Source organism: Microcoleus sp. Pol12B3, from assembly GCF_036701355.1.
Taxonomy (GTDB): Bacteria; Cyanobacteriota; Cyanobacteriia; order Cyanobacteriales; family Microcoleaceae; genus Microcoleus.
Map to the genome: position 1 here is coordinate 57,672 of NZ_JAUBQS010000019.1, position 57,671 is coordinate 115,342.

52 protein-coding genes and 1 tRNA gene (2 of these 53 cut by a window edge) are annotated in these 57,671 nt (G+C 45.0%); 29 read left to right on the forward strand and 24 right to left on the reverse strand.

The features are described from left to right. Window positions 1–391, forward strand: partial view of a prohibitin family protein gene (locus QUA53_RS12030; RefSeq protein ID WP_333097525.1) — the 3' portion only. 455 nt of this gene lie to the left of the window's left edge; 391 of the gene's 846 nt are visible here — the last part of the coding sequence; the start codon falls outside the window, past its left edge; it ends in the stop codon at window positions 389–391. Window positions 392–528: 137 nt separating this feature from the next. Here QUA53_RS12030 and QUA53_RS12035 read toward each other — a convergent pair whose 3' ends face one another. After that, complete coding sequence (locus QUA53_RS12035) at window positions 529–1,443, reverse strand: LysR substrate-binding domain-containing protein (RefSeq protein ID WP_333097523.1); 915 nt, start codon at window positions 1,441–1,443, stop codon at window positions 529–531. Window positions 1,444–1,830: 387 nt separating this feature from the next. On the opposite strand from QUA53_RS12035, the gene QUA53_RS12040 reads away from it, so the two are divergent. The 9 genes from QUA53_RS12040 (at window position 1,831) to QUA53_RS12080 (ending at window position 9,193) form a co-directional block, all read left to right on the forward strand. Then, entirely contained in the window at window positions 1,831–3,333 is a 1,503-nt protein-coding gene (locus QUA53_RS12040) for an APC family permease (RefSeq protein WP_333097522.1), read from the forward strand. Window positions 3,334–3,541: 208 nt separating this feature from the next. Further along, window positions 3,542–4,246 carry a cadmium resistance transporter gene (locus QUA53_RS12045; protein WP_333097520.1) on the forward strand — a complete coding sequence of 235 codons (705 nt, stop codon included), beginning with the start codon at window positions 3,542–3,544 and terminating at the stop codon, window positions 4,244–4,246. A gap of 20 nt (window positions 4,247–4,266) precedes the next feature. Next, complete coding sequence (locus QUA53_RS12050; RefSeq protein WP_333097518.1) at window positions 4,267–4,929, forward strand: cadmium resistance transporter; 663 nt, start codon at window positions 4,267–4,269, stop codon at window positions 4,927–4,929. Between the two features lie 539 nt (window positions 4,930–5,468). Beyond that, window positions 5,469–6,134: a hypothetical protein gene (locus QUA53_RS12055; protein ID WP_333097516.1), complete on the forward strand. Its 666-nt coding sequence runs from the start codon at window positions 5,469–5,471 to the stop codon at window positions 6,132–6,134. 146 nt (window positions 6,135–6,280) lie between these two features. Then, window positions 6,281–6,703 (forward strand): DUF202 domain-containing protein, encoded by a 423-nt coding sequence (locus tag QUA53_RS12060; RefSeq protein ID WP_333097514.1) that lies wholly within the window; start codon window positions 6,281–6,283, stop codon window positions 6,701–6,703. Window positions 6,704–6,718: 15 nt separating this feature from the next. Further along, the gene (locus tag QUA53_RS12065) at window positions 6,719–7,165 is read left to right on the forward strand and encodes a DUF202 domain-containing protein (protein WP_333097513.1); all 447 of its coding nucleotides are present in this window, start codon (window positions 6,719–6,721) and stop codon (window positions 7,163–7,165) included. Window positions 7,166–7,184: 19 nt separating this feature from the next. Then, complete coding sequence (locus QUA53_RS12070) at window positions 7,185–7,421, forward strand: hypothetical protein (RefSeq protein WP_333097512.1); 237 nt, start codon at window positions 7,185–7,187, stop codon at window positions 7,419–7,421. Window positions 7,422–7,593: 172 nt separating this feature from the next. After that, a complete protein-coding gene (locus tag QUA53_RS12075; protein ID WP_333097510.1) occupies window positions 7,594–8,097 on the forward strand; it encodes a hypothetical protein in 504 nt (167 codons plus the stop codon). 301 nt (window positions 8,098–8,398) lie between these two features. Further along, entirely contained in the window at window positions 8,399–9,193 is a 795-nt protein-coding gene (locus QUA53_RS12080; protein WP_333097509.1) for a sulfite exporter TauE/SafE family protein, read from the forward strand. 139 nt (window positions 9,194–9,332) lie between these two features. On the opposite strand, the gene cysK is transcribed toward QUA53_RS12080, so the two are convergent. Continuing rightward, window positions 9,333–10,313 carry a cysteine synthase A gene (gene cysK / locus QUA53_RS12085; protein ID WP_333097508.1) on the reverse strand — a complete coding sequence of 327 codons (981 nt, stop codon included), beginning with the start codon at window positions 10,311–10,313 and terminating at the stop codon, window positions 9,333–9,335. An 18-nt stretch (window positions 10,314–10,331) separates the two neighbouring features. Continuing rightward, window positions 10,332–10,769 (reverse strand): Rrf2 family transcriptional regulator, encoded by a 438-nt coding sequence (locus QUA53_RS12090; protein WP_333097507.1) that lies wholly within the window; start codon window positions 10,767–10,769, stop codon window positions 10,332–10,334. 363 nt (window positions 10,770–11,132) lie between these two features. Between QUA53_RS12090 and QUA53_RS12095 the strand changes: the two genes are divergently transcribed. Beyond that, a complete protein-coding gene (locus tag QUA53_RS12095; RefSeq protein WP_333097505.1) occupies window positions 11,133–11,315 on the forward strand; it encodes a hypothetical protein in 183 nt (60 codons plus the stop codon). A 17-nt stretch (window positions 11,316–11,332) separates the two neighbouring features. On the opposite strand, the gene QUA53_RS12100 is transcribed toward QUA53_RS12095, so the two are convergent. The 6 genes from QUA53_RS12100 to QUA53_RS12125 form a co-directional block, all read right to left on the reverse strand. After that, complete coding sequence (locus QUA53_RS12100) at window positions 11,333–12,457, reverse strand: sulfate ABC transporter substrate-binding protein (RefSeq protein WP_333221466.1); 1,125 nt, start codon at window positions 12,455–12,457, stop codon at window positions 11,333–11,335. 239 nt (window positions 12,458–12,696) lie between these two features. Beyond that, window positions 12,697–12,909 carry a YeeE/YedE thiosulfate transporter family protein gene (locus QUA53_RS12105; protein ID WP_333097503.1) on the reverse strand — a complete coding sequence of 71 codons (213 nt, stop codon included), beginning with the start codon at window positions 12,907–12,909 and terminating at the stop codon, window positions 12,697–12,699. A 95-nt stretch (window positions 12,910–13,004) separates the two neighbouring features. Next, window positions 13,005–13,589, reverse strand: a complete 585-nt coding sequence (locus QUA53_RS12110; protein WP_333097501.1) for a Crp/Fnr family transcriptional regulator — start codon at window positions 13,587–13,589, stop codon at window positions 13,005–13,007. Window positions 13,590–13,676: 87 nt separating this feature from the next. Beyond that, complete coding sequence (cysE, locus tag QUA53_RS12115) at window positions 13,677–14,408, reverse strand: serine O-acetyltransferase (RefSeq protein ID WP_445304946.1); 732 nt, start codon at window positions 14,406–14,408, stop codon at window positions 13,677–13,679. Window positions 14,409–14,564: 156 nt separating this feature from the next. Next, a complete protein-coding gene (locus QUA53_RS12120) occupies window positions 14,565–16,508 on the reverse strand; it encodes an ATP-binding protein (RefSeq protein WP_333097497.1) in 1,944 nt (647 codons plus the stop codon). A gap of 220 nt (window positions 16,509–16,728) precedes the next feature. Next, window positions 16,729–17,760 (reverse strand): sulfate/molybdate ABC transporter ATP-binding protein, encoded by a 1,032-nt coding sequence (locus QUA53_RS12125; RefSeq protein WP_333097495.1) that lies wholly within the window; start codon window positions 17,758–17,760, stop codon window positions 16,729–16,731. Window positions 17,761–18,234: 474 nt separating this feature from the next. On the opposite strand from QUA53_RS12125, the gene gltD reads away from it, so the two are divergent. After that, on the forward strand, window positions 18,235–19,761 hold the full coding sequence (gltD, locus tag QUA53_RS12130; protein WP_333097491.1) for a glutamate synthase small subunit: 1,527 nt from the start codon (window positions 18,235–18,237) through the stop codon (window positions 19,759–19,761). 159 nt (window positions 19,762–19,920) lie between these two features. Then, complete coding sequence (locus QUA53_RS12135; protein WP_333097489.1) at window positions 19,921–20,418, forward strand: AAA family ATPase; 498 nt, start codon at window positions 19,921–19,923, stop codon at window positions 20,416–20,418. 30 nt (window positions 20,419–20,448) lie between these two features. On the opposite strand, the gene priA is transcribed toward QUA53_RS12135, so the two are convergent. Continuing rightward, window positions 20,449–23,010: a primosomal protein N' gene (gene priA, locus QUA53_RS12140; protein WP_333097487.1), complete on the reverse strand. Its 2,562-nt coding sequence runs from the start codon at window positions 23,008–23,010 to the stop codon at window positions 20,449–20,451. A gap of 79 nt (window positions 23,011–23,089) precedes the next feature. After that, window positions 23,090–24,160, reverse strand: a complete 1,071-nt coding sequence (locus tag QUA53_RS12145) for an ATP-binding protein (RefSeq protein ID WP_333097486.1) — start codon at window positions 24,158–24,160, stop codon at window positions 23,090–23,092. 614 nt (window positions 24,161–24,774) lie between these two features. On the opposite strand from QUA53_RS12145, the gene QUA53_RS12150 reads away from it, so the two are divergent. Both QUA53_RS12150 and QUA53_RS12155 read left to right on the forward strand, forming a co-directional pair. Beyond that, window positions 24,775–25,719: a fused MFS/spermidine synthase gene (locus QUA53_RS12150; RefSeq protein ID WP_333097484.1), complete on the forward strand. Its 945-nt coding sequence runs from the start codon at window positions 24,775–24,777 to the stop codon at window positions 25,717–25,719. A 39-nt stretch (window positions 25,720–25,758) separates the two neighbouring features. Then, on the forward strand, window positions 25,759–25,929 hold the full coding sequence (locus tag QUA53_RS12155; RefSeq protein WP_333071975.1) for a YqaE/Pmp3 family membrane protein: 171 nt from the start codon (window positions 25,759–25,761) through the stop codon (window positions 25,927–25,929). A gap of 122 nt (window positions 25,930–26,051) precedes the next feature. Here the strand turns inward: QUA53_RS12155 and QUA53_RS12160 are convergent, their stop codons facing one another. Continuing rightward, entirely contained in the window at window positions 26,052–27,332 is a 1,281-nt protein-coding gene (locus QUA53_RS12160; protein ID WP_333097482.1) for a lipid-A-disaccharide synthase, read from the reverse strand. Between the two features lie 36 nt (window positions 27,333–27,368). Here QUA53_RS12160 and QUA53_RS12165 point away from each other — a divergent pair, with 36 nt between their 5' ends. Continuing rightward, a complete protein-coding gene (locus tag QUA53_RS12165; protein ID WP_333097480.1) occupies window positions 27,369–27,845 on the forward strand; it encodes an ankyrin repeat domain-containing protein in 477 nt (158 codons plus the stop codon). Window positions 27,846–27,951: 106 nt separating this feature from the next. Here QUA53_RS12165 and QUA53_RS12170 read toward each other — a convergent pair whose 3' ends face one another. The 5 genes from QUA53_RS12170 to QUA53_RS12190 all read right to left on the reverse strand — a co-directional run bounded on the left by QUA53_RS12170 (window position 27,952) and on the right by QUA53_RS12190 (window position 33,896). Continuing rightward, window positions 27,952–29,025: a calcium-binding protein gene (locus QUA53_RS12170; protein WP_333097479.1), complete on the reverse strand. Its 1,074-nt coding sequence runs from the start codon at window positions 29,023–29,025 to the stop codon at window positions 27,952–27,954. A 206-nt stretch (window positions 29,026–29,231) separates the two neighbouring features. After that, window positions 29,232–30,305: a calcium-binding protein gene (locus tag QUA53_RS12175; RefSeq protein ID WP_333097478.1), complete on the reverse strand. Its 1,074-nt coding sequence runs from the start codon at window positions 30,303–30,305 to the stop codon at window positions 29,232–29,234. A gap of 118 nt (window positions 30,306–30,423) precedes the next feature. Further along, window positions 30,424–31,476, reverse strand: a complete 1,053-nt coding sequence (locus QUA53_RS12180) for a calcium-binding protein (RefSeq protein ID WP_333097477.1) — start codon at window positions 31,474–31,476, stop codon at window positions 30,424–30,426. Between the two features lie 287 nt (window positions 31,477–31,763). Beyond that, the gene (locus tag QUA53_RS12185; protein ID WP_333097475.1) at window positions 31,764–32,789 is read right to left on the reverse strand and encodes a calcium-binding protein; all 1,026 of its coding nucleotides are present in this window, start codon (window positions 32,787–32,789) and stop codon (window positions 31,764–31,766) included. A gap of 123 nt (window positions 32,790–32,912) precedes the next feature. Beyond that, window positions 32,913–33,896 carry a calcium-binding protein gene (locus QUA53_RS12190; protein WP_333097473.1) on the reverse strand — a complete coding sequence of 328 codons (984 nt, stop codon included), beginning with the start codon at window positions 33,894–33,896 and terminating at the stop codon, window positions 32,913–32,915. 535 nt (window positions 33,897–34,431) lie between these two features. Between QUA53_RS12190 and QUA53_RS12195 the strand changes: the two genes are divergently transcribed. Beyond that, window positions 34,432–38,427, forward strand: a complete 3,996-nt coding sequence (locus QUA53_RS12195) for a magnesium chelatase subunit H (RefSeq protein ID WP_333097472.1) — start codon at window positions 34,432–34,434, stop codon at window positions 38,425–38,427. 161 nt (window positions 38,428–38,588) lie between these two features. Here QUA53_RS12195 and QUA53_RS12200 read toward each other — a convergent pair whose 3' ends face one another. From QUA53_RS12200 to QUA53_RS12215, 4 genes are all read right to left on the reverse strand, one after another. After that, complete coding sequence (locus tag QUA53_RS12200) at window positions 38,589–39,101, reverse strand: hypothetical protein (RefSeq protein WP_333097470.1); 513 nt, start codon at window positions 39,099–39,101, stop codon at window positions 38,589–38,591. A 193-nt stretch (window positions 39,102–39,294) separates the two neighbouring features. Beyond that, window positions 39,295–39,645 carry a type II toxin-antitoxin system PemK/MazF family toxin gene (locus tag QUA53_RS12205; protein WP_190739752.1) on the reverse strand — a complete coding sequence of 117 codons (351 nt, stop codon included), beginning with the start codon at window positions 39,643–39,645 and terminating at the stop codon, window positions 39,295–39,297. Next, on the reverse strand, window positions 39,642–39,896 hold the full coding sequence (locus QUA53_RS12210; RefSeq protein WP_333097469.1) for a hypothetical protein: 255 nt from the start codon (window positions 39,894–39,896) through the stop codon (window positions 39,642–39,644). The genes QUA53_RS12205 and QUA53_RS12210 overlap by 4 nt, the downstream gene beginning before the upstream one ends. 129 nt (window positions 39,897–40,025) lie before the next feature. Beyond that, entirely contained in the window at window positions 40,026–41,204 is a 1,179-nt protein-coding gene (locus QUA53_RS12215) for a glycosyltransferase family 2 protein (RefSeq protein ID WP_333097467.1), read from the reverse strand. Between the two features lie 156 nt (window positions 41,205–41,360). Between QUA53_RS12215 and QUA53_RS12220 the strand changes: the two genes are divergently transcribed. The 3 genes from QUA53_RS12220 (at window position 41,361) to glcD (ending at window position 44,276) form a co-directional block, all read left to right on the forward strand. Further along, window positions 41,361–41,753 (forward strand): transporter, encoded by a 393-nt coding sequence (locus QUA53_RS12220; protein ID WP_333097466.1) that lies wholly within the window; start codon window positions 41,361–41,363, stop codon window positions 41,751–41,753. 89 nt (window positions 41,754–41,842) lie between these two features. After that, the gene (locus tag QUA53_RS12225) at window positions 41,843–42,727 is read left to right on the forward strand and encodes a DUF6671 family protein (RefSeq protein ID WP_333097464.1); all 885 of its coding nucleotides are present in this window, start codon (window positions 41,843–41,845) and stop codon (window positions 42,725–42,727) included. Window positions 42,728–42,800: 73 nt separating this feature from the next. Then, on the forward strand, window positions 42,801–44,276 hold the full coding sequence (gene glcD, locus QUA53_RS12230) for a glycolate oxidase subunit GlcD (RefSeq protein WP_333097463.1): 1,476 nt from the start codon (window positions 42,801–42,803) through the stop codon (window positions 44,274–44,276). A 203-nt stretch (window positions 44,277–44,479) separates the two neighbouring features. Here the strand turns inward: glcD and QUA53_RS12235 are convergent, their stop codons facing one another. Further along, the gene (locus QUA53_RS12235; RefSeq protein ID WP_333097462.1) at window positions 44,480–46,372 is read right to left on the reverse strand and encodes a PAS domain S-box protein; all 1,893 of its coding nucleotides are present in this window, start codon (window positions 46,370–46,372) and stop codon (window positions 44,480–44,482) included. Window positions 46,373–46,847: 475 nt separating this feature from the next. Between QUA53_RS12235 and purH the strand changes: the two genes are divergently transcribed. Both purH and QUA53_RS12245 read left to right on the forward strand, forming a co-directional pair. Continuing rightward, window positions 46,848–48,395: a bifunctional phosphoribosylaminoimidazolecarboxamide formyltransferase/IMP cyclohydrolase gene (gene purH, locus QUA53_RS12240; RefSeq protein WP_333097460.1), complete on the forward strand. Its 1,548-nt coding sequence runs from the start codon at window positions 46,848–46,850 to the stop codon at window positions 48,393–48,395. 294 nt (window positions 48,396–48,689) lie between these two features. Continuing rightward, window positions 48,690–49,622, forward strand: a complete 933-nt coding sequence (locus QUA53_RS12245; RefSeq protein WP_333097457.1) for a 2OG-Fe(II) oxygenase — start codon at window positions 48,690–48,692, stop codon at window positions 49,620–49,622. A gap of 179 nt (window positions 49,623–49,801) precedes the next feature. Here the strand turns inward: QUA53_RS12245 and QUA53_RS12250 are convergent, their stop codons facing one another. Continuing rightward, window positions 49,802–51,283, reverse strand: coding sequence for an ankyrin repeat domain-containing protein (locus QUA53_RS12250; RefSeq protein WP_333097455.1), 1,482 nt, complete (start codon window positions 51,281–51,283; stop codon window positions 49,802–49,804). Window positions 51,284–51,379: 96 nt separating this feature from the next. On the opposite strand from QUA53_RS12250, the gene QUA53_RS12255 reads away from it, so the two are divergent. The 4 genes from QUA53_RS12255 (at window position 51,380) to QUA53_RS12270 (ending at window position 54,055) form a co-directional block, all read left to right on the forward strand. Continuing rightward, window positions 51,380–51,850: a DUF4079 domain-containing protein gene (locus tag QUA53_RS12255; protein WP_333097454.1), complete on the forward strand. Its 471-nt coding sequence runs from the start codon at window positions 51,380–51,382 to the stop codon at window positions 51,848–51,850. A gap of 276 nt (window positions 51,851–52,126) precedes the next feature. Next, window positions 52,127–52,921, forward strand: coding sequence for a TIGR04255 family protein (locus tag QUA53_RS12260; protein WP_333097452.1), 795 nt, complete (start codon window positions 52,127–52,129; stop codon window positions 52,919–52,921). 58 nt (window positions 52,922–52,979) lie between these two features. Continuing rightward, window positions 52,980–53,579: a hypothetical protein gene (locus QUA53_RS12265; protein ID WP_333248865.1), complete on the forward strand. Its 600-nt coding sequence runs from the start codon at window positions 52,980–52,982 to the stop codon at window positions 53,577–53,579. A gap of 17 nt (window positions 53,580–53,596) precedes the next feature. After that, window positions 53,597–54,055, forward strand: coding sequence for a hypothetical protein (locus QUA53_RS12270; protein ID WP_333097448.1), 459 nt, complete (start codon window positions 53,597–53,599; stop codon window positions 54,053–54,055). A 169-nt stretch (window positions 54,056–54,224) separates the two neighbouring features. Here QUA53_RS12270 and QUA53_RS12275 read toward each other — a convergent pair. Continuing rightward, window positions 54,225–54,295 (reverse strand) — tRNA-Cys (locus QUA53_RS12275). Window positions 54,296–54,496: 201 nt separating this feature from the next. Here QUA53_RS12275 and cpdA point away from each other — a divergent pair. The 3 genes from cpdA to QUA53_RS12290 form a co-directional block, all read left to right on the forward strand. Further along, the gene (gene cpdA, locus QUA53_RS12280) at window positions 54,497–55,276 is read left to right on the forward strand and encodes a 3',5'-cyclic-AMP phosphodiesterase (protein WP_333097447.1); all 780 of its coding nucleotides are present in this window, start codon (window positions 54,497–54,499) and stop codon (window positions 55,274–55,276) included. A 188-nt stretch (window positions 55,277–55,464) separates the two neighbouring features. After that, the gene (locus QUA53_RS12285) at window positions 55,465–56,943 is read left to right on the forward strand and encodes an alpha-amylase (protein ID WP_333085424.1); all 1,479 of its coding nucleotides are present in this window, start codon (window positions 55,465–55,467) and stop codon (window positions 56,941–56,943) included. A 203-nt stretch (window positions 56,944–57,146) separates the two neighbouring features. After that, window positions 57,147–57,671, forward strand: the 5' portion of a protein-coding gene (locus tag QUA53_RS12290) for an SDR family NAD(P)-dependent oxidoreductase (protein WP_333097446.1). Its footprint extends 252 nt past the window's final position; the window shows 525 of its 777 coding nt (coding positions 1–525); its start codon is at window positions 57,147–57,149; its stop codon lies off the right edge, out of view.

Here is a 57,671-nt window from a genome sequence, read left to right on the forward strand (position 1 = left end):
TGAAGAGATTATTACTAAACGGGGAGAAGTTAAAGCCGCCGTTGATGATTCTTTGACCTTGAGGCTGGTTACGTATCACATTGCAGTTGATGATATTTCTTTAGTACACGTTCACTTTTCTGAGCGGTTTAGCGAGGCAGTGGAGGCGAAACAAATTGCCGAACAGGAGGCAAAAACAGGGGAGTTTTTAGCGTTAAAGGCAGTAAAACAGGCCGAGGCGAAGGTGAATTTAGCCAAGGGAGAAGCCGAGGTGCAAAGGTTGCTGCGGGACAATTTGACTCCAGAACTTTTGGAAAGGCAGGCTATAGAAAAATGGGATGGGAAATTGCCGCTGATTACTGGTGATGGGGGTAAAAATTTATTGGACTTAAGGAAATTGGTTGAAAGATAATTATAATCCTGGATGCAGGGGTCGCCAGAAACCGGGTTTCTTTACACAAATACAGGGAGTTTAGCTTCTTATGTGGGTAAAAAACCTGCTTTAGTGAGTATTCGTGCGGCAGTCCTGAATTACCAATTACCAGCACCTTAAGTTAATATCTGTTCAAAAGCTTTAGTAATTCTAGTTTGAAAACGCTGTCGGTGCTTCAGTTTTAAAACAGGTTTAATTATTTCAAAAGATACATTAGAGCTTGGTTGGCTATCTATAATTTTAATCGCTCGCAGTGTAGATAGCTGCACTTCTTTTTTTACCATCAATTCAGGAATAGCCGCTGCACCTGTGCCACTTTCCACTACTGCTTTTACCATTTCGCTGCTATTCAAAACTAAAGTTACATTTAATTCATGGGGATTAATGCCCCAACTTTGCAAAGCTTGTTCCAACATTTGCTGCACTCCAGAACCAGCTTCTCGCATCACCCAATCCGTTTTCGCAATTTCCGTTAAACTCACCTCTGCCCGTTCAAACCAAGGGTGAGATTGGCCAACTACAATCAGCAAGCGTTCGCTGCCTACAACTTCTTCCTCCAGAGTGTTCTTAAGCGAAGCTTTGATGTCTCCCGTCACTAAACCTAAATCAAATGTTCCCGTCGCCGTCCCCGCACAAATTTCTTCGGCATTTGCCAGAGTACAATTCACGGAAATACCAGGATATTGCTGTTTAAACTTGCTAAGTTTGTCAGGCAACCAATAATTGCCAATGGTCAGACTGCAACCCAAGTTTAATTCGCCTCGCTGCAAGTCGTTCAACTCCCGCAAACCTCTCTCAGTCAAAGCAACTTGGTCGAGAATTTTCTGAGTTTCAACTTGCAGCAACTTCCCAGCATCTGTGATTTCGATGCGGCGGCCGATGCGGTGAAATAGTTTTACTCCGTATTGCGCCTCTAAGCTTTGGATTGTCGCGCTGACAGCAGGTTGGGTGATGTAAAGTTCCTCCGCTGCGCGGCTGAAGTGTAGGTGTTCCGCGACAGCTAGAAAAACTCGCAGTTGGTCAAGTGTCATTCCGGCCATGCTGAGTAACCTTTTACTAAATACAGTTATTTTTTGAGACTAAAATCTATTGCGGCTAAGCTTTGACCTGAACTTGTCCACTATCTTGTACAGGTTGGAATTGCCAATAAAGCACGGTTGGCAGCCGCTATTTCAATTTTCCTTTTAAGGTCAAGGGTTGGAGCTGGTGGCGACAGATACGTCTGGTCTTCCCACAGGTCTTTGGCCGCGGCACTGCATCACTTGTATTTATTAATTTGATAAAAAACAACATTTGATTCTACCCCTGAAGAGCCTTAAGGTGATACTTAAGCTTCTAACGCAGGGTCCGATACTGAAGCAGCACCGACAAGTTTAAGCCGATCGCCAAAAGTCGATCGACAAAAAGAGAGAAGATAAATGACTAAGAAAACGCCAAAAAATCACAGTCCCCACGGCTTAAAGCCGGACTGTCTCTCCTTCGGGGAGGTTTTAGCTCAATCCTTTGCCGTCATTGCACCTACAACGATACCAGCCTCTAATATAGGGTTAATTGTCGCTCTTTCAGGTAACGGGGCTTGGCTGAGTTTTGCGATCGGCTTGATCGGTCTAGTATTTGTCAGCATTAATATCAACCAATTTGCGAGTCGATCGGCTTCTGCAGGTTCTCTTTATTCTTATATTGTTAAAGGACTAGGCCCGACTGCAGGCGTAATTTGCGGCTGGAGTTTGGTACTGGCTTATCTATTTACTGCGATGGCCGTTTTGTGCGGTTTTGCCAACTTTACGGGTATTTTCATCGGTCATTTAGGCATCCATCCCTCACCGATTACGCTGTTATCGATCGGGGCTGGCGTTGCTTGGTATGCAGGTTACAAAGATATCCAGCTTTCAGCTATGGCGATGCTGTGGCTGGAAGGAGCATCGGTGGCGGCGATCGCACTTTTAGGAATTATCATCTGGGCGCACAAAGGTTTTGCCTTAGATATGTCGCAACTGACTTTGGAAGGCGTAACTCCGGGGAACATAGCGACGGGGCTTGTCTTAGTAATGTTTGGTTTCTCTGGTTTTGAAAGTGCTACATCTCTGGGCGACGAAGCGAAAAAACCCTTAAAAAATATCCCCAGGGCTGTCATGGGCAGCGCTGTGATGGCAGGCTTATTCTTCATTTTGATGACCTATATTGAGGTTTTGGGTTTTAGCGGTACTGGAGTTTCTATTACTAATACTGAAGAACCTCTGAGTTTTCTGGCACAACAAGTGGGCATGGGTTGGCTGGGAGAGTTAGTGGCTTTCGGCGCTTTATTTAGCTTTTTTGCTTGCGTGCTCGGCAGCATCAATCCAGCGGCGAGAGTATTTTTTATGATGGCGCGCCACGGTTTGTTTCACTCTTCATTAGGTGTAGCGCATTCCTCTAATAAAACTCCCCACGTTGCAGTAACGATGTGTACATTTCTGACATTTATTGTGCCGGCGGTGATGTCTATGTTTGACATCAAACTGTTCGATTGTATGGGTTATTTGGGGGCAATTTGCAGCTACGGATTTTTAACCGTGTACGTCTTAATTTCGATCGCAGCCCCGGTTTACCTGCACAAAATTGGTAAGTTGCGCCTGCGAGATGTAGCGTTCTCGGCTGTGGCGATCGCATTTATGATGATTCCGGTTGCGGGCAGCGTGGGCATTCCAGGCAGCACTATGTTCCCACCTCCAGAAGCTCCTTACGATGCGTTTCCTTACTTGTTCTTGATGTACTTGGTGGTTACTTGCGGATGGTTTTTCTGGCAGCGGCTGCGTTCTCCTGAACTGACGGGCTCGATGCAGCAGGGTATTGACGCAATTCACGCCAAATTCGAGGAAGAAAATGCAATTTATGGTGGTGTTCGATTCAAAGCCGTTCCCTTTGACAGCGATCGTTTTTGATTAGCAGTTATCAGTTCGCATTCAGGACGAAAAGTTTTTAGCAACGGGGTTTTTACTGAGTTCTTACAGCATTGTCGAGCAGCATTTCAAAGGTTGGCTAGGAACAACAGCCCACAAGAAAGTTTAATTTTTGGGAATCCGGAGAGCGATTTGCTAATATACTATTCCGGCGACTACAACGAAATAAAAAATATCAGGAGACACAGAAATGAATGAATTATTAACAGCAACTTCTACCGCCATGACAGCTTTTACGGCTACGAATCTAGACGATATTCTGATTCTGCTGCTGTTTTTCTCACAGGTGAATGCAGTATTTCGGCGCAGGCATATTATCTTCGGTCAGTTTCTGGGCTTTACTGCACTGGTTTTGGTTAGCCTTCCGGGGTTTTTTGGCCGCTTAATCTTTCCGCCAGATTGGATTGGAATGCTGGGTTTGCTGCCAATTGCGATCGGGCTTAGCCGCTTGCTGAATTCCGAAACTGACAATTCGGAAGCTGAGGCAGAATTAGAGCAATCTGAGAAATCTTTTTTTAGCAGTTTTCTGTCTCCTCAAACTTACAGCGTAGCAGCGGTGACGGTGGCAAATGGGGGCGACAATATCGGCATATATGTGCCGCTTTTTGCTAGCAATACTTTAGAAAGTTTGGCGGTGGTTCTCACTGTATTCTTCGGGATGGTGGGCGTTTGGTGCTACGCTGCTTATCGGTTAATTCAGATGCGGGCGGTTGCGGATAATTTGACTCGCTACGGCAATCAGATTGTGCCTTTTGTCTTGATCGGATTGGGAATGGCGATTCTGGTGAAAAGCGGCACTCTGGCAAGCCCAACTTTAAGTATAATATCTTTAGTTGGTTGCTGTTTCTGTTTGATAACTATGAGTAGAAGTAACGCCAGCGAAACAGAAGTTTAGAAAAATTGCAGGGACAGCACATGAATTGGATTGCAGCAGCGATTATTGCCGGGATTACATCTTTTGCCGCAACCAATATCGACGATATGGTGATTTCGATGCTGTTCTTCGCCCAGGTAAATGATACTTTCCGTCCCCGGCATATCTTTTTCGGTAAGTACCTCGGATTTGCAGCACTCATCGCTGCTAGTTTGCCCGGTTTTTTTGGCGGTTTAATTGTGCCGAAAGCTTGGATTGGCTTGCTGGGTTTGGTTCCGATCGCGATCGGCATCAGTCACTTAGTCAAGAGAGAAAATCAGGAAAATGACGTACAAGCCGTCTCTGGCGAATTTAACCGTCAATCTAACTCATCTTTACTGTCAAAACTCGTCAATCTTTTCAATCCCCAAACTTTGAATGTGGCTGCGGTAACAGTGGCCAACGGGGGAGACAACATCGGCATTTATTTGCCGCTGTTTGCTAGCAGCGATTTGCCGAGCTTGGTGGTGATTTTGGCGGTTTTCTCGGTGATGGTAGGTGTTTGGTCTTATGTCGCTTACCGATTAACTCGCCAAAGGGCGATCGCTCATATTTTGACTCGCTATACCAAGGCTGTTGTCCCTTTTGTATTGATTGGTTTGGGAATATTCATTCTGATTGAAAGTGGTAGTTATCGGCTGCTTCCGGCGTTTCACTCTAACTAGGAATTAGCCCCGGTTCCGCAACTTCCATCCCTCTATAGGTAGATAATTTTTATGGAGTTCATAAGTTCTAACTCATCATTTTTACCTTTCCAATTTTTTCCTTAAAATAGTGTCTAAATTACTTGCCATATATCACCTATTATGCTAAGTTAATAATGAACTAATTAACCGAGCTAAAAGCAGCTTCAAACTAATTTAGCCTCGAATTTTTACGAAAGTTCAAGCCATCTTGTGAGCTAGCAAATTGCCAGACTTAGGCAAGAATATACCTTTCATTTCAATAATAGTGTAGTGGTGAATCAAACTCAGCTAAAAACTTGAGGAGTAATCCTTAAAATATCGCCCGAACACTTCGCCACTACCCCACGCCGCTCAACTTTGACAATAGGTCTAATCCTAAACCACCAGATTTTTAGATCCTGCAAAATTTGGTTTCTCAGCCAAACCAGTTAAAGAGATATCGTTTTTGCCTAAGTCCTAAGATAGCAAGCAAACAGAAAGTTGGAAAAAACCTGACAACCGAGAAAAGGAGAAAAATTGTGAAAATCTTCAAATTTGTTTTAGTGCTGTTGGTAATGGCCGCCAATTTAGTATTCGTTCCCCCATCCTGGGCTGACGCTCCAAAAACGCCGATATATGCGAGCAATCCCGACTACATAGAGGTGACTGAAGCTCTGAACACTCTCAAGGCAGCGAAAGACGCACCCGATAGCGCCCAGAATTATACCCCTGAGGAACTCCGGAAAAAAATCGCTCAATTGGAGTTTCAAAAATACACTTTAGAAACGGGAAAACCTTGGGGTCAGTGCCGCAACGAGACCGGAAAAACCCTGGCTGTCTACGGCCCGAAAGGCAAAAAAGCCGCTTCTTCTACTTACGACAATGCCCTTTATTTTCTAGCTGACGGCCAAACAACTGAACATAAATGGGATTGCGATGGAATTTTTCTCCCCAGTGATATCAAAGCAACCGATTTAAGGGCGACCGATCAACCTTCCGAAGAATTGACTGGGGGTCTAGCTGTTAAGATAGTTGACGGAACTCAAGTTGTAGCCAGAGCTAATCCCGATACGGGGGCTGTAGAATTCAACGTTCCTACTGCTAAGGTTTTCCAGCCTGGGGACGCGAATTGGTTTGTTCCTGACGTGACTCAGGCTTACATAGATACGCAAGTTCCCAACGCACCTACTGAGGAAAATGATTAGTTTTGGTGAAGTTGTAATGCGATCGGCTGTTTAAAGCCCGTTGCAATGCAAAATCCCGCCGGGGAGCAATCCCCGGCGGATAATCATCCAAGCGAAAATATATCGGTTTACCTTCTTATTTCCCATTAAAATTAAAAGGTTAATCTATGCTATTAAATTGGAAATCCACCAAAGTAAATACAGAAAAGACTAAGCGACCCAATCCGTCGCGGGTTCGGGATCACTTGGCAAACGAGCGCACTTATTTAGCATGGATGCGGACAGCAATATCCCTGATGGGTTTTGGCGTAGTTATTGTGCGCCTTCGCACCTTTCATCCCCCTCTACTCCCAACTCCCGGCAATGGCTGGAAGTTGGGTTTGCTTTTTTCAGCAGTGGGTTTGCTGACGGTGTTATTCTCAACTAAGCACTACTTTGGCGTCCGTCACGATATCGATTACGATACTTATGAACCTACCGATCGCTGGGTAATTCTTTTCAGCCTCGCGATCGCAATCCTAGGGGCTGGGGTAATTTATTATATGTTCACCGTTCCTTCTAGCTCATTTGGTTTGATGGCACCTGAATAACGGTGGCGGTTTAATATGAATATTAAAGAGTTCGATCGCGTGCAATTATCGTTCAAACCGATGCAAGTAGATGATGAGAAACTACAGCAGGCAAATCTGTCGCGGGCGATCGATCGATCGGCAAATGAGCGCACCTTCTTAGCCTGGATGCGGGCAGCGATCGCCCTCATGGCTTTTGGCGTCGTCATCATCCGACTTCGCGTCGTGCAAATGCCCGTAAATTACCGTCAGGCGATGGGGTGGAAGTTGGGTTTAATCTTCTCTCTAATAGGTTGGGTGACAGTCTTAATCTCAACTAAGCATTACTTCACCGTTCGCCACCAAATTGACCGCGATACCTACAATCCCCCAGACGCCATGGTTTTATTTTTCAGTTTTGCTGTGGGCTTATTGGGAATTGGAGTAATTTATTCGATTTTGGCAGCCGCCCTGGGCCCAAGTAGTTCTGTCATACCCGATTGATTGTCAACAGGAGTTAATTATGAACAACGATACAGTTGCCACGATCGCTTCCATTCTCATCTTAGGTGCTGCTGTCTGGGCAGCATTCGTAGTGCTGGAGACTGTCGCGAAAATAGTCCCTAAATTGCTCGGCGTGACAGTCGCGATCGGGCTTTTGCTCGTTTACCTGCAATATTACTGGGGCATCGATACTGCATATCTTTGGCAAACTGTCAAGCATTTGCCTGAAGCTTTCAATTTCTCGATCTCAGTCTAAACAGACACCAGCCAGCATTCTCAACAACCTCTCCCTCATCGATATTTTTGTACCCGAAAGAAAGTAGATTGAGCCGATCGACAACAAAATACGGTAACTCGATTGATTTACTAGACATAAGTCAGCTTTGCTGCTAAACTACGGTAAGTCGATCGATTTATGAGCTATTATCGTGGAAAACGCTAAAAAAGTCAGTCAAGAGTACCAGCTTGCAGGACAACTGACCCAACAGTTGCCACAAGCTAAGGGTTTTAAGGAAATCTGGTTTAAAAAAATCAGAGGCGGGTTACTTCTGGGAATTGGATATTTGCTATCACCGCTGTGTTGGTGGAACGACATATTTTTCAATCTGCCAATTGCCTACGCCTTTGGGTATATCTGTAGTGGGCTTTCCCCAGATTTACTGTTTCCTGGCACAATTGTCGGCTACTGGCTTTCCAATATTGCTGGAATTCTGTTGATGCAATTTGGGGCTGTAGATGTTTTTACAGACAAACCCAAGGAAAAAAACCTCAAAAAAGAGTTATTGACGGGTTTAGTTTCCTCAACCGCCTTCACCATTGTCGTTGTGGCATTGATTCATTTTAATGTTCTCGATACTCCAGATTACTTTGCCGGCAAAGAGTCGGTTAACCTCAGCTCTGTTTTACCTATGACCATAGTCACTTCAAGGTAGAAGGCTGAACATAAACCATCAATTTATCGAGGGTTTTTAATCAGTTACACAGGTAAATATAATAAAATCAGGGAGCTTTTACACTACATTTTCTTGTAGCTTTGTTTAATTGCATTTACTGAGTTCAACCTAGAATATTGTAGCTAAACACGAAAAAAATTAAGCGTTGAATAGCAAAAGTTCGGGTAACAAATATTGAAATGCGAGTAAGATTTTGCCTGTGTTGCTGTGTGGCAGGAGCCGCCCAAGTTATCTATTTGTTGGTTGGCAGCGCTTAAATACACAGTTTTTGGGCATAACAGTGAACTACTTATTACTATCCTTTCTCAGCTTTTTTGTTGGCATTATCGTTGGTTTGACCGGAGTTGGCGGAGCGTCGCTCATCACCCCAATGTTAATTTTTGTTTTCCAGGTTCCGGCATCAATTGCTATTAGTTCGGATGTCGTAGCTGCTACACTGATGAAAGTTGTTGGCGGCTTTAAACACTGGCAGCAAAAAACCCTAGACTTGCAAGTAGTTAAGTGGCTGGCTTTGGGCAGCGTGCCCGGTTCGCTGACTGGGGTGTGGATTTTACACTGCATCAAATCCAGCGGAATTCAGGACTTAGACAGCATATTGCTGCGCGTTCTCGGAGTAGCGATCGCCCTAATTGTCGCTTTATCGCTGCTCCAATTAGCGGTCAAAACTTTTTTCCCTAATTTTAAATTGCCTTCGCCCCCTGAATGGGACTTAAATACTAATTATGGTCGTATTTGTACTGTGAGTGCGGCAGCAATTTTAGGCTGCATAGTTGGAATCACTAGCGTGTCTTCCGGTTCGATGTTTGCACTGTTGCTGATTGCTTTTTTCCGCCTGGATACTTCTAAATTGGTGGGGACAGATATTTCTCAGGCGGCAATTTTATTGATGTTTACATCTCTGGGACACCTCAGCCTCGGAACAGTAAACTGGGGTTTAGTTGTGCCAATTTGGTTGGGTTCGGTGCCTGGAGTTTTGGTAGGGGCTAAATTCTGCCAAATTATGCCTCAACGCCCGCTAAAGTTTGTGATTTACGGAATGTTGGCAATGGCGAGTTGGAAGTTGTATCAAGTTTGAAAACTAGGGTAAGGTCAGGAGTATTGCTGTAAACAAATATACGCTTTCGGTACACTCCGGCAGGGAATTAATTCCCTGCCGGTCTTTCGGGTTAAACTAATAGCAATGTCGCAGTAATAACGATCGCCCCTACTACGTATTAATAATTGCTGACTAATGCTTCGAGTTCGCTGACTGTCGGCAATTCTAAGTCTTTGAACAGCACTGTACTGAGGTAGCGTTCGCCATAAGAAGGCTGCACAAAAACTATCAATTTTCCTGCATTTTCGGGACGCTTGCCGACTTGAATAGCTGCAAACAAAGCCGCGCCTGCTGAGATTCCTGACAACAATCCTTCTTCTCTGGCTAGTCGGCGACTGTAGGCGATCGCATCTGCGTCGCTAACTGCAATCACCTCATCAATTAACTCGGGTTTCAACACTTCCGGAATAAATCCTGCACCAATCCCTTGAATTTTGTGAGCACCAGATTTACCTCCAGAAAGCACGGCGCTGGTGGCTGGTTCAACTGCGATCGCCTTAAAACTCGGTTTGCGCTGTTTAATTACCTCAGCAACTCCAGTAATTGTGCCGCCGGTGCCAACTCCAGCCACTAAAAAATCTACTTTACCTTCTGTATCTTCCCAAATTTCCTCGGCCGTGGTTGCCCGGTGAATTTTCGGATTAGCGGGGTTGCGAAACTGTTGCAGCATGAAAGCATCGGGGGTTTCTTCTACAATTTCTTCCGCACGGGCGATCGCGCTTAACATCCCTTCATGTCCCGGAGTTAATTCCAACCGAGCTCCGTAAGCCTTTAACATCGATCGGCGCTCTAAACTCATCGTATCCGGCATTGTTAAAATCAGACTGTAGCCTTTCGCCGCCGCGATCATTGCCAAAGCAATTCCAGTATTGCCTGAAGTCGGTTCAACTAAAATAGTTTTCCCCGGTTGAATTAGCCCCGCATCTTCTGCCGCCTGAATCATGCTCGCCGCAATCCGATCTTTCACCGAAGCAGCCGGATTCATCCCTTCCAATTTTGCTACTATATGAGCAACTACTCCTTCGGCTTGGGGAATTTTATTGAGCTGAACTAAAGGAGTTCTGCCAATTATTCCTGTAACATCCTTAGCAATTCTCATGGCTTAATTTCTCTCCCTTTAAATGTAGTACATGGGATGTGCTTGTTTGCGAACATCCCGCTGTTCGCACAAATCTTGTAATGTGTATTTGCCCAAAACAGCCCAAGATGCCTGTTGAGCTTCCTGCCAGATTTCTAGCACCGCAGTTTTTTCTATTGTTACAGATTCCGAAACTTTTTGAGTCGGGGCACTGCCGTCGCCTTCGAGTGTCGAAAACACCTCTAGCAAAGTAATCTGCCAAGGCTCTTTTGCCAGCAAATAACCGCCTTTAGCGCCCCGCAGACTTTGGACGATACTCGCACGCCGCAGCACGGCAAGAATTTGGTCTAGATAGCGTTCCGGTATCTCTTGAGAAGCAGTAAGTTCGTTTACTGTTAGGGGCGAATCCTTCGGGTAGTGGCTCGCCAGTTCCAAGAGCGCTAACAGGGCATATTCTACTCTAGAAGATAGTTCCACATTCCCCACTGGCGATCGAGTTTAAATTGTACATTATATAATAGTACACAATTCCGGTAGGTGTACAGGTGTTAGTATATTTTTATTACAAAAACGGTTGGAGAAATCCCGTGAGCAACGTCAATGTAAGTTTAAGCTGTCGGCACTGTCGGTATTACGAGCAACACGGACACAGGGGCGGAAACTGCCTGATGCTCGGCGTGGGGGTACAGGGTGGGTGGAAAGCTTGCCCCTTCTTGGTTCCGCCCTTTGCACCGTCTTGGGAATACCCAAAAGCGGGTAGATCCCGAAAGTCTCAAATGTTGCAGGGAGCGAGTATTTTACAGGCAATACCACCCCCTTCAAGTAACTGCTAAGAGGTAGGTGGATATATGCTGTCTCACCGTTAAGTTTATTCATACTCACCTACTTAACGGCAGTCAACAGGTGCGAGATATCGCATCTGTTGGCAGTGAGAAGAAAGAAATAAACACAAAGAAAAAAGCAAGTGCGACGATCGCACTTGCTTTTGAACTTATTGACGAGTCGATGAGAAAATTTAATTAACGCACATTTGATACAAATTATCTGTTGCCCAGACTATTCTGAATTTGATCGAAGATTGCACCGTCACCAAAGAACTTGCTTTGTGCCCCCTTCCAGCCACCCATATCACTGACTGTAAACAGTTTACCAATTCTGGGAAACTGACTGCTAAATTGTCCGGCTACCGTGGAGTTAACAGGTCGAAAACCCACTTTAGCAAATTCTCGCTGAGCTTCAGGCGTGTAAAGATATTTCACAAAAGCTTCCGCCACCTTAGTAGTTCCGTGCTTGGCTGCGTATTTATCAACTACAGCCACGGGGTTGTCAATGGAAATATTCACTTGGGGGATGATGAAAGGTTCAGCTTCGCCCTTTTGTTTCGCCAACAAAACTTCATTTTCATAGTTGATCAGCACATCCCCTTGGTTTTGTTTGTAGAAAGTATCAGATGCTTCGCGGGCATCTTTGGGAAGCACGGGCACGTTTTTATAAACCTGGCTGACAAAGGTGCGGGCTGCTTGTTCGTTTCCTCCGTTTCGAGTTATCGAACCCCACAAAGCTAAGAAATTCCACCGCGCGACACCAGAGGTTTTAGGATTAGCAGTAATTACTTTGATACCGGGTTTGGCTAAATCGGCCCAGCCTTGTATTTTTTTGGGATTTCCGGCCCGCGCTACTAATGCCACGACTGATTTGCTCACAATCCCGCTATTTGGCACTTCTCGCTCCCAACCCGATTTAATTAGACCGGCTTCTTGGATGCGATCGGTATCAAAAGCTAAGGCTAAGTGTACGACATCGGCTTCCAAACCGCTAATCACAGCACGGGTTTGAGAACCTGAACCCCCGTAGCTTTGGCTGATAGTGACATTCTGGTTGTTTTCTCGTTTCCACTTGGCTACAAAGCCGGGAATAATCTTTTCGTAGGCGGATTTGGTAACAGAAAAGGAAACTAAGGTAAGTTCGACATCTTTTGGTTTTGCCTGGCTGATTGCAGGCTGAGGGATTAACCAGCTCAAGCCTAAACCTATTGCAAAAAATAAAGTAAAAACTTTGAACAGGGACGGTTCCAGCAACTTTGCTGGCTTCAGAGAAAAACCTGCCGCAGGATTGTTTTTTTGCGAAGGAAACAAAATTTTATCTTTTCGACGATGGTACCACATTAACGAGAGTTCCTTTTGTTGTTTGAGTTTCTGGTGAATTGAGCGCAAAACTTAACGTAATGCGCTGGCAAGAAGTGCAAATGCAATCCGATTATATTTGCCAGGAATATCTATAAGATTTCGCTATGGCATTAATTTTTGCCAATGGTAACAATCACACTATTTAGAGAGTTTTTTGCCCGTATTTGGGCATCGCACTTAAGTAGCGAGCCCAAACTCTCTTTACTTAATTTAACAGACTACACGATTAAATACTTAATGTCTATAGGCAAACAGTAGTTTTGTTCTTTAAATTCTGGAGTCCGAGGAGCGATCGCAAATATAATTCGGGCAACACTACCCACTTCATCAGCAGCAATCGACAGCCAACCTTGCGCGCTGATGGAAGCAATGCCACTAAAAAAAGCGCCGACATTGCAGCCAAAAGCTAGTAGGGATCCATAGCAAATCAAAAATATCTCACAAACTCCCTAGAAGTTTTTGTGAAAAAAGAGGATACAATATCTGGGGTTAAAAAGGTTAACAGTTAACTGTTAATATCGTTATTTTATATTTCGTAGTGCCACACCTCAGAAGGTTGCAGAATAATCCGGTGGAGTGGGAGACGATCTATCAAGCCTTGCTGCTCAAAATGACCGAGGGTTCGAGTGACAGTTACGCGACTTGTACCGATAATTTCTGCAATATCCTGATGCGTTAAAATCATATCGATCAGATGTCCTCGCTCTACCTCAGAACCAAACCTCTTAGCCAGCCAATTTAATAGTTGATAGAGCATAAAATCAACTCTTTTGTAACCTCGCATTACCATAAAATCTTCAGCCTGCTGAATGTGAGTGAGCAAAATATCTTTATTTAGCCAGCGTTCGCCACATAGTAAAATTGCCTCGACTTTAGTTAGGCATTCAATTTGAAAAGGCTCGCATTTTGATATCGCTTTGCCGATCGTATCACCAGGCCCCCACAATCCCAAGGTGATAATTGTACCATCTTCAAGCCACGTTACAGTTCGCACTACTCCACTTTCAATTCGCCACAGAGCATTGCTTCTGTTGGGCAAGTGCGAGCGACGAGAAAATATATGTCTGCTCGTTTCATCAAAAGTTTTAGTGGAAAGAGAAGCAATAGTCATAGCCAGTTACTGAAAGAATAAAAGTTAGTTTGTCCAATGACAGCAGGATAGTGTGGTTGGCAAAAATCTATATAAATTAAAGCTTTACTAGATTCCGGCACCGTCTAAAAACTGTGTAATGAATAAATCCGAAGACAGGAATAATTCATGTTTTTGGACCTCTGCTTGCTCTGATTGAGTTGTTTTGAGCGGAGATAATTGAGATTTTAAAAAATCCACCTGCTCTTCTAAATCCTTAATTCTATCGAACAAAGCTCGAATCGCTTGAGCTTCCAAATCCGGTAAGCCTTGAGAATTTAGAGGATCTTCCACCTGCTTTTTTCGAGAGATAATGCGGCCGGGAATTCCCACAACAGTGCAATCGCTAGGGACATCCCGCAGCACTACCGAACCCGCACCAATCCGAACATTATTGCCAATTTGAATATTGCCTAAAACCTTAGCACCGGCTCCCACAACTACATTTTCTCCCAGCGTCGGATGCCGTTTTCCTATTTCTTTACCCGTGCCGCCAATTGTGGCTCCTTGATAAATGACAGCATAATCTCCAACGATCGCAGTTTCGCCAATTACCACCCCCATGCCGTGGTCGATAAACACGCCCCTACCAATTTTTGCTCCTGGGTGGATCTCAATACCTGTTAAAAAGCGGCTTAGTTGGGAAATCAAGCGCGGTACAAACGGCAGGCCAGCAAAATAAAGCCAGTGTGCTATCCGGTGCAAAAAAAGTGCTTGCAGTCCGGGATAGCAAAATAATACTTCCAGCCAGTTGCGCGCCGCAGGGTCGCGTTCGTAAATAATTTGCAAGTCACTGAACATATTTACTCTCGCCGTGTTTGGGTTATAGAGTATCGGCAGTGCCAACGGTTTAAGCTGCATAAAGCAGTATTGATTGTGGCATTATTACATATAATACTATAATCCGACCGAATTACAGTAGTTAATGAGAAAAAAATTTTCCTTCCCCAGCCCTTTCTAAGCTGCCTCGGATATTTTCCGCGAAACAAACGGTACAGCTTGTCTGACTTCTTGCCGCAGCGGAATCTCGATCGAGAATTCCGTCCCCAATCCCGGTGTCGAATCGCAGCGCAGCGCACCCTTGTGCTTTTCTACGACAATTTTATAGCTGATGGACAGTCCCAATCCTGTCCCTTTTCCTACTGGTTTAGTCGTAAAGAAGGGGTCGAACAGCCGTTTTTTGACATTTTCTGCCATACCGGGGCCGTTATCAGATATCCGCACAATTATTTTGTCAGGGAGTGAATATTCTGTGGTTATGGCGATCGCGATCGGATTGGCTTTCGCTGCTTTGGGCCCGCGCTCGAAGTTGTAACTCTCAAGGGCGTCGATCGCATTAGCCAGAATATTCATAAACACCTGATTTAATTGTCCGGCATAGCACTCTACCAAAGGTAAATTGCCGTAGTTTTTAACAATCTCGATCGGCGGGCGATCGCCTGTAGCTTTCAGGCGACTTTGCAGAATTAGCAGAGTGCTGTCAATACCTTCATGAATGTTGACAGGTTTCATTTCGCTTTCATCTAAGCGAGAGAAATTCCGCAAAGATTGGACGATTTGAACAATGCGATCTGCTCCGATTTTCATCGAAGACAGCAGTTGCGGCAAATCTTTGCTGAGAAAGTCAAAGTCAACCTTTTCTAAATACTCGGAAATTTCCGATGGAGGGTGTAAATATTGTTTTTGGTATAGTTTTACCAACTCTAACAAATCGCTAGTATATGCGCTGGCGTGGTGGATATTGCCGTAAATAAAACTAATAGGATTGTTCACTTCGTGGGCGACACCAGCGACTAATAAGCCCAAACTAGACATTTTTTCCTGCTGAATCAGTTGACTTTGAGTTTGCTGCAACTCTTGCAAAGTTTGTTCTAGCCTTTGAGATTTAGCCGTGCGTTCTGCTGCTATTTTTTCAATTAAAGCGGTATAATTCCACAAGCTCATTAGATAAAGTGTCGCCGCCAAAGTTAAAATTGTCCCAAAAATTAAAACCGTCAAAGAACGCCAAAATCTTAGAGGATTAATGTACTCTGGCGTTAACCGCAGTTGCAGCAACCACCTGCGATTTTCAATATTGAGAATGCGGGTGCAACTGCTGCCATCCGGGCAGTAAGCTCTTTCCCCAATTTGGAGTTGATTTTTAATGTTTTCGTCGGTGACGATCCTTTTAGTCTTTGCTTCGTAAAAAGCGAGAAATCTTTCCGCTTCAGGAGCCATAGCATCTTGAAGATACACATTAACAAAGTTGAGTTGAGTTTCCTGCAAAGCCGACTTCACAATAGCATCAACGAGCAAAATACCGAAAGCAAAACCTTTCAAATTTTCGGGGTTTCTAGAAAGTGAATTTGGCGACAATTCTGGGGTATTGTCAGAAGAAATTTGACTAAAAATTGGTAGAAATACGAATACGCTTGGTTGATTTTGTGAAGACCATTTTTGACGGTCAGTCGCGATAATTTCTTGTCTTTTGGCGGCTTTTTCTAATGCTGGCCGATTGGCAGTCAAATCTAAACCTAAATCTATTTCATCAGTCAGGAATTGCGGAGAGTCAGAAACACGGGGCAGCCAAGCGATCGCCTTAAGGCTCGGATGGCGGTACAGGGCAGGACCAACAAATGTATTAATTTCGGGTTTTTTAACGCCGTCAAATACGCTGTAAAATGCTCCCACCGCCCGAATTATTTCTAAATTGCCGCTAACATCTCTCTGAATGTCTGTAGCTATTTTGTCCAGCCGGTCTTGCAGTTCGGCTTGCATGGATTTATATTCCCAATTGTACGCAACTGAAGAGGCGATCGCAGACAGTCCCAATCCTGCACAAAGTGTTAATCCTGCCTGGATGTAACGGCGATAACTAAGTAAAGTGCTAGTTGCTAAATTCAAGAATTTGTTAGCAGTCATATTCTTCACCTATCTTGTTTCTAGTTCTCGTTCCCAGGCAGACCCTGGGATTTCTCGTTTTTCTCGTTCTCAGGCTCTGCCTGGGAATGAATTTCAGGAGGCTCTGCCTCCGATTTAGAGCCACGAGACAGCATTACCAGGCACGAGCCTGGTAACGATGTGGGAGCAGTGTTTTGTAGAAGATCCCGGATAGTATTTTGAGTAAGATGCAGTCGCTGATTTAAATTGAATAGGCAGGAAAAGTCATGGCGTGTTTGGGCTTGACGTAAACCTGCTGATCTCGCGTTAACTGTAAAGAATCGAAGCGCTCGCGACTCACGTAAGCTGTTACTACCTGCTCCGATTCTAACAGTAACTCGGTTTGTATTTCCCGCCCTAAATGAATGATGCGACTGACTGTTGCTAATGCAAAACCAGACTGCGGCTTAGTTTGAATTTCCACATCGTGGGGACGCAAAAACACTAAATCAGAATGGGCTGCTCCGTTATTGTGAGCCGTTGTGCCGTTGCTGGCGAACAAACCCGCAGCATTCGGCAGCACATTGACAGGCCCAATAAAACTCATCACAAAAGCTGATGCCGGTTTGTCGTAAATTTCTGCAGGAGTGCCAACTTGTTCGACTTTACCTTTATTCATCACCACAATTTCATCGGCTACTTCCATAGCTTCTTCTTGGTCGTGAGTCACAAAAACTGTGGTGATGTTAACTTCTTTGTGAAGGTTGTGCAGCCACGATCGCAATTCTTTGCGGACTTTAGCATCTAATGCTCCAAAAGGTTCGTCTAGCAGCAGCACTTTTGGTTGAACTGCTAGAGCTCTTGCCAAAGCAACCCGCTGCCGCTGACCCCCGGAAAGTTGGGAAGGATAGCGATCGCCCAAACCTGTCAACTGCACTAAATCCAAAAGTTCATCCACCCGCCTGCTAATAGAGCCTTTAGGAACTTTGCGAATTTCCATCGCAAAAGCAATATTTTTCCGAATACTCATGTGTTTGAACAAAGCGTAGTGCTGAAACACAAAACCGATATGCCTCTCCTGCACCGACTGATGAGTTGCATTTTCACCCGTCAGGTAAATCTGACCGCTGTCGGGCGGTTCTAGCCCCGCGATCATCCTCAGCAGAGTCGATTTCCCGGAACCCGAAGGCCCCAACAGCGCGACTAAAGATCCCCTTTTAATTTCTAAATTCACGTTGTCAATTGCGTGGAAGGAGCCGAAGTGTTTCGATACGTTCTGAACTGTAATGCTCATGAGTTTATTTACCTATTTTTGGAGTTAACGAACTAAACTCCGCTTATCTGACAGATTTACAGTAGTATATCTTGAAAATAATATTTTGCCACACCTGTAACTTTTTGTATTGTATTTTGAGACACTCCTGATGGGGACGGCGCTTTAAAGTTGACGCTAGCGGGCCCAAAGAGTTAACCCGCAAGCGTTTCGAGATGTGGCTGTAGCGGTAAATGCGATCGTCCCAGAGTAAGCAATGCTGAAATTATGCAGCAACCGGGTTTGATCGGCGAAAATACTGCATCACAACCTTTAAAACCTTTAATCCCCGTAAAAAACCCGATTTCTTTGCTGTCGCTGTATATTTTATGGCTGCCGACAATTCCCCGACTCCCGGCGATATTGAAGATTTCAGGTAGGAATTGCTCAATCTGAGGTGCGATCGCACACAATTTAGATCACAATAGTTAATTCAGAAGCCAGCCAGCTTCACCTTTGAGAAACGACAGAATAGTAAATTCTAACCAGAACACCACTATGGGAAAACCAACAGGCTTTATCGAATTCTTGCGCGAATTGCCCTCTGAACTCTCACCTGTCGAGAGAGTCCACAACTGGGACGAATTTCACCTGCCAATGGAGGAGGACAAACTCCGCACCCAAGGCGCGCGCTGCATGGATTGCGGCATTCCGTTTTGCCACACGGGCACAATTATCAGCGGCATGGCAAGTGGCTGCCCGATTAACAACCTCATTCCCGAATGGAACGACCTAGTATATCGCGGACTGTGGAAAGAAGCCCTAGACAGACTCCACAAAACCAACAACTTCCCGGAATTCACCGGCCGCGTCTGTCCCGCCCCCTGCGAAGGCGCTTGCGTGCTCGGCATCAACAACCCGCCCGTGACTATTAAAAACATCGAAGCCTCGATTATCGATAAAGGCTGGGATGAAGGCTGGATTACCGCCGAACCACCCGCCAAACGCACCGGCAAAAAAATCGCCGTCATCGGTTCCGGGCCTGCCGGTTTGTCCGCCGCCGCACAACTAAATAAAGCCGGTCATTGGGTAACAGTATACGAAAGAGCCGATCGACCAGGCGGCCTGCTAATGTATGGCATCCCCAACATGAAGCTAGACAAAGAACAAGTCGTAATGCGCCGCCTGAAAGTCCTCGAAGAAGAAGGCGTGACATTCGTCTGCAACACCGAAGTCGGCAAAGACTTACCAGCCGAACAACTGCTAAAAGAATACGACTCCGTTGTGCTCTGTACCGGCGCCACCAAACCCCGCGACTTGGGCATCCCCGGCCGGGAATTAAAAGGCATCCACTTCGCAATGGACTTCCTGACTGCGAACACCAAAGCAGTTTTAGACAAGAGCACCAACGATAACTTCATCTCCGCCGAAGGCAAAGATATCGTCATCATCGGCGGTGGCGACACCGGCACCGACTGCGTGGGCACCTCCATCCGCCACGGCTGCAAAAGCCTGGTACAGCTTGAAATCCTCCCCAAACCGCCCTCGGAACGGGCGGCCAACAATCCCTGGCCGGAATGGCCGAAAGTCTACCGTCTCGACTACGGCCAAGAAGAAGCAGCAGCCAAATTCGGCGACGACCCCCGCGGCTATCTCACCACGGCGACAAAGTTCGAGGGCGACGAAAACGGTAATGTCAAAGCCGTGCACACCGTTGAGGTGGAGTGGACGAAAAACGAGAAAGGGCAGTTCATTCCGAACCACATCCCGGGCACTGAAAAAGTGTTGCCCGCACATCTTGTGTTGCTAGCGATGGGCTTCCTCGGCCCGGAACAGCCCTTGCTGGATGCGCTGGGATTGGAACGCGACGCCCGCAGCAACGTGAAAGCCGAGCACGAAAAATATACAACCAGCATTCCGGGAGTTTTCGCCGCTGGTGACTGTCGCCGGGGACAAAGTTTGGTGGTTTGGGCGATTAATGAAGGGCGCGGCGTGGCCCGGGAGTGCGACCTTTATCTGATGGGGAGCACGGATTTGCCTTAGTTTTTAGGATTTACGCAGAGACTCTAGTTGTAGGGTGTGCACGGCGCACCTTACAACTACATAGTTGTGTAAAAAATATATTATAAAAATTGACTCATGTAGCGTAAGTCTTGTTAAAGCAATATGTACTCATCTTACAATACAAAACCGTGTAATCTGTTGCTGCTAGTAGGACTCAAAGGAGTTGGCAAGACGTTCATTGGTAGTGTTTTGGAGCAATATCTAGATGTAAAGTTTCTACGGATTGAACCTATATTTCTTGAGGTGCTTAGGCTAGAGCCAGGATTAGAAGGAATTCCGTTGGAGAAACGAGGATTCCAAATTGTGTTAGAAAAACTGGATGAGTTAGCTCAATCACATTCCACCCTTTGCATCGAGTCTACAGGCACAGCCCATACCTTCTCAGAGTTATTAACAGCCTTGCGACAAGGCTTCCGCGTGTTCCTAATCCATGTACAAGCTCCACTCGATACCTGTATAGAGCGAGTCATGACGAGAGATGTCTCAACCCACATTCCTGTTTCAGACCATAGGTTAAAAGAAATTAATGAACGTGCGTTGCTGGTCGATTTGCCTTGGGATTTAGAGATTGATAATTCTGAGTTCCAGGATGAGACTGCTATTGCTCAATCGGTAGAGAAGCTTTTACAGGCTTAATCCGAAACCGGGCTTTTAGGTTGCCCTCGCTCAACCAAAATTCAACGGATCGACATCAATAGTTAAACTAACAGAACGCGGCGTGCGATCGCGCAATCCGATCAAATCCGACAAATCCACCGATTCATCCAAAGGCAACTTCAGCAAAATCTGCCACCGATAGCGATTTGCCACCCGCATAATCGCCGCCGGTGCAGGCCCCAACAACTCACATCCCGGTACAGACAATCGCTCAATATACTCCTGACAAACCGACGCCAATTGTACCGCAGTCACCGCCACTTCCGCCGCATCTGCACTGCTCAACCGCAACAAAATCAGCCGCCCCGAAGGAGGATAATTCAGCGCTGCTCTTTCTGCCAATTCTGTTTCCACAAAACCTATATATTCGTGCCGCCTAACTGCTTGAATAACCCGGTGTTCGGGAGTGTAAGTTTGAATAATTACCCGCCCCGGATCGTCGCCTCTGCCAGCACGGCCCGCGACTTGAGTTAAAGTTTGAAAAGCTCGTTCGCTGGCCCGATAGTCAGATAAGTTTAGCAACCCGTCAGCAGACACAACTCCCACCAATGTTACTCCAGCTAAATCTAACCCTTTCGTCAGCATTTGCGTACCCAACAAAATATCAGCTTCCCCATTGGCAAATAGCGTTAACAATCTGCGGTGGTCGCCCTTATTTCTAGTCGTATCGCTGTCAAATCGAATTGCCCGCAATTCGGGAAATAATCTCGTTAATTCCTGTTCGACTCGCTGAGTGCCGCTGCCAAAGTTTTTGAAGTAAGGAGAACTGCATTCCGGGCAGTTTTGGGGGTGTCGTTCCGTGTGGTTGCAGTAGTGACAGCGCAATATTTCTGCTGTTGCTTCGCCGACGTGGTGATAAGACAGGGAAACATCGCAATTCGGGCATTCCATCACATAGCCGCAACTCCGACAAGACACAAAGGTACTGTGTCCTCTTCTGTGAATAAACAGGATACCTTGCTGTTGTCTTTCTTGCAATTGTTCCAGCGCGTTTTGCAGAGAAGCACTGAAAATTGAGCGGTTTCCTTGCCGCAATTCTTGGCGCATATCGACTATTTCCACAGGTGGCATCGGGCGGGAATAAATGCGATCGGGCAAGGATAAATAATGGATATTTGGTAACGAGTAATAATCTCGGCGCGTCCCGACAAAAGTCTCTAATGCTGGCGTTGCGGAACCTAAAATTAAGGGACAATTTTCTAATTCGGCGCGCCATTTGGCAACGGTGCGGGCGTGGTAGCAGGGGGGTCGATCGTCTTGTTTGAAGCTGCTGTCGTGTTCTTCATCGAGGATAATTAAGCCGAGGTGAGGTAAAGGCGCAAAAATAGCCGATCGCGTGCCGATGACAATTTGCGGCGTTCCAGTCAGCATCTGACGCCATGTATCGTAACGTTCGCCATCGGATAGGGCGCTGTGGTACACGCAAATTTGCTCGCCAAAACGGGCTCGGAATCTGTCTGTAAGTTGCGGTGTGAGGCCGATTTCGGGAACGAGTACGAGGGCGGATTTGCCGCTGGCTAAGATGGGGGCGATCGCCTGCAAATACACTTCGGTTTTCCCGGAACCTGTAACGCCGTGCAGCAGCACTTGACGAAATCCCGAAAAAGAGTTAATAAACGCTAAGGCTTGAGCTTGAAAATAAGTTAAGGTTTTTGGTGCATCGGGCAATTGAGAAATTCCGCGATCGCCCCTGAGAACTTCCCTTTGGTCAATTACAACACTACCTTTTTGCTCCAAATTTTTGACAACAGAAGAACTCGCGCTGCAAATTCTCAGCAAATCGTTCATCCACATTTCACCGCCACCGCGCCGCAAAACTTCCAATACTTCTTGTTGCCGCTTGGTTAAATCTGTGACAAATGCACTAGCAATTAATGTCACTGCCGGTTTTAGTTGTGGTTTGGGAGGATTTGGAGGTTCTAAATAACTTTCTACCCAACCGCGTTTCAATAAATCTTTCAATCCCCGATAACTTCCCTTAACTTGGCGCTGGAGGTATTGCCAAGTATAATCGCCGTTTTTTTGAGCTTGCAGCAATTGCAAAATTTGACTCGCGGCGGGATTGAGAAATGTTTCGGCATTGGGAGAAAGAGCATCCTTAATTAAGCGAATTCGGCGCACGGAACGGCTTAACAAACCGGGCGGCAGCGAGGCTCTAATTACTTGAATTAAAGGTGTGCAATAATAGGTGGCAGTGCGTTCGAGTAATTCCCAGTAAGTCGGTGGGAAAAATCCCGTACTGACAACATCTTCGACATCTTTAACCCGCGCCGGATCTAAGTCGGGCGGCAGTTGAGAAATGAACCGAATCGCGATCGCGCCTACCTGTTGACTGCCAAAGGGTACACTCAAAATATCCCCTGGTTGCACGGTAAGTTCCGCAGGTAAACGATAGGTAAATAACTTATTTTCCTCCCCAGGCGAGTCCCCCGCAACCCTGAAAGGAGAGTCCACCAATACCTCGATCCACTCTGCCCGCACAGTGGGGCGCTGTGGCGGTTCGCTGCTGCCGTAGGATGCCCCGGCCTCTGCCGCTATAGGGGTTGACAAACCAAAAGTGACAGTAGACATAGGGTTGCACATCAAACTAGAAGGAGCCGCGGTCAAAGGGAGTTTTCATTATCCCTCAGTTTAGCTCGATCGATCGATCTTAGCGGCCGGAATTGGCGATCGGAATCTCGATCACCAATTCAGTCCCTTCTCCAATTGCGGAGATGCACTCCAACCTCCCGCCGTGTTTGTCCACAACAATCTGATAGCTAATTGACAATCCCAAACCCGTCCCGTGACCAACTGGTTTGGTGGTAAAAAACGGATCGAAAATTTTCGCTTTTACAGATTCATTCATTCCCATACCATTATCTTTGATGCTAATTATTGCCCCATTTTCTGAAATACTAGAAGTAGTAATTGTCATCTGGATAGGGTTAGCTTCTATCTCTTCCAGTGACGAATTTTGCTCTCGCTCCCGCAGGGCATCCACAGCATTATTAATGATGTTCATAAACACCTGGTTTAATTGCCCAGCATAACACTCTACCTTGGGCAAAGAACCATAATTTTTAATGATTTTTATAGCAGAATGACCTGGCTTTTCTTTAGTTAAATGCTGCAAAATTAACAAGGTGCTGTCAATTCCTTCGTGAATGTTAACGGGTTTTTTTTCACCTTCATCTACCCGCGCAAAGTTCCGTAAAGTCAGCACAATTTCGCGGATGCGCTCGGAGCCAACTTTCATTGACGACAGAGTTTTCAACAAATCTTCGCGCAAAAAGTCGATGTCAATTTTTTCCAGAAAAGCTTCAATCTCTGCATCTATTTCGGGATAACGATCCTGGTACATAGCGAGCAATTTTAAAATGTCTCCTGCATAGTCATTGACATAGGTAATATTGCCGTAGATGAAGTTAACGGGATTGTTGATTTCGTGGGCAATACCAGCTACCAAAATGCCCAAAGCCGACATTTTTTCGGCTTCGATTAATTTGAGCTGGGTTGTTTTTTGGTTTTCCAGAGCTTTTTCTAGTGCCGACATTCTTGCTTTTAAAATATTTTTGGAATCTCTAAATTCCTCAGTGAGCTTTTTTAGCAAAGATTCTTTTTTTTGATTGAGGGCTTGTAATTGGCTGCGTTCGGTTTCCGATTTTTCGAGTTTTTTACGCAGGAGTCGATTTTCCTTTTCCAGCTCTTTGATTCTGTTGTCCCAGTCCGTTGGTTCCATCGGCTATTATTTTGAACCTAAAAATAGTGTCAGAACAGTTTTATGAGGAAATTTAGTTGCACCCTTTACCTAGTTAGAATCTCCGCGCACATCGCCTAACCAATTGTGTCCGAAAAATTTAAGAGTTCCTTTATTTTGGTCGATATAAAAATATTATCTAAGATACATTCAAAATGTCAACATATTAATAACAAATCTAGTTAAAACCGCTTGCTACTTGTATTCCCCGCTCTCGCATTTGCTGGGTTTTCATCCGATTATTGGTAAATAAGCAGGGCGATCGCAAACTTATAAAGGCGGGCCCAGCGCGAAAAATTGCCCGATTCAGACAACTTTTGTACAAAACCCGTCGGCAATGCAAAGCGAAAATATTAAATGTGAGTGCGATTGACCGGGGGCGACGGGAAAAGTGCGATCGACTGGGCGCGCGATCGCCCACAAGCAATCTCAAGTAACAAGCTCATTGCTCTCTCCCAGAACGCAATCACACTATAGCATTGCTGAGAAATCTCACTTTAATGTGTCGATCGTACTCACACACCCGCACCGTTTTGTGCTAATAACTACTACTTGTGACAACATCGACACAGCCGTTTATATTTGGAGAGTAATTGATGTCAGGTAGCGAAGTTCGTGCAGACTTTTGGATGAGCGAGTACATTACCCCTTGGGATATTTACGTTCACGGCGTCATCGCGGTGCTTGCTTACAAGAAAACAGCCTATCAAGAAATGTATGTCGTTCAGACCGGTACTTACGGCAAAGGCTTAGTTTTAGACGGTAAGTGGCAATCTTGTACAGGCGACGAGTTTCTGTACCACGAACCCCTGGTGCACCCAGCCATGATTTGTCACGGTTCACCCAAAAAAGTCCTCGTTCTCGGTGGCGGAGAAGGAGCTACGATTAGAGAAGTGCTGCGCTGGAAAACAGTTGAAAAAGTCGTGATGATCGACATTGACGGCGAAGTAGTAGAAGCTTGCCGCGAACACCTGCCAGAAATGCACCAAAACGCCTTTGACGACCCCCGCTGCGAAGTAGTAATCGGCGATGCTTTGGACTATTTAGACAACACAGACAAAGATTGGGATATTGTCATTTCTGACTTGTCCGATCCAATAGAAGAAGGCCCATCTTTCCAGTTGTTTACCAAGGAGTATTTTGAGAAAGTTCGCAGCGTAATGTCACCTAACGGATATTTCGTAGTGCAAGCAGGCCCCGTTTCTCCGGCAGAAATGAAAATGCACGCTCGCATTGTGAATACCCTGAAATCTGTTTTCTCCAATGTTCAATCCTGCACCAGCTTTATTTCTACTTACGGAGCTCCTTGGGGTTTTGCGATAGCTTCTAATCAAGAAATAAATACGCGGCCCGAACCCGCAGTTACTGACAAATTACTCGCCGAGAAAACAACTGGCGGGTTGCGGATGTTCGACGGAATTACACTGTTGGGGTTGATGCAGCTTCCCGGTCACTTGCGGCAGGTAATCGCCGCTGAAACCGAAGTTTACACTATGGCAGCGCCGCCTAAGTTTTTCGGGAAAGGTTCAGTCAGTCAGTGAAGTTAAATTGAAAGAGAAAACTCGTTTGGAGTAACTGAGATGAACAATTTAATTCGCATAGTCGCTGCAATTTTTCTTCCCCCTCTGGGCGTATTTTTGACTGTCGGCATCGGTACTGATTTTTGGATCAACCTGGTTCTCACGTTTTTGGGCTTTATTCCCGGTATCATTCACGCTGTTTGGGTGATTGCTAAGCACGATCGAGCTTAGCTTGAAAGCAAATCGAGTTTTGGGATAATAAACAGGCAAGAGAAAATAAAATTTCTTTTGCCTGTTTTTACCAATTAATCTGGATTAAATCTGCATTGCTCTGCGGTTAAAAATAAAAAAATCTAATTCTTATTATGACAATTAGATTGCACCTCAAGTTCTTCACAAACCAATTGAGCAATTTTTTTCGCCGCCCCCGATTCTCCTCGAACCGCACGCAAACGATCGCCCATTTGTGCTAATTTATCAGGATGGCTCAAATAGTCGATCGCCAATTGAGCTATTACTTCCGGTTCCAGCTTCCCAATTAACTCCGGCACAATCTCCTCCTGTGCCCAAATATTCGGCCAAGCATAAAGCTTACCCTTTCCCAATTGCCAGATTAGCCAATTAATCGCAGTCGCAAAAGCTGAACCGACTAACGGCAAATTTGCCAGCAATCCCGGCAATCCGTCCCAAGCTTTCATCGCATCCAATTGCTGCGTCGGAATCAAAACAATCATCGGTACGGCTAACGAACCCAATTCCGCAGTATTCGCTCCCACAGTAGTTAAACAGAGGCTGCATTCTGATAGCAAATCGTAGGCGGGCGTCTGCGTCCAAAGTTCTACTTGCAAGTTATTTGCTGTCTGCAAAAACGGCCGTTCTGTTAAATGAAGTTCGGCGCTGGCGTTCTCAAATAAATGCAGGCAAGGATTTTGTTCAGGGTCGGCAAAACCTGCTAGAGTTTGCACATCTATGGTAGGAGCAACGGGAATAACAAAGCGAGTTTCAGGGCGGATGCGGTGGATGGATTGGGCGATCGACAAACATAACGGTACACCTAAAGCTAATTTGGCGGCTTTAGAACCGGGCAACAATCCAATTAATTCTATTTTCCGTAGGGTTACTGCCCCATCTTTGGCGTCAGATTTTCGATTACCTACTTCTGCGATCAAATCTCCGACAACTGTAAATTTATTAGCATATTTTTGGGGAATTTTAGCAAAAACTTCGGGTTTCATGGCCGCAAATTTATCAATCCAGCGATACCACCGCGCGTCCCATTCAGCATAAATAACAGTGCGATATTTGAGTCTTTTGCCAATAACAACCGTAAAAAATTGATCGCCGCCTAAAAATAAAACCACTCCTGTTTTGTGCCAATCCCAATTTTCAGCAGTTTTGCCAGATAATAGGAATGGAAAAAAATGCTCCGGTGCTTGCACTCTGTCAACTTCTGGGTAGGAACAAGCGATTTGTGCTTCTTTCCCGGTGGCGTGCGGACAGGGGGACAGCACTACAGAGATTCGCGCTTGAGTGCCCGCGTTTCCCAATTGCTCGCGCAAAGCTTGCACGGCGGGACGCACCCAAGTTGCCAATTCTCCGGGGCCGTTGGAGAGGATTAAAATATCGACTGTCATAGGATTTAATATTTGAGAGGATACAAGGGAGAATTTATGACAGATTTAATTGATGCCGTCAAGACGGGTGATGTTGCGGCTGTAGAAAGTGCGATCGAACAGCGTGCAGATATCAATGCCAAAGATGAGGAAGGTGCGACGGCTTTGACGGCTGCGGCTGAGGCTGGCAATTCTGCGATCGTCAAAAAATTGCTGGCTGCAGGTGCGGATGTCAACAGTCACGATAATGACGGGTGGACGCCGTTAATGAGTGCCGCTGCTGCCGGACATACGGAGATTGTACAGCTTTTGCTGGAGGCGGGGGCGGATGTGAATGCTAAAACTAATTTTGGTTTGACGGCTTTGATGAGTGCAGCAGGTAGCGGGCGCACTCAAGTTGTGGAATTTTTAATCGATAAAGGAGCTGATATCAAAGCTAAGGATAATAATACTTGGACTGCGTTAATTTGGGCCTCTTCGGAGGGTCACAAAGATACTGTTGAGGTTTTGAAGCTAGCGCGCGATCGCCATTAAAGACTTAGAAACCGGGTTTATTCGAGAAACCCGGTTTCTGGATGATACAATTAATTATCGCACTTCCCAGCAGCGATCGGGCAAATCCCCACTAGCTTAGAGATTTCTAGCCAAGTAGAGATAGAGAACCTCTAGATTCTGGTAATAGATTCAACTTAAGATTTCCGCCGCCTTCAATAACAGCGATCGTGTCAAAGCTACTAATTCCCGAACTTCCATCTGGAAAGTAGACGAACAAGCCGTTCGTTTGGATAGCTAAATCTCGATTGTTGTTGATGGGAAATATCAAGAATTTATCTAAAGAAGGTTGGATATCGCTTGTTGCTAGCTGAATGGTATCCTGACCTTGGGTAAAGTTACGAATTGTAGCAAAACCTGGCCCGATATATAACTTTGTTGGGGAACTGTATAGCTTACCACCACCGCCTACTAAAAGGTCTCCGAGCATGAATTTATCGCGGCCGCTACCGCCAGTGAGAGTATCGAATTCATTACTGCCCTCACTTTCATAATTTCGGCCGGGGATGGAAAAGCCATCACTGTTTGCAACATAACCTACTTCAACTCCAATTAATTCGGTATTTCCCACCCCAGCACCGGTGATGATGTCATTGCCGGAAGTTCCGATAAAAGTCGCAAACCGGCTGGGATCGTTTTTGCCGAAATTGAAGTAGTGTTCCCGACCTGTTTTCAATGCTCCCGATTCGACAAAAGGCCGAACATCGGGATTTTTTTGTAAGTATTCTGTTTCAAAGAATGAAGTCCCAAACTGACCGTCTTTGAGGCCGAATTGAATGAAATGCTGGTAGCCGTTTTTAAAAGTTCCATTCTGAATAAACGGCTGTAACTGTCGGTTATTTGCGAGATAAAACGCTTCGTTATACTCAGGCGATACACGAGTGCGACCCTCTTCGTAACCGTATTGGATAAAGTGGTCTAAGCCCGTCGCAAAAGGTGCAGTTGGGTTGTTGGGGGTGCGGACTAAGGCAGCGATGTCTGGGTTGCCAGCGAGGTAAGTATCTTCGTCAAAATACCGCGATACTTTAGTTAAGCCGCCGGCTTGACCGAATTTTTCAAAGTGTTCTCTTCCAGATTTTATAATTCCTGCATCAATAGCACGTTTCATCCAAGGATATTGCGCCAGGTAGTATGGTTCGTCAAAAATGTCATAATTAGTCATAATTATTTCTCCAAGCTTAGTCTGCTTACTTGTCGATTAAACTTGACCCACTATACGTAACTCTACTAACTCAGTATGTCAAGTTAATTATTGTTAAGCTTGTTTTATTATTTTCATGGCAAACACAAAAGTGCGATCGCACTTTTTGCGAATGTGCGATCGCACCGACAGCAGACCAATACCAATCCTGAATAGCTGCGAGAATTCTATCCAAGTAAAAGTATCGAAAAAGAAGATCCTGGTAATTGATTCAACTTGAGATTTCCGCCACCTTCAATAACAGCGATCGTGTCAAAGCTACTAATTTCGTAAGATCCATTTGGACGCAAGACTGACAAGCCGTTCGTCTGGATAGCTAAATCTCGATTGTTGTTGATAGGAAGTACCAAGAATTTATCTAAGGGATCTCCTTCATAATTACTTGATGCTAGCTGGAGGCTATCCTGACCTTGGGTAAAATTCCGAATTGTAGCAAAACCCGGCCCGATATAGAGCCTTGTTGGGGAACTGTATCCCTTACCACCAGTACCTTGCATAAGGTCTCCGAGTACGAATTTATCGTGGCCGCTACCGCCAGTGAGAGTATCGAATTCATTACTGCCGTCACTTTCATAATTTCGACCGGGGATGGAAAAGGCACCACCTGTACCTAAACCTACTTCAACTCCAATTAATTCGGTATTTCCCACCCCAGCACCGACAATCATATCATTCCCGGAAGTTCCGATAAAAGTCGCAGATCGACTTGGATCGGAAGTTCCGAACTTGAAGTAGTGTTCGCGACCGGTTTTCAAGGCTCCAGATTCGACAAAAGGCCGAACATCGGAGTATTTGTTTAAGTATTCTGTTTCAAAAAATGAAGTCCCAAACTGACCGTCTTTGAGACCGAATTCAATGAAATGCTGGTAGCCGTTTTTAAAAGTTCCATTCTGAATAAATGGCTGCAACTGTCGGTTATTTGCGAGATAAAATGCTTCGTCATACTCAGGCGATACGCGAGTGCGACCTTCTTCGTAACCGTATTGAATAAAGTGGTCTAGACCCGTCGCAAAAGGGGCGTTTGGGTTGTTGGGAGTGCGGACTAACGCAGCGATATCTGGATTGCCTGTTAGATAAGTATCTTCGTCAAAATACCGCGATACTTTAGTTAAGCCGCCGGCTTGACCGAATTTTTCAAAGTGTTCTCTTCCAGATTTGATAACTCCTGCATCAATGGCCGGTTTGACCCAAGGATATTGAGCAAGGTAGTATGGTTCGTCAAAAATTGCGTAGTTAGCCATTTTTTGTCGGGCCGCTTTAATTAGCTGTTTATGCAATTTATCAATCATCTGGAAGTTACACAATACCCGATCGGGTGATTTTTTCCAAGTGTCAAATCTGACTTAAGCTCTATGCTTTCTAGCCGAGGAAAGTGAGACTGACTGGAGGACTAAACGGATTTATCATCTCAATCGGTTGCAGACTTAGATTTGATCCGCCCTGAATTCTGGCAAGTGTATCTCCAGATTTTTGAATTAATAAGTCCGCCCCTGATGGAAATATACTCAGTTCATTAACGTTTTCCACCAACTGAATAAAATCTTTTCCTTTTTCAAAATTGACAATCCTGGCCTCCCCACTGCCCGTATAGAAATCTACTCGGCTGATCAAACTACGTCGGTTGTTGGGAACAGCATCTCCGATCACGAAGTAATCAATGCCAGAAGTGCCAATCAATGTATCGAATTCAGTGGTAGTCAGGAAAGGCTCTCTCGTGATGTCATCCAATTTCAAAGCGTCATACTTATTCTTATTAATGCCAAAAGGTGGATTAGGGCCGGCGAAAGCTACTTGCAGTCCGATAATTTGATTTTTTCCCGCTGTAAATCCCGTGACGATATCATTACCGTTGGTTCCTGTAAAAAATCCGTATCGATTTGACTCAAATTGCCCAAATTTTAGATAGTGTTCTCGACCACTTTTTAAACTTCCAGCCTCCACAACTGCCGCCACATCTGGGTTATCTCCCAAGTAACGTGGTTCAAAAAAACTTGTCCCGTACCTACCTTCTGTTTTTCCGAATTGGATAAAGTGTTGAAAGCCGGATTTAAAAATTCCGTTCTGCACGAAGGGAGTTATCTCCGGGTGGCGATTTAAATAAAAAACTTCGTCGTAGTCAGGCGATACTCGCGTGCGCCCTTCTTCGTAACCAAACTGGATAAAGTGGTCTAAACCTGAAGAAAAGGGTCGGTTTTGGTTGTTGGCGGTGCGAACAAATGGTGCAACATCTTGATTTTGAGCTAGATATGTATCTTCGTCAAAATACCGCGATATTTTTGTGAGGCCGGCGGCTTGACCGAATTTTTCAAAGTGTTCTCTTCCAGATTTGATAATTCCTGCATCAATGGCTGGTTTCAGCCACGGATATGAAGCAAGGTAGTATTGTTCGTCAAAAATTGCGTAACTAGCCATGTTTTCCTCCTGCGGATTTAATGAGGTATTTATGCAATTTCTCCATAATCCCGAACTGAGAAAATTATTTGATTGGGTGATTTTACCTAATCAAATCTCACTTAAGCTCTATGCTTTCTAGCTGAGGAAAGTGAGATATACTGGATCTGCAAATGGATTTGTTATCCCAATCTGTGGCAGATTGAGAGTTGAGTTTTCCTGACTTGTGGAAATTGTATTTACCGATTGTTTAATTAATAATTCTCCCCATGATAAACTTAGGCCAACCATCCATATCTGCGATATTTTTACCCAAGAAAAGATCTAATAATACTAGACCCTGGTAATAGATTCAAATTGAGATTACCACTACCTTCAACAACAGCGATTGTGTCAAAGCGACTGGCTATGAAAACTCCATTTTCAACGACGGGAAAGCCATTCGTTTGGATAGCTAAATCTCGATTATTGTTGATGGGAAACACCAATAATTGATCTAAGGGAATCCCTATCTGGATGATATCCTGACCTTGAGTAAAGTTCCGAATTGTAGAAAAACCTGGGCCGATGTAGAACTGTCTGGATGAGAGGGTTCCTCCCCTGAAGCCAACAATGTCACCGAGCACGAATTGATCGCGGCCGCTACCGCCAGTGAGAGTATCGAATTCATTGCTGCCGTCACTTTCATATCGTCGGATGCCGTTAGGGGCTTCTACGTCAACTCCAATTAATTCCACATTCCCCGCCCCGGAACCGGTGAGGATGTCATTGCCCGAAGTTCCCACAAAAGTCGCAGAGCGGCTTGGCTCAAATTGTCCAAACTTGAAGTAGTGTTCCCGACCAGTTTTCAAGGTTCCCGATTCGACAAACTGCTGAATGTCGGGGTTGTTTCCTAAGTATCCCTGTTCAAAGAAAGAAGTAGGCAACCGACCGTCTTTGGCCCCGAATTGAATGAAATGCTGGTAGCCATTTTTAAAAGTTCCATTCTGAATAAACGGCTGCAAATCTCGGTTAGTTGCTACATAAAACGCTTCGTCATACTCAGGCGATACGCGAGTGCGGCCCTCTTCGTAACCGTATTGGATAAAGTGGTCTAGTCCGGTCGCAAAAGGTGCGTTTGCGTTGTTGGGAGTGCGGACAAAGGGTTTAAGGTCTGGATTTCCTTCAAGGTAAGTATCTTCGTCAAAATACCGCGATATTTTTGTGAGACCGGCGGCTTGACCAAATTTTTCAAAGTGTTCTCTTCCTGATTTGATGATTCCTGCATCAATGGCTGGTTTCAGCCACGGATATGAGGCAAGGTAGTATTGTTCGTCGAAGATCTCGTAATTCATAGTTTGCTGTTTAAAATAAAGTGCGATCGTACTTTTTCATAGCACAATCGCCCACAACAAATTAAAAGTCATCAATCATCAGCATTAGCTAATGACCGATGACCGATGACCGATGACCGATGACTATCCAATCAAGAAAGTACCGTTACCGTTAGATTCTTGGAAACTCAAATTTAAACTTGCTCCTCCTTCAATCACGCCCAGCACATCTCCAAAACGCTGGATTGACAAATTGCTGCCAATGGGAGTTAGACTGTAGCCGTTTAAAGAAGTTCCTTGCAGTTGGATAAAATCGCTTTCGATGTCGAAGTTGCGAATCGTAGCTTGACCGTTACCCAAATACAGCGGTGTCGGGCTCAAATTCCCGGATGTAGGAGGAACCCCGAGTACGAATGTATTGGTTCCCGGAGCACCAATCAGGACATCGAATTCATTGGTGCCAAAGCTTTCATACTGGCGGTTGCCTTGGGGATCTATACCTACTTCTACTCCCACAAGTTCGACATCGCCCACGCCAACACCAGTTAAAACATCGTTGGTACGGGTGCCGACAAAAGTCGCGTCGCGGGCAGGCTCAAATTGTCCAAAATTGAAGAAGTGTTCCCGGCCTGTTCTCAAGTTTCCAGAGTTAACAAACGGCACAATGTCGGGGTTTTCTTTTAAGTATTCTGGTTCAAAAAATGAAGTCCCAAACCGACCTTCTTTGGCCCCGAATTGAACGAAATGCTGGTAGCCCGATTTGAAAGTTCCGTTTTGAATAAACGGTTGGAGTTCAGAGTTGTTGGCTAAATAAAAGCTTTCGTTGTATTCGGGTGATACTTGGGTGCGGCGCTGTCCTTCATCGTAACCGAACTGGATAAAGTGATCGAGGCCGGTCGCAAAAGGCGCGTTTGGGTTGACTGTACGGACGAAGGGTGCGAGGTCTGGATTCCCAGCAAGGTAAGCATTTTCGTCAAAATAACGCGATACTTTTGTTAGACCGCCTTCTCGCCCAAATTTTTCAAAGTGTTCTCTTCCAGATGAGATGACTCCTGCGTCAATGGCTGGTTTGACCCAAGGATATGAGGCGAGGTAGAATTGTTCGTCGAAAATTGCGTAGTTAGCCATATTTTCCCCTTAAGGTTTTGATGAGTTTGAGAGTTTATAGCAATTAGCTTTCCATGAACTCGATCGCCGATCAGGAATTTACACAAAATAGACTTTATTAAATTGTTTTAAGTTCCTGGTGAAATTTCAACTTATTTTGACTCAGCAATTATCCGAAGGCTACATTCTGCCTTCAGAATTTATGCGTTTTTTCCATTAGTTAATTTCTCATCGCAAGTTTAATCAATTTTACAAAACTTGGAAATTTTTTCAGGATTTCTTTCTCAATAGTTGGTTAATTTTTAATTATTTTTATCCAACCCATTAATCTTTTACATATTAAAGTAAGTTTGTCAAGTAAATTTTTGTAAATAAAATATGGAGTATTTGCTCAAGGAATTTATAAAAAAATGTAACGAAAAGTTGGCCTAAATTTGTCGAATTGTGTCATGTGCAGGCTCAAATCGCCTAATGGCAAGCGTTTTCTGGTAAAAATGCTTATGGGATAAAAAAATTCCCGATTCCCGAAAACAGCATCTTAAAGGAGCCTAACCGGATGTTCACTCACGTCAAGCCCACCATTCGCCACGTTGTGCCGGAAAACTTGCAGGGGCGATCGCTCATGAAGGTGGTCTATGTCGTACTGGAACCGCAGTATCAAAGCGCCCTGTCGGCAGCGGTTCGATCGATAAACCAGAAAAATCCGAATTTGGCAATAGAAATCAGCGGCTACCTGATCGAGGAACTTCGCAGCCCGGAAAATTACGAAGCCTTCAAGCGGGATGTGGCGGATGCCAATGTATTTATTGCTTCTCTAATTTTTATCGAAGACTTGGCCGAAAAGGTGGTAGCGGCGGTGGAACCGCTGCGCGACAGCCTGGATGTCGCCGTCGTCTTCCCGTCGATGCCAGGGGTTATGCGACTCAATAAAATGGGCAGTTTCTCGATGGCACAGTTGGGACAAAGCAAAAGTGCGATCGGCGAATTCATGAAAAAACGGAAGGAAAAATCCGGGAGTTCCTTCCAAGACGGAATGCTGAAACTGCTGCAAACTTTGCCGAAAGTGCTGAAATATTTGCCCATCGACAAAGCCCAAGATGCCCGCAACTTCATGCTGAGTTTCCAGTATTGGCTGGGCGGTTCCCAAGAAAACTTGGAAAACTTCTTGCTGATGCTGTCACATAAATATGTATTCAAAGGCCAGGAACAGCTAACTTTTCAAGAACCCGTTGTCTACCCGGACATGGGGATTTGGCATCCTTTAGCACCATCGATGTTTGAGGATGTAAAAGCATATCTCACCTGGTACAATTCCCGCAAAGATATTTCCGCAGACCTCAAAGACCCCCTTGCACTTTGCATCGGTTTAGTGTTGCAGCGCACTCACTTAGTCACCGGAGATGACGCGCACTACGTAGCAATAGTACAGGAATTGGAGGCAATGGGCGCCCGGGTTTTACCCATTTTTGCCGGTGGTTTGGACTTCTCAAAGCCTGTTGAAACTTTTTTCTTGGAAGTTGGGGCGAAAGGTGTCACACCGCTGCCGATCGTTGATGCGGTGGTTTCTCTGACTGGTTTTGCCCTGGTGGGCGGCCCGGCGAAACAAGATCACCCTAAGGCGATCGAGACTTTGAAAAAGCTAAACTGCCCTTACATGGTGGCTTTGCCGCTGGTTTTCCAAACGACGGAAGAGTGGGAAAATAGCGATTTAGGATTGCACCCAATTCAAGTTGCTTTGCAAGTTGCCATTCCTGAGTTGGATGGCGCGATCGAACCGATTATTTTGTCGGGAAGAGATGGCGCAACTGGAAAGGCGATCGCCCTACAAGACCGGATCGAAGCAATTGCCCAGCGCGCCATGAAGTGGGCAATGCTGCGCCGTAAACCAAAATTAGATAAAAAAGTTGCGATCACAGTTTTCAGTTTCCCGCCGGACAAAGGCAACGTCGGAACAGCCGCTTATTTGGACGTTTTCGGCTCGATTTACGAAGTATTGAAAGCCTTAAAAGGTAACGGTTACGACTTGCCAGAATTGCCGGATTCCGCCGAAAAACTGATGCAAGAAGTCATCCACGACGCAACAGCCCAATACCAAAGCCCGGAATTAAATGTTGCTTACCGGATGTCCGTCGCTGAATACGAAGAATTCACTCCTTACTCGGAACGCTTGCAAGAAAATTGGGGCCCGCCTCCGGGACATTTGAACAGCGACGGACAAAATTTGCTGATTTTCGGCAAACATTTCGGCAATGTGTTTATCGGAGTGCAACCTACTTTTGGATACGAAGGCGATCCGATGCGGTTGTTATTCTCTCGTTCCGCCAGCCCGCACCACGGTTTTGCTGCTTACTATACATATTTGGAGCGCATTTGGGGTGCGGATGCGGTGCTGCACTTCGGCACTCACGGTTCCCTAGAATTCATGCCTGGTAAGCAGATGGGAATGTCTGTCGATTGTTATCCCGACAGTTTGATCGGCAAAATTCCTAACCTCTATTATTACGCAGCCAACAATCCCAGCGAGGCAACAATTGCCAAGCGCCGCAGTTATGCTGAAACCATCAGTTATCTGACACCTCCGGCGGAAAATGCTGGTTTGTACAAAGGTTTGCAGGAACTCAGCGAGTTGATTGCTTCCTATCAAACTTTGAAGGATACGGGTCGGGGTGTGGCGATTGTTGATGCGATCGTCGAAAAATGCCGTTTGGTGAATTTGGATAAGGATATCGCCCTACCTCCCGAACAAGAAAGAGGGGTTGCTGCGGGAATGACTGCTGAGGAACGCGACAATTTAGTTGGCTTGGTTTACCGCAAGTTGATGGAGATTGAGTCGCGGTTGTTACCTTGCGGTTTGCATATTATCGGTAAGCCGCCGACTGCGGAAGAGGCGATCGCAACTTTGGTGAATATCGCCAATTTAGACCGCGAGGAAGACAACCTGATCGGCTTGCCGCGAATTATCGCTAACAGTCTGGGACGCGATATCGAAGAAGTTTATACCAACAGCGACAAAGGCATTTTAACGGATGTCGAATTGCTGCAAAAAATCACCTTGGCCTGTCGGGATGCAGTGGGCGCTTTGGTGAAGGAACAAACCGACGCTGAGGGTAGAGTTTCCCTTGTTTCTAAGTTGAATTTCTTCAACATGGGCAAGAAAACACCTTGGATTGATGCGCTGCACGCTGCCGGTTTCAAAAAAATCGATCCAGAACCGATTAAACCGCTGTTTGAGTATCTGGAGTTCTGCTTGCAGCAAGTTTGTGCCGACAACGAATTAGGCGCTTTGTTGCGCGCGTTAGAAGGCGAGTATATTCTGCCTGGTCCCGGTGGCGATCCGATTCGCAACCCGGATGTTTTGCCGACTGGCAAGAATATGCACGCTTTGGACCCGCAGTCAATCCCTACAACGGGGGCGGTTAAGTCTGCAAAGATTGTAGTCGATCGGCTGTTAGAAAGACAGCGCGTTGATAACGGCGGAAATTACCCAGAAACGATCGCCGTTGTGTTGTGGGGAACCGACAACATCAAGACTTACGGCGAATCCCTCGCGCAAGTAATGTGGATGGTGGGAGTGAAGCCAGTTCCCGACGCTTTGGGCCGAGTAAACAAACTCGAATTGCTTTCTTTAGAAGAGTTAGGACGCCCTCGGATCGACGTAGTAATTAACTGTTCCGGCGTATTCCGCGACTTGTTCATCAACCAAATGAATTTGTTAGATAAAGCCGTGAAAATGGCAGCGGAAGCCGACGAACCTTTAGAAATGAACTTCGTCCGCAAACACGCCCTGAAGCAAGCGGAAGAAATGGGAATCAACCTGCGACAAGCAGCAACCCGCGTATTTTCCAATGCTTCTGGTTCCTATTCCTCTAACGTCAACTTGGCGGTGGAAAACAGCACTTGGGAAAGCGAAGCAGAGTTGCAGGAAATGTACTTAACTCGCAAATCATTCGCCTTTTCTTCCGACAATCCGGGAACAATGGAACAAGACAGGCAGATTTTTGAATCATCCTTAAAAACTGCGGAAGTCACCTTCCAGAACTTAGATTCTGCCGAGATTTCCCTAACCGACGTGTCGCACTATTTCGACTCCGATCCGACTAAATTGATCGGCAGTTTGCGCGCAGATGGGAAGAAACCAGCATCCTTTGTTGCTGATACCACCACAGCCAACGCGCAGGTGCGGACGCTATCAGAAACCGTGCGTTTAGATTCGCGGACTAAGCTGCTGAATCCAAAGTGGTACGAGGGGATGTTGTCGCACGGCTATGAAGGCGTGCGGGAGATTTCTAAGCGTCTGGTGAATACGACTGGATGGAGTGCGACGGCGGGCGCTGTGGATAATTGGGTGTATGAAGATGTCAACACTACGTTTATCCAAGATGAGGAGATGCAGAAGCGTTTGCTTAACTTAAATCCTCATTCGTTCCGCAAGATTGTCAGCACTTTGCTTGAGGTGAATGGCCGGGGTTATTGGGAAACTTCGGAGAACAATTTGGATCGTCTGCGTGAACTTTATCAGGAGGTGGAAGACCGGATTGAGGGAGTAGAATAGAGTTAGAGTAGGCATCAATTTGTAGAGACGTTGTATACAACGTCTCTACAAAGCCTTAATTATAGAGATAATGTTAAATCACTATTTTGTGATAATGAAACCTCCCGGTAGACTTTATATTTTTGGTGTATTTACTGTGTAGCTAAATCTGTTATAAGCTATTACCTACAGAAATTTGAAGCCCCAAATTCTGTGGCTTGTCTTACTCTGTCTTTCTCTTCTTCAGACATAAAGGGACATTGAGATTGAGCATTTTGCCATGAAATAACACCTTGAAAAATGGCCTGTGAAGTTGAAACATTACCAGCATTTATGTCGTTTTTGACTCTTGCAACGCAAAAGTCCCCTGCCCCATCTACTTTTTTCCGGACATCGGCAATCTCAGTGTAAGTGACATAGGGACAGTTACGTTGACCATCTAGCGAGGTAATTTGATTTGTAATGATGGCTTCAGCCGTTGTAATCTTTCCCGTACGAATTTGCGACCAAATATCTGTTGAGTCCGTTTTAGGAAGCTGCTCCTCCTGCTTCTCTGGGGAAGGACTTGAGGAAGGACTTGGGGGAGGACTACAGCCATAAATCAGTAATACCAGTATCAGGTAAAATAGTGAATTGTAATAATTTTTTCTACGTTGATTCATCAAAGCTTTGCTCTTTCTGCTACTGGTATTCATAATATTGCCATTCAAATTTAATATTATTTGATAGTACAGTGACTTGCAAGTAGTCTCCGGAATTTATATCTTAATTTATTTTAACATTTCTTAAATTAAAGTTGCAAAATAGATGGAACTCTGATCTTAACCAAAAATGCGATCGCCCTTTTATTCCCAAAGTACGATCGCCCTTATCTTCCCCAAAGTGCAATTAAACTTGACCAGGCAAATCCAAGGCAATTAATAAAGCTTGATTCAGCAGAAGTATTGCTTCATCACTAAGCATTCCTCGTAAACTCAATAAACGAGATTTAGATAATACCCGTACTTGATCTGCCATAGCGATAGAATCGTTGGTTAATCCACCGTCGGGAGCTTTAATTAATACCTGAGTGGGATAAACTCGTTTACCAGTTTGATAAGTAGTGCAGGGAATAGCCAAAACTACAGGGCTATATGTATTGATTGTAGCTCGACTAACGATGATAACAGGACGGGTTCCTCCTTGTTCAGAACCCTCAACAGGCTCAAGTCGAGCATCATAGACTTCTCCCCGGTTCATACAGGAGATTCTCCCAATTGCAACGCTTCCCAACTCGCTACCGCAAACTCAGCCTCCATCTCTAGCACTTGAGCTTGATACTCTGGATCTTGTACCATTTCAATCAGTGCTGCATCAATTTCCGATCGTTTACCCTGAGTTTGGGTTGTTACCCGATCGCGAACCAATGCTGACAATACTTCTAACAGTTGCTGTTGCTCTTCAAGAGTGAGATTTTGAGCCTGACTCAGTACCTCGCTATAAGTAGACATAGATTTTTCATTAAGATTTTTTGCTGATTGTCATTATAGCAATTTAGGATCGAAGGAAGTGCGATCGCCCTGAGCTTCCCCTGCATGGCAATTTAGTTTGGAGGAATGTTGGGAGTAACCTTAATGTTATCACCTACGCTTCAAGCTCAGCACGCTGAGAAAAAAGCTCGACAAAACTATCTGCAAACCGACAGTCAGGCAAGTGAGCGAGGGAATAACCAAACGCAGAGTTTTAGAAGGGTCGAGAGAACCGAAAGCTGTTTCGCTCCAGATAGTTAATGACAAGAACGAGCCAACTATTCCGATTAAAATCAGCGTGACTCCGACAATCAATCCTGTCTCTAGGGTGACATAGCGAAATATTTTGTTGAGTTTGGGGTCTTCGGGCAGAAATTTCTCGCTGATGGCAAAAATCTTAGTGAAAAAAGCGAAAGTTACTGCTTGAAAACCGATGATAATGGCGATCGCAGCATACAGCAGCGTGTGTACATCAAAGCTAATACTACCAATCTTTTGAGTACCAGGTAATAGCCAGATGCCCACAATTAGACCCCAAATTATCAGCGCCACACCCGGATACAAAAACAGCCACCGAGGACTGTAAAGCAGCAGAAATCGTAGATGCCGCCAGCCATCTCGCCAAGTTCGCAAGTGCGGCGGGCGCGAGCGTCCATCGGGAGAAAGTACGGTTGGGACTTCAGTTATCCGCAATGTGTACAGAGATGCTTTGACGACCATTTCGCTAGCAAATTCCATCCCCGTTGTTTGCAAGTCGAGTTTCAAAATTGAGTCTCTCCTAAAACCCCGCAATCCGCAGTGAAAGTCGCCGACTGGACTCGCGAAAAATAACTGCCCAACCCATGTCAGCACCGGATTTCCTAAATATTTGTGCAGCGGCGGCATCGCCCCCGGTTTGATGCCCCCTTGAAAGCGGTTTCCCATTACTAAGTCGAAACCTTCTCGCAATTTTTTGACAAAAAAGCCGAGGTTGGAAAAATTGTAGCTGTCGTCAGCATCGCCCATGATAATATAAACTCCGCGCGCTGCGAGGATGCCTCCCATGAGGGCGCTGCCGTAGCCTTTGGCTGCTACGGGTACGACTCTCGCTCCCATTCTGGTAGCGATATCTTGAGAACCGTCAGTGCTGCCGTTGTCTGCTATGATGACCTCGCCGGCAATATCAAGTTCGCGCAGGGACTTCTGTGCTTTCTTGATGCAGATTTCTAAAGTTTCTGCTTCGTTGAGGCAAGGCATGAGTATCGATAGTTCTAGAGTGTATTCTCCGCTTGGATTGGTCTGCTCTGCCATATATTTGTTCCACTCTCGATCGCGATCGACCCTACTTAATTTTCCCGTATCTCTGCTTAAAATATTAGTGGTGAATCAAACCTAGCAAAACTTAATTAAAGTTTTTCAGGTTTTTGGGAACGGCAATTTGGGATTGTACTATAGGTTAGTAAACTTGTGAATAGAAGCGTTTTTTTGTTATTGCTTGCTGCAATATTGTGCGGCGTCGCAGGTCAATTTAGTCTGAAGGCAGGAGCTAAAATCTTAGGGCCCATTGGCGCTGCTAATCTAATAGAAAAAATTCTAGCAATGGCTACCCAGCCTTTGATTGTATGTGGTCTTTCTTTGTATGCAATTTCTTCCATCGGCTTTATTGTAGTTTTGTCGCGGGCAAACCTTAGCATAGTCTCACCTTTATTGTCAATTAGTTACCTGTTTACTGTTTTAGGTGGCAAACTTATATTTCACGAGCCTTTGCCACCGCTGCGGTTAGTAGGGGTAGCGCTAATTATGACGGGAGTAATTTTTGTACTCAGAGGTCAAGCTGGGGGAGTGACTGGAGGCAACTAGCCACTTTCAAGATTGACGCTGGAGTCCTGAATTGATAACTTAGGTCAAAGGGTGTATTTGAACCTTCTGTTATGAAATGATGCTGCTGTATGTCTAATATTTCTGAGCCTGTGAATGCCTATCAATTTTTGAGCAATCGCACCGCAGTTCTTGCTACAATGCACCAAAAAGAACGGGTAATAGCTCCCGTTTTGGAACGAGAATTGGGCGTCAATATCCTAGTACCTGCGGCGCTTGACACGGACGCATTCGGCACCTTCACCCGAGAAGTTAAACGCTTAGGAACACAAATAGAAGCGGCTCGCCATAAAGCACAAAAAGCCCTAGAAATTGCGGGCGAAACTCTTGCATTTGCCAGCGAAGGTACTTTCGGTCCTCACCCAATGATGCCGTATCTACCAGCTAACAGAGAAATAGTAATTTTATTAGATCGAGCCAACAATCTAGAACTCATCGGCGAGTCTTTCTCCGTTGAAACTAACTACAGTCACCAGTTAGTTTCCAGTATAGAAGAAGCAGATGATTTTGCGAAAAAAGCAGGATTTCCCGAACACGCACTGGTGGTTATAGTTGGCGAAGCTGCACTCGGTAACGGCGAAATTGTCAAGGGCATTAGGACAGAAAAGCAACTTTTTGACGCTGTGGCAGCAGGCTTAAAAAAATCGTCAATCGGCCGAGTTCACATCGAAACAGATATGCGGGCGATGTACAATCCAACTCGGATGAAAAACATCGAAAATGCAACTCTCGATTTAGTTAAAAAATTTAAGCAATTCTGCCCGGAGTGCGGTTGGCCGGGATTCGATATTGCTGAGACGAAAATCGGATTGCCCTGCGAACTTTGCTATTTTCCGACTCAGCTAGTGCGATCGGCAATCTATAAATGCAAAAAGTGCGGTTATACTAAAGAAAAACTATTTCCCGACAGTCGAGAGACTGCCGATCCTGCCCTGTGTCAATATTGCAACCCTTAGAAAAATAATTAATTGCACAAAAATAGTAAAGTTTGCAACAATATTATTGAGAGTTCCCTAATTAAATTCACTAATGATAGCCGTAGAAACAGAACGCAACTGGAAACCCGTTATTAAAGAATTCGAGGCTGTAGTCGGCAAAAATGGCGTCGTACAGCGCCGCGAAGAATTGATTGTCTACGAGTGCGACGGACTCGCGAGCTACCGCCAGCGCCCCGCCGTGGCGGTATTGCCTCGAACTACGGAGGAAGTGGCGCAAGTGGTCAAAATATGCGATCGCAACTCAATTCCCTGGGTTGCTAGAGGCGCAGGCACCGGCCTTTCCGGCGGCGCTTTGCCTGTAGAAAACTGCGTGCTGATTGTCACTGCCCTGATGCGAAAAATCCTGAAAATAGACTTAGAAAATCAGCAAGTAGTCGTGCAACCGGGAGTAATTAATAACTGGGTAACCCAAGCAGTTAGTGGCGCAGGTTTCTACTACGCGCCAGATCCTTCCAGCCAAATTGTTTGTTCGATTGGTGGCAACGTTGCCGAAAATTCTGGCGGCGTTCACTGCCTCAAATACGGAGTCACAACTAATCACGTTTTAGGATTAAAATTGGTAGTTGCGGACGGTTCAATAGTCGATGTCGGCGGCGAAGTTTCCGAAATGCCCGGTTACGATTTAACTGGTGTATTTGTCGGTTCTGAAGGCACTTTAGGAATCGCCACAGAAGTTACTCTGCGAATTCTCAAAGCGCCGGAATCGATTTGCGTTCTCCTAGCGGATTTTTCCAGTATAGAAGCAGCGGGCGAATCAGTTTCGGATATTATCAGCGCTGGCATTATTCCTGGCGGCATGGAAATCATGGACAACATCAGCATCAATGCTGTGGAAGATGTGGTGGCAACTGGATGTTATCCCCGCGATGCGGCAGCAATTTTACTTGTAGAAATCGACGGCTTAGAAGTGGAAGTTGCCACAAACAAACAGCGGATTGCCGACATTTGCAAGCATAACGGAGCACGAAATATCACCACGGCAAGCGACCCGGAAACGCGCCTAAAAATTTGGAAAGGGCGGAAAGCTGCTTTTGCGGCGGCGGGCCATCTCAGCCCGGATTATTACGTGCAAGATGGCGTAATTCCGCGAACGCAAATGGCTTATGTTTTGAAAGAAATTGAGGGTTTGAGCGAGAAATACGGTTATCGAATTGCCAATGTATTTCATGCGGGAGACGGGAATTTACACCCGCTAATTTTGTACGATAACTCGGTAAAAGGTGCGCTGGAAAAGGTGGAAGAATTGGGCGGGGAAATTCTCAGGCTTTGCGTGAAAGTTGGGGGAAGTCTTTCGGGCGAACACGGCATCGGCGCTGACAAGAAGTGTTTTATGCCCGATATGTTTTCGGAGGTAGATTTGGAGACGATGCAGTGGGTACGTCAGGTGTTTAATCCGAAAGGTTTGGCGAATCCTGGGAAGATGTTTCCGACGCCGAAGACTTGCGGCGAAGCGGCGAAGGCTAAGGTTGAAACTTTTAAAAAGTTGGAGGGTGCAGAGGTTTTTTAATTCCCTATTTATGGGGTAAGGTGAGCCGAAAAGCACGTGACAATTTTCTCTACAATGGGGATGCAAAGCCTCTAAGTATGCCTTTCCAGCTAGATTCGGGTAACGAGAAAAAACTATTTTTCTCGTTTTTTAGGAGTGCGATCTTCCCGATCGCTTGTTGGCTTATATATGAAGTTGGTAAGGTGCAGATTGCACATTCCACCCTAATGTGCAATTGGAATTCTGATAGTAAATTCCGTGCCCTTGCCTAATTCCGAAGTACAATGTAATTCGCCTTTGTGTCTTTCTACAATAATTTGGTAGCTAATTGACAAACCCATTCCCGTGCCTTTACCAATAGGTTTGGTAGTAAAAAATGTATCGAATATGCGCTGCTTGACTTCCTCAGTGATTCCCGGCCCGTTGTCGGCAATTTTGATTTCTACAAAATTGCCGACTACTTCCGTGCACATCCTAATCTGGCTGGGATTTTCTGCCATTTCTTGACTGTTTAGCCTCTTGTTCGCATCCTCTAAGGCATCGATCGCATTGCTGAGAATATTCATAAAAACTTGATTTATTGGCCCGGCAAAACACTGAACAGCCGGCAAGTCTCCGTATTGTTTTACAATTTTAATGGGGGGCTTTTCGCCGTTTCCTTTCAAACGGTGATTTAGAATGAGCAGCGTGCTGTCAATACCTTCGTGGAGGTTTACGGGTTTCATCTGCGAATCGTCGTGTCGCGAAAAGTTCCGCAGCGACTGAACTATCTGGCAAATGCGATCGACACCAACGCTCATTGAAGACAGTATTTTAGGTAAATCTTCAGCTAAAAAATCGAGTTCCTTCTCTTTTCTTTCCTGTTGAATTTCGGCGACTGGATTAGGATAGTGCTGTTGGTAAAGTTCGAGGTGGTGAAACAAGTCTTGAGTATAATTTGTGAGATGAGCGAGATTGCCGTAAATGAAGCTGACTGGGTTATTAATTTCGTGAGCTACGCCAGCCAGTAGCAATCCCAAACTAGACATTTTTTCGCTTTGAACTAATTGGGAATTAGTGGCTTTGAGTTCGTTAAGTGTGGTGGCTAGTTGAGCGGCTTGTTCTCTGCTTTGTGCTTCAGAATTATGCAAGGCTTCTTCGGCTTGTTTCCGCTGAGTGATGTCTCTCTGTACACCAATAAAATGAGTTAATTTGCCCATTCGATCGCGCACAGGAGATATTGAGAAACAATTCCAGAACGCGGTTCCATCTTTGCGGTAATTCTTTAATATTACCTTGCACTCGCTTTCTGTTTGCAAGGCTTGGCGAATTATTTCTACTGCCGCCGGATCGGTATCGCTTCCGTGCAAAAATCGGCCGTTTTTTCCAATAATTTCCTGCCGCCGATAACCTGTCATGCTTTCAAATGCGGGATTGCAATAAATAATTGGATTTTCGGGGTCAGTGGCGTCAGAAATCGTAACTCCAGTGCTAGTAGCTGCTATAGCTCGATCGTACAACCAAAGCATTTCTTCTGCGCGTTTGCGATCGGTAATGTCCCGTAGCGTAGCTAAATAAGCCATTTCTCCATCCCATTCCGTTTCCACCACCCGCATTTCTACTACAGCATTTGCTTTTTGCTTGCGAATAGCTTCAACTTCTGTTTGCACGACGCGAGTTCCTGGTGCTTCTGTTTTTCCAACTTGGGGAATAATATCCGTCGCCATCTCAAGGTCGCAAGCTGAAACTTCTACTACTAAATTGCCAAAAAATGCTTGACCTAAAAGTTCATCTGCCGTGCAGTTAAACAGCGCTTCTGCTGACTGGTTGGCAAAACATACAAGTCCTCGCTTGTTAACGATTGCGATGCCGTCAGCATTTTTTTCGATCACATTCCGAAACCGAGATTCGCTAGCTTTCAAATCCTGCTGTAGCTGTTCCATTGCTCGCTCCATCTGCTGCAATTCGCACAGGCTAAGACTATAAGCTTCGGAAATATTTGCCTCGGTCGAATTCTCTGCTCTTGTTTTGGGCATCTGTTGGTAGCCTGTTCTATTGGTCAGATTAGGAGCTGTTTTTTTATGCTTCCTGCTAATATTACTGAGCTTATTTTCTGGATCGGCTTCTTGAAAAAACATATTTCTACCCTACTCAATTATTTTTTACATTAAGGTATTGCGATCGCCCTATTTTCCGGGAAATTTAGGGAGGGAGCAATTTACACCCGATGCTAGCACATTACTTTTAGAATTCATCATAAAACATCGTTAAAATTCAAGAGCGATCGCCATAGATTTATCTATTAAGTTTTATTAAGTAATTTCAACAACATTGACACTTACGTAGCGACACGAACTGTGCAAGCTGGATATGGCTTCAATCCCCCTCGCACTCACAAAATAACCAGTTCCACGCGCAAGTTCTACATATTTAGAAGCCACTGGTTAGTATAAATTATTATATAATTTTGACAAAAAATATGGTTAAAAATAAGCGAACTCATCTTTATTTCATTAAAAATAATCATAATTAGCAATTACCAAATCATCTCCCTGCAGGCAGATGTGATATAGAATATAACCTATCTATTTTTGCGATCGCAACTTCAAACCAATGGCACGTCTAGCACTTCTGAGCACATCCAATAAAAGCGGACTAATCGACTTAGCGCGCAGTCTAGTAGAAGAATTTGAATTTGACATAATTAGTAGTGGCGGGACAGCAACTGCACTCAAAGAAGCAGGCATCCCCGTGACCAAAGTTGCGGAATATACTGGTTCTCCCGAAATTTTGGGAGGGCGAGTCAAAACACTTCACCCGCGAATCCACGGGGGCATTTTAGCACGCCGCGATGTACCGGAAGACCTCGCAGATTTAACAGCAAATCACATTCGGGCGATCGATCTAGTTGTAGTGAATCTGTATCCATTTGAAGAGACAATTTCTAAACCAGGAGTTACTCTAGCCGACGCAATTGAGCAGATAGATATCGGCGGGCCGGCAATGTTGAGAGCTTCCGCCAAAAACCACGCTCATTTGACAGTTTTGTGCGACCCAGAACAGTACAATACTTATTTAAAAGAGCTGCGGGAAAATGGTGGCGAAGCATCCTTAGAGTTTCGGCAAAGATGTGCGCTAGAAACCTTTAAACATACAGCAAACTACGATCGCGCGATCGCAACTTATCTCAGCAGCAGCCAATCCGCTGAAGAATCTTCGCTACCAAAGCAGTTTAATTTATCAGGAAAAGAGTTGCAAACTCTCCGCTACGGCGAAAATCCCCATCAAGCCGCCACCTGGTATCAAAGCGGAAGTACACCGACAGGCTGGACGACTAGCAGCATCCTGCAAGGCAAAGAATTAAGCTACAATAATTTAGTAGATTTAGAAGCAGCAAGGCGGCTGATCGTAGAATTCCCCGACACACCAGCCGCCGCTATTCTGAAGCATACAAATCCTTGCGGTACTGCCTTGGGAACAACTATTTCGGAAGCTTATCAAAAAGCATTCGACACCGATTCAGTCTCAGCTTTCGGCGGCATTGTCGCCCTCAATCGCCCCATTGATGCTGCTACCGCAACGGCGTTAACTCAAACCTTTTTAGAATGTATTGTCGCGCCGGGGTGCGAACCAGAGGCTGAAGAAATTATCAAGAAAAAGGCGAAAGTTCGAGTGTTAATTTTGCCGGACTTGACTCAAGGGCCGCCACAAACTGTTAAAGTTATTGCAGGCGGTTTGCTGGTACAAGACTCAGATAATATAGTAGAAGAAACTAGCAAATGGCGGGTTGTTACTGAGAAACAGCCGACGGCGGGAGAGTGGGAAGAATTGCTCTTTGCTTGGAAAGTAGCGAAACACGTTAAATCAAATGCGATCGTTGTGACGCGCGATCGCACTACAATCGGTGTCGGCGCCGGACAAATGAATCGCGTCGGCTCAGTTAAACTAGCATTAGAACAAGCAGGAGACAAGAGCAAAGGAGCGATTTTGGCCAGTGACGGTTTCTTCCCCTTCGACGATTCAGTCAAAACTGCGGCTGAGGCGGGCATAATTGCGATCGTCCAACCAGGCGGAAGTATGCGCGATCGAGATTCCATCGAAGCAGCCAACCAACTCGGAATCACAATGGTTTTCACTGATATTCGCCACTTCTTGCATTAGGAATAATACCTAAAGCAATTCTCACTTGTGTATTTTATTGGAGGGATACAATAGTGTTTATTGGTCTTAACTTACGTCGGAAATTCTTTGCATCTCTGGTTTTACTCTAAGTCTCGATCCCCCTAAATCCCCCTTCCGGGGGACTTTGAGAAAACCCCTGTCCCCCTTCTTAATGGGAATTTAGAGACTCTTGTCCCCCCCTTTTTTAAGGGGGTTAGGGGGGATCTGGAAGGCTATGACACCAATCAACACTGTTATGTCATACCAAATTCCCAGTTGCGTCCTTCAAAAATTATGACTTACACTCAACCGCAAATTAAACCTCAAGATATAAAAGTCAAAATCCTCCTCACTGGCGGACATCAGTGTACCGTTACGCTCAAATCAGATACACCATTATTGCACAGCCTGATCAAAACATTAGTCGATCGCACTCAACAAACACCCGGTTTTTCCACCTTATTTCAAATCCCTATAGACGGAGGTCGTTCCGCCCTTTCTTTTCCCGGCGAAAACCTAGTCGGATTAGTCACAGAACCCCCAATTTACTTGCAGGAACTGCAACCGCAGCAGCTTGCAACTCCCGTAGAAATTCCCGCCGCAGAAATTCCCACCCCTGCACCGCCTGTCAATGACGAGTTAATATCTCGCTACGCCCAAATAGACAACTTTTTTACCCCTGCAGAAAAGAATAAACTCATCAAATATGTCTTAGCAAAAGAATCAGAATTTGTGAGTACCAGCACCTCAACCAATGCCGAAGATTACCGCCGTTCGATGGTACTCCACTCGTTCCCGGATTTTTCGGAACTGATGGTTAATCGCATCAAAGCAATTCTCCCCGACGTGCTGAAAAGTTTAAATATTCCGTCATTTCCCCTGGGTGAGATAGAAGCTCAGCTAACCATGCACAATGACAACAACTTTTATAAACTTCACAACGACAGTGGCTCGCCAGATACCGCCAGCCGATTTTTTACTTACGTTTACTATTTCTATCGAGAACCCAAGGGTTTTTCAGGTGGCGAGTTGCAGATTTATGACAGCAAAATCGAAAACAATTTTTATGTTGCGGACAAGACATTCAGAACCGTTGAGCCTCGCAATAACAGCATCGTATTTTTTCTAAGTCGCTATATGCACGAAGTTTTGCGAGTTAGCTGTCCCTCAAAAGCTTTTGCTGATAGCCGCTTTACTATTAACGGCTGGGTACGCAAAGCAAATTGAGGTTAATTCATAGTCCTGGATGCAATAATCACCTAATTTTGTCATTCTGAGTAAGGCGAAGAATCTCAATTATTGCCGCCACACTCTTACAGTGCGTAAGTTCCGATATGTGAGCTTCTTCACTTACCAAAGCCTACCCTCAGAATGACAGAATTACCTTACTCAAAACTATTTAACTCTTACTCCAGTGCTCCAGCACTTTTGAGCAATTTCACCACACTAGAATAACCCTTAAACTCAGCCAGCATTAAAGCTGTATAATTTCCCGGATTTTTGTGGTTTAGTTCTGCACCAGCATCAATTAAAATCTTTACTGCATCAGCATAACCCCGATGTGCTGCCCACATTAAAGCGGTTGCGCCCGAATCATCCAGCAAGTTGACATCCGCACCTTTTTCGACTAATAATTGAACGATCGCCACATAACCTCGATCGCACGCCTTCATTAAAGCCGTTTTCCCCAAATCCGCCGGGATATTGGGATCCGCACCACCGTCAAGCAAAGCCTTCACCGTCTCAGTATGTCCGTGAAACGCAGCCAGCGTCAAAGCCGTCTCCCCAAAGTTTTTCGCATTCAGAAACTCAGCCCGATTTGAGTTTACTTTTTGCAGCAAAGCCGATACGATCGCACTATGGCCGTGAACAGCCGCCACCAGTAAAGGCGTATCGCCCAACCGATTTCTCGAACCGACACTAGCACGTCGGTTTAAGAGCAATTCCACCACATCTTCGCAGCCTTCAACCACCGCAAAATTCAAAGCAGTTTCATCATCTTTATCCTTAGCGTCGATATCCGCGCCGGCATCGAGTAAGATATGAGCGATCGGCACATTTCCCCCAGCAGCAGCGGCCATCAAAGCCGTGCCCCCATCTCCATTTTTCACATTCGGATTAGCACCCGCACCCAGCAAAGTTTGCACCACATCAGTATTGCCGGAATCCGCAGCCAAAGTTAAAGCAGTTTCTCCGTTTTTGTCGGGAATTTCGACATCAGCACCAGCAGTCAACAGCGCCTCGACAACAGCCAAATTTCCCACCGTCGCAGCCAGCATCAAAGCAGTTTTGCTCTCTAGATTTTTAACATTAGCATCCGCCCCACAATTGAGCAAAATTCGCACAATTTCAGCGCTTCCTTGACGGACAGCTAAAAACAGCATAGAATTTTCAGCAACAGCACCCGCATCCACCAAAGCTTTGACAATAGCTTCGTGACCCGATAAAGCAGCTATTTTCAGAGCTGAATCTCCATCTTTATCTCGCACATTTACATCAGCATTAGCATCAAGTAACATCCGCACAACATTGATATCGCCCTTGAGACAAGCCGCCATCAAAGCTGTACTTCCATCATCATTTTTAGCATTAACATCCGCACCCGCCGCCAGCAACAGCCGCACAGAGTCAGCCTGTTTGTGAGCCGCCGCCAGCATCAAAGCCGTTAGCCCAAAACGCCTGCTCACCTGGTTGACATTAGCGTCCTTGTTTAGTAGAGTACGCACGATTTCTGTATAGCCCTTTTGGGCAGCAAACATCAAAGCCGTCGTCCCCTCAGAGTCTTTGGCGTTAGCGTCAACTCCCTTAGCGAGTAAAGCTTGGACGTGAATAATGTTGCCAGTCTTGGCGGCTTGAATCAATACAGCGTCTTGTTTAGTGGCAGGCATAATAGTCTCTCATCCCGTATATTTTTACCGTCGCACGAGACGGCCTGACTGGTATGCTAAGTTTTATGAAGTATGTTTGCTAATCCTCAGAACACTATGAATCTCGAAATTCCTCAGTCAGTGAAAGTTTGGAGCCAATTCTTCCACCCAGTTTTAATGTGGGTACTGCTGGCCATCTCATTTTATGCTTTGTATCTCGGCCTGCAAATCCGACGTACCAGAAGCGCGGAAGGCGAAGTCAAAAAAGAGTTAATTAAGGGCAAATTCAACATCAAGCATCACCAGATGGGTTCTTTGCTGCTAGCCTTGATGGTAACGGGTGCAGTGGGCGGAATGGCTGTCACCTACATCAACAACGGCAAACTATTTGTCGGCCCGCACTTGCTAGCAGGGTTGGGAATGACGGCAATAATTGCGATCGCAGCCTCGCTGACTCCTTTGATGCAAAAAGGCAATGATTTGGCGAGAAACACTCACATCTTTCTGAATGTTGTGCTCTTGGGGCTGTTTGGCTGGCAAGCGGTAACAGGCGTGGAAATCCTGCAAAGAATTATCAGCAAAATGTGATACTTTGGGTAAAGTTGCTAATTGCTAATCGCCCCAAGGCAATTAGCAATTAGCAATTAAATTGTCATATTTATTAGGAACTTTTTTATTGACAATTGACAGATTGACTTTATCAATGCTATAATTAGCATTGAGGTTAAAGAAAATCAATGGTTTGTAATATTTTTTTATTACCAGTGTTGCTAGTCTATTCAAATATGACGTAGTGTAAAACCGTTCGTTACCCTCTTTTTAAAGTAAAGGTAATATTAATGTATGGAGTAAGTACCACCTGACATGAAACTACCTGATTATCAACGAGTAATTTATCACCGAACTCCTTTGATAGAGGTTGTGGGGCAAGTACGCTTTCCTACAATTCTAAAAATTAACAATCAAGAGCCTTTTGAATTTCAGGATAAAGTCCGTTTTGATTACCCCATTTTTCAACAGTCGCAGTCTCTAAACATCCCTCCTGAGATAGCGGCCTTAGTTCCACAAATAGGTTCACTTGTGCCACAGCATACTAACTATAATTTTCTCTCGGAAAATTCAAAGTGGCAGTTGTCTTTAAACCGAGACACCCTAAGTTTAGCGACCTTTGAATACAGGCAATATGAAGAATTTAAAGAGAAATTTACCAAAGCAGTTAACATTTTTGAACAGATATATAATCCCTCTTTTTACATTAGATTAGGGTTAAGATATAGGGATTTGATACTTCGCTCCAAATTGAAAATTGACGATAAAGACCAACCTTGGTCAGAATTAATCAGTCCACAAATTGCTTCTGAGCTGCGTAGTAGCGAGTGGTCTGACTCGATTAGGACTTTAGTAAAAAATTTGGAAATTCAAATAGAAGGAGGTAGAGTTAATTTTAATCACGGTTTAGTGATAGCACAAGACCCGTCACAAGCTAATTTTCAAGAACCTGGTTATTTGTTTGATGCCGATTTTTTCTTAGAAGGTAAAATAAACAAGGAGGATATTTGGAATGTCTTTGATAACTTCAATCGAACGGGAGGAAAGCTATTCCGGTGGAGTATTACAGATAAACTCCACGCGGCAATGGAGCCTCAACCAATTGAGTAAGATGCCAGTAACTCTTTCAAGCCAAACTTATATTATCAGAACGTCGTACAAAGATATTTTGCCAGCTAATTCTCCTATTATGATAGGAGCCAAAAATATTGTACCGGATTTATCTGTTAAAGTAGAAGTTAATTCTCAACCATCTCACCGGATAATTAACTTTTTAAAATGCCTGTCTATTTTGATTAGTTTGCCTGAAAATGCTTTACAAAAATCCGTCTATCAATTAGAAACTATAAGGGATACTATCGAGCAAGAATATGTATTTTTGCAGCCAGTAGACTTACAGCAGATTGCAGATAAATATTCTTCATTCCCCCACATTGCCTCTTTAGTTGGTAATTTAGAAAAGGATTATGAAAGCCTTTATTCTAATTGTCCTAAAACGATTAAGACGGCAGAAAAGCTTATTGATAAACTACATTCAATAGCCTTAAAAAATAATTGGTGGTGGCACGCTCCTCTGCTAAACATTAGTGTTGATAATGAAATTGTCTTGGAGTGGTGGAATCTCGGAAAAAAAATTACACTCTATGTTAAGGAGGAAGTAATAGACTATATAAAAGTTTGGGGTGCCGACATAGAGAATGAAATGGAAGATGGTTCAATTAGTTTGAATGATGATTTAATAGATGTATGGCAGTGGATAGGTAGTTAAATATCCTTCAGTTCAACATGACACAAGATTTTGTAGCGAATGAAGAGGTGTTGTATAGATGCGTATTCTATGATAGAAACTTGTATCAGATTCAAGGAAATAGGGCTACCATTTCAACACAGGCATTTACCGATCGAGCGATGTGTCCCTCTGTTGATAGGGCTAGTTTATGCGGGAATAACCCCTGTTATTCTCAAAAAGATGAAAAAGACGCGGTAGTTAGTTTAATTACTAAAGATGTGAGGCTCATTGACAGTGTTATTCAGAATAATCCTAAAGGCGAACCAGAATTTACTTACAAAATTGATGTTTTAGCTCGAGCTACTGAAGAAAATCCTGCCCATGCACAAATTGAACCAAGCCCAGAGTATAGAAATAAGACACCATTTAGAAAACTTTTAGAGCGTTTAGCTTATTTAGCTAATCAGCGCGAGTGGGAAATAGAGCCCTACGAATTGCGGCAACTGAAAGAGTAATAGCTGAAATTGCTGTGTGAGGAGGTCAGCTATTTTTACCAACTTACCGGATCAATACAGTAGTTCTTTCACCAACATTAAGCGCTTCGGCTCCTCAGCCAAAAACGTCGGATCTTGCTGCGGAAGTGCTTTCAAAGCCTATCACCCCACATCTAACAAAAATTAAAAAAGGCGGCACCCAGATTTGAACTGGGGGTGGAGGTTTTGCAGACCTCTGCCTTACCACTTGGCTATGCCGCCGTCACGTCTGAAATTTGACGTTTTCTTATAGTACACCAAATCTCGAAAATTTTAACATACCTGTCAAAAATTTCGTAAAGGGCAGCTATCCAGATCGCGCGTGGGTTCCCCAAAGGTAGGGAATCGCCCTTTTTTCCCATATCCCCAAAACCCTTGTGGGAAGGTACTCTAGAACTATAGCAACGACCCGCAACACCAGCCATGACACCAGTTTCTCCCCTACTCGTCGCCCAAATCACCGACACTCACTTGTTTGCAGAGATCGATCGAGAATGGAAAGGCCTCTCAACAGCCCGCACCCTCCAAGCAGTTCTCGATCGCTTGCAACAGATACAGCCGCCGCCCGACTTACTCCTACTCACAGGCGACTTGTCCCAAGACGAAACACCCGAATCCTACCAGCGCCTAGTCTCCCTCATCGCCTCCCTCGGAATACCCGCCTACTGGATACCTGGGAACCACGACAACATCTCAGTCATGGCAGAAATCTTAAATCAACCGCCTCTTTCCCCAGAAAAATCATGGATGCTAGGAAACTGGCAATTTCTATTACTATCGAGTGTGGAAGCCGGATGCGACGGCGGGCGGCTTTCCCCAGAAAGCTTGCATTGGCTCGACTCTCAACTGCAACAAACAGGCGATCGACCTGTTATCATTGCCTTGCACCATCATCCTTTGCTGATCGACTCTGAAATAATGGATGGAATGATGCTGCACAATGCCGATGAATTTTTGGCAATTGTCGATCGATACCCTCAAATCAAAATCGTTCTCTGTGGCCACATTCACCAAGAATTTCAACAACAGCGGGGGTCAGTTACCTACTTGGGGACACCCAGCACCTGCATCCAACTTTTACCCAAAAGCCATCCGATTATCCTTGACGAAATCCCGCCCGGATTTAGATTGCTTGAATTGGCGATCGACGGTACTTGGAACACCAGAGTTGAGCGAGTTGGTGCAAAGTCGCCACCAAATTAATATTTTTTAGTCTGCCTAAAATTACTATCAAATTTACATTCTGTTGTCAATACATCAACAGATAGATTTTTTTTAGCAGCCCCATCTTTTATGATATTTATTAACCATAGATTGCAGACATACGTAAACTAGCGAGCTACGAACATTTATGTCGATCGCAATTTAAAAAAACAGGAAAAACTAAATATATGTCTCAACTCAATGGCGTGATGATGCAGTATTTCCACTGGTACAGCCCCGACGACGGCAGCCTGTGGAATCAGCTAGCGAAATCTGCAAAAGATTTAGCCAAAATAGGGGTTACATCCCTGTGGTTGCCACCCGCCTATAAAGGAACTGGCGGCGGCATGGATGTGGGTTACGGCGTCTACGACTTATTCGATTTAGGCGAGTTCGACCAAAAAGGGTCGGTACGCACGAAATACGGCACAAAAGATGAGTATTTGGCCGCGATTAAAGCTGCCCAAGATGCAGGAATTCGGATTTATGCCGATGTTGTCTTCAACCACAAATTAGGTGCCGATGCAGAAGAAGAAGCCGAAGCCACACCCTTCAATCCCGACAACCGGAATGACACCGTAGGCGAATATCAAAAAATCAAAGCTTGGACGCATTTTACCTTCCCCGGACGTGACAAAAAATATTCTAGTATGGAGTGGCATTGGTGGCATTTTGACGCCATTGATTACAACGTTTACAACACAGAAACCCATGCCATTTACCTGCTAAAAGGCAAAGAATTCGATGGAGGAGTAGACTTAGAAAAAGGTAATTTTGACTACCTCATGGGTTGCGATTTAGATATGGACAACCCAGAAGTCAGCGGGGAGTTAAAATACTGGGGTGAGTGGTATGTCGATACAACAAACGTTGACGGCTTTCGCTTCGATGCCGTCAAACACGTTAAAGCAGAATTTTTCCAAGAATGGTTGGAACACGTTCGCCACTATGCCCAACGCGACCTATTTGCCGTCGGTGAATATTGGTCTTATGAAGTGGAAGCTTTGCACTACTTCATCCAAGCAACGGATGGTAAAGTCTCCTTATTTGACGCACCCCTCCATTACAACTTCCACGCTGCTAGCAAAGCCGGCAATAGCTACGACTTGCGAACAATTTTTGATAACACCCTCGTCCAACAGCAACCAACCCTCGCCGTTACCTTGGTTGACAACCATGATTCTCAACCATTACAATCCCTAGAATCTGTTGTCGAGGCTTGGTTTAAACCTCTTGCGTACGCTTTAATCTTGCTGCGAAGCGAAGGATATCCGTGCATTTTTTACCCGGACTATTATGGCGCCAACTATAAGGATACAGCAAACGATGGCAACGAATACGAGATTTGGTTAGACAAACATCAGTTTATTCTCGATAAATTCTTGTTCGCGCGCCAAACTTATTCCTACGGCAATCAGTACGATTACTTCGACCACGCCAATACCATTGGCTGGACGCGACTCGGAGATGAAGAACATCCGGGCGGCATGGCTGTGGTACTCAGTAACGGAGGCGATGGCACCAAGTTTATGGAAGTCGGACAACCGAATCGAACTTATATTGACATCACCGAACACATCAAAGAACCAATCACAACGAATGACGATGGTTGGGCTGATTTTCGGTGTAACGCCGGTTCTGTTTCGGTCTGGGTGCCACAGCCGTAGGAACTGCGTTAAAATTGACGTACTCCTCAGCCTAAAGTAGGGTGTGCACTGCACACCTTACCGCTATAATTAGTACATTAAACCACTTTTTACTTTCATGATTTTGATGACGAAAAGTTGTTTGTAGTGAGAACTAAAGTCTTCTCTCTAGTATTATTTTTATGCTCTGCGATAGCGCAAAAAAGTTATTTATATAAAAAATTATGAAACTTTCAGAAAAAGTTGCCGTTATTACCGGCGGTGGGTCGGGAATTGGTCATGCAGCAGCAATTTTAATGGCTAAGGAAGGCGCAAAAGTTGCTATTATCGATCACATTTTGGAAACGGGGCAAGAAACCGTCCGCCAGTTGGTCAAGGAAGGAGGCTGCGGGCTGGCTATTGCCGCAGATGTTGGAGATTCTCAGCAAATGCAAAAAGCGTTTCAAACAATTTTTGACAAATATCAAAGAATTGATATTTTGTTTGCAAATGCGGGTATTAACGGTGTATGGTCGCCGATAGAGGAGATAGAACCCGATGAGTGGGATCGGACAATTAACACCAACCTTAGAGGAACATTTTTGGCTGTTAAGTATGCTGTTCCTCATCTGAAAAAACAAGGAGGTTCAATTGTAATTACATCATCGATTAATGGCACCAGAAGTTTCAGGAAAGTTGGTGCCACGGCCTATGCTTGTTCAAAAGCTGCCCAAGTAGCCTTTGCAAAAATGCTGGCGCTAGAACTCGCA

What these genes read in the sequence shown, in the direction of transcription:
- QUA53_RS12150 (WP_333097484.1), top strand. Translation starts at nt 24,775, where the DNA reads ATGTCAGGTAGCGAAGTTCGTGCAGACTTTTGGATGAGCGAGTACATT.
- QUA53_RS12155 (WP_333071975.1), top strand. Translation starts at nt 25,759, where the DNA reads ATGAACAATTTAATTCGCATAGTCGCTGCAATTTTTCTTCCCCCTCTG.
- cysE (WP_445304946.1), bottom strand. Translation starts at nt 14,408, where the DNA reads ATGTTCAGTGACTTGCAAATTATTTACGAACGCGACCCTGCGGCGCGC.
- QUA53_RS12060 (WP_333097514.1), top strand. Translation starts at nt 6,281, where the DNA reads ATGCTATTAAATTGGAAATCCACCAAAGTAAATACAGAAAAGACTAAG.
- QUA53_RS12190 (WP_333097473.1), bottom strand. Translation starts at nt 33,896, where the DNA reads ATGGCTAACTACGCAATTTTCGACGAACAATTCTACCTCGCCTCATAT.
- QUA53_RS12195 (WP_333097472.1), top strand. Translation starts at nt 34,432, where the DNA reads ATGTTCACTCACGTCAAGCCCACCATTCGCCACGTTGTGCCGGAAAAC.
- QUA53_RS12050 (WP_333097518.1), top strand. Translation starts at nt 4,267, where the DNA reads ATGAATTGGATTGCAGCAGCGATTATTGCCGGGATTACATCTTTTGCC.
- QUA53_RS12145 (WP_333097486.1), bottom strand. Translation starts at nt 24,160, where the DNA reads ATGGAACCAACGGACTGGGACAACAGAATCAAAGAGCTGGAAAAGGAA.
- QUA53_RS12175 (WP_333097478.1), bottom strand. Translation starts at nt 30,305, where the DNA reads ATGGCTAACTACGCAATTTTTGACGAACCATACTACCTTGCTCAATAT.
- QUA53_RS12235 (WP_333097462.1), bottom strand. Translation starts at nt 46,372, where the DNA reads ATGTTTTTTCAAGAAGCCGATCCAGAAAATAAGCTCAGTAATATTAGC.
- QUA53_RS12040 (WP_333097522.1), top strand. Translation starts at nt 1,831, where the DNA reads ATGACTAAGAAAACGCCAAAAAATCACAGTCCCCACGGCTTAAAGCCG.
- QUA53_RS12110 (WP_333097501.1), bottom strand. Translation starts at nt 13,589, where the DNA reads ATGACTATTGCTTCTCTTTCCACTAAAACTTTTGATGAAACGAGCAGA.
- glcD (WP_333097463.1), top strand. Translation starts at nt 42,801, where the DNA reads ATGATAGCCGTAGAAACAGAACGCAACTGGAAACCCGTTATTAAAGAA.
- QUA53_RS12210 (WP_333097469.1), bottom strand. Translation starts at nt 39,896, where the DNA reads ATGTCTACTTATAGCGAGGTACTGAGTCAGGCTCAAAATCTCACTCTT.
- QUA53_RS12225 (WP_333097464.1), top strand. Translation starts at nt 41,843, where the DNA reads ATGTCTAATATTTCTGAGCCTGTGAATGCCTATCAATTTTTGAGCAAT.
- QUA53_RS12035 (WP_333097523.1), bottom strand. Translation starts at nt 1,443, where the DNA reads ATGACACTTGACCAACTGCGAGTTTTTCTAGCTGTCGCGGAACACCTA.
- QUA53_RS12125 (WP_333097495.1), bottom strand. Translation starts at nt 17,760, where the DNA reads ATGAGCATTACAGTTCAGAACGTATCGAAACACTTCGGCTCCTTCCAC.
- QUA53_RS12100 (WP_333221466.1), bottom strand. Translation starts at nt 12,457, where the DNA reads ATGTGGTACCATCGTCGAAAAGATAAAATTTTGTTTCCTTCGCAAAAA.
- QUA53_RS12270 (WP_333097448.1), top strand. Translation starts at nt 53,597, where the DNA reads ATGACACAAGATTTTGTAGCGAATGAAGAGGTGTTGTATAGATGCGTA.
- QUA53_RS12120 (WP_333097497.1), bottom strand. Translation starts at nt 16,508, where the DNA reads ATGACTGCTAACAAATTCTTGAATTTAGCAACTAGCACTTTACTTAGT.
- QUA53_RS12160 (WP_333097482.1), bottom strand. Translation starts at nt 27,332, where the DNA reads ATGACAGTCGATATTTTAATCCTCTCCAACGGCCCCGGAGAATTGGCA.
- priA (WP_333097487.1), bottom strand. Translation starts at nt 23,010, where the DNA reads ATGTCTACTGTCACTTTTGGTTTGTCAACCCCTATAGCGGCAGAGGCC.
- QUA53_RS12070 (WP_333097512.1), top strand. Translation starts at nt 7,185, where the DNA reads ATGAACAACGATACAGTTGCCACGATCGCTTCCATTCTCATCTTAGGT.
- cpdA (WP_333097447.1), top strand. Translation starts at nt 54,497, where the DNA reads ATGACACCAGTTTCTCCCCTACTCGTCGCCCAAATCACCGACACTCAC.
- QUA53_RS12285 (WP_333085424.1), top strand. Translation starts at nt 55,465, where the DNA reads ATGTCTCAACTCAATGGCGTGATGATGCAGTATTTCCACTGGTACAGC.
- QUA53_RS12065 (WP_333097513.1), top strand. Translation starts at nt 6,719, where the DNA reads ATGAATATTAAAGAGTTCGATCGCGTGCAATTATCGTTCAAACCGATG.
- QUA53_RS12045 (WP_333097520.1), top strand. Translation starts at nt 3,542, where the DNA reads ATGAATGAATTATTAACAGCAACTTCTACCGCCATGACAGCTTTTACG.
- QUA53_RS12180 (WP_333097477.1), bottom strand. Translation starts at nt 31,476, where the DNA reads ATGGCTAGTTACGCAATTTTTGACGAACAATACTACCTTGCTTCATAT.
- QUA53_RS12200 (WP_333097470.1), bottom strand. Translation starts at nt 39,101, where the DNA reads ATGAATACCAGTAGCAGAAAGAGCAAAGCTTTGATGAATCAACGTAGA.
- QUA53_RS12215 (WP_333097467.1), bottom strand. Translation starts at nt 41,204, where the DNA reads ATGGCAGAGCAGACCAATCCAAGCGGAGAATACACTCTAGAACTATCG.
- QUA53_RS12170 (WP_333097479.1), bottom strand. Translation starts at nt 29,025, where the DNA reads ATGACTAATTATGACATTTTTGACGAACCATACTACCTGGCGCAATAT.
- QUA53_RS12255 (WP_333097454.1), top strand. Translation starts at nt 51,380, where the DNA reads ATGAATCTCGAAATTCCTCAGTCAGTGAAAGTTTGGAGCCAATTCTTC.
- QUA53_RS12165 (WP_333097480.1), top strand. Translation starts at nt 27,369, where the DNA reads ATGACAGATTTAATTGATGCCGTCAAGACGGGTGATGTTGCGGCTGTA.
- QUA53_RS12250 (WP_333097455.1), bottom strand. Translation starts at nt 51,283, where the DNA reads ATGCCTGCCACTAAACAAGACGCTGTATTGATTCAAGCCGCCAAGACT.
- QUA53_RS12185 (WP_333097475.1), bottom strand. Translation starts at nt 32,789, where the DNA reads ATGAATTACGAGATCTTCGACGAACAATACTACCTTGCCTCATATCCG.
- cysK (WP_333097508.1), bottom strand. Translation starts at nt 10,313, where the DNA reads ATGAGAATTGCTAAGGATGTTACAGGAATAATTGGCAGAACTCCTTTA.
- QUA53_RS12260 (WP_333097452.1), top strand. Translation starts at nt 52,127, where the DNA reads ATGAAACTACCTGATTATCAACGAGTAATTTATCACCGAACTCCTTTG.
- purH (WP_333097460.1), top strand. Translation starts at nt 46,848, where the DNA reads ATGGCACGTCTAGCACTTCTGAGCACATCCAATAAAAGCGGACTAATC.
- QUA53_RS12245 (WP_333097457.1), top strand. Translation starts at nt 48,690, where the DNA reads ATGACTTACACTCAACCGCAAATTAAACCTCAAGATATAAAAGTCAAA.
- QUA53_RS12205 (WP_190739752.1), bottom strand. Translation starts at nt 39,645, where the DNA reads ATGAACCGGGGAGAAGTCTATGATGCTCGACTTGAGCCTGTTGAGGGT.